This is a genomic window from Kitasatospora sp. MAA4 (assembly GCF_029893355.1).
Lineage (GTDB): Bacteria > Actinomycetota > Actinomycetes > Streptomycetales > Streptomycetaceae > Kitasatospora.
Map to the genome: position 1 here is coordinate 110,153 of NZ_JARZAI010000011.1, position 56,936 is coordinate 167,088.

49 protein-coding genes and 2 pseudogenes are annotated in these 56,936 nt (G+C 71.5%); 34 read left to right on the forward strand and 17 right to left on the reverse strand.

Going from position 1 to position 56,936, the window contains the following annotated elements; genetic code table 11:
* Window positions 1-72 precede the first annotated feature (72 nt).
* On the forward strand, window positions 73-1,470 hold the full coding sequence (locus P3T37_RS16620; protein ID WP_348533245.1) for an MFS transporter: 1,398 nt from the start codon (window positions 73-75) through the stop codon (window positions 1,468-1,470).
* A 62-nt stretch (window positions 1,471-1,532) separates the two neighbouring features.
* Here the strand turns inward: P3T37_RS16620 and P3T37_RS16625 are convergent, their stop codons facing one another.
* Window positions 1,533-3,167 (reverse strand): penicillin acylase family protein, encoded by a 1,635-nt coding sequence (locus tag P3T37_RS16625; RefSeq protein WP_348533246.1) that lies wholly within the window; start codon window positions 3,165-3,167, stop codon window positions 1,533-1,535.
* 44 nt (window positions 3,168-3,211) lie between these two features.
* Between P3T37_RS16625 and P3T37_RS16630 the strand changes: the two genes are divergently transcribed.
* From P3T37_RS16630 to P3T37_RS16640, 3 genes are all read left to right on the forward strand, one after another.
* Entirely contained in the window at window positions 3,212-4,855 is a 1,644-nt protein-coding gene (locus P3T37_RS16630) for a recombinase family protein (RefSeq protein ID WP_280724436.1), read from the forward strand.
* 1,193 nt (window positions 4,856-6,048) lie between these two features.
* Complete coding sequence (locus P3T37_RS16635; protein WP_280724438.1) at window positions 6,049-6,216, forward strand: hypothetical protein; 168 nt, start codon at window positions 6,049-6,051, stop codon at window positions 6,214-6,216.
* 97 nt (window positions 6,217-6,313) lie between these two features.
* Window positions 6,314-6,967 (forward strand): DUF402 domain-containing protein, encoded by a 654-nt coding sequence (locus tag P3T37_RS16640; RefSeq protein ID WP_280724439.1) that lies wholly within the window; start codon window positions 6,314-6,316, stop codon window positions 6,965-6,967.
* Window positions 6,968-7,233: 266 nt separating this feature from the next.
* Here the strand turns inward: P3T37_RS16640 and P3T37_RS16645 are convergent, their stop codons facing one another.
* On the reverse strand, window positions 7,234-8,139 hold the full coding sequence (locus tag P3T37_RS16645; RefSeq protein WP_280724440.1) for a penicillin acylase family protein: 906 nt from the start codon (window positions 8,137-8,139) through the stop codon (window positions 7,234-7,236).
* A gap of 105 nt (window positions 8,140-8,244) precedes the next feature.
* On the opposite strand from P3T37_RS16645, the gene thpR reads away from it, so the two are divergent.
* Window positions 8,245-8,838 carry an RNA 2',3'-cyclic phosphodiesterase gene (gene thpR, locus P3T37_RS16650; protein ID WP_280724441.1) on the forward strand — a complete coding sequence of 198 codons (594 nt, stop codon included), beginning with the start codon at window positions 8,245-8,247 and terminating at the stop codon, window positions 8,836-8,838.
* Window positions 8,839-9,028: 190 nt separating this feature from the next.
* On the opposite strand, the gene serC is transcribed toward thpR, so the two are convergent.
* Both serC and P3T37_RS16660 read right to left on the reverse strand, forming a co-directional pair.
* Window positions 9,029-10,147, reverse strand: a complete 1,119-nt coding sequence (gene serC, locus P3T37_RS16655) for a phosphoserine transaminase (RefSeq protein ID WP_280724442.1) — start codon at window positions 10,145-10,147, stop codon at window positions 9,029-9,031.
* 130 nt (window positions 10,148-10,277) lie between these two features.
* Window positions 10,278-11,378, reverse strand: a complete 1,101-nt coding sequence (locus P3T37_RS16660) for a citrate synthase 2 (protein ID WP_280724443.1) — start codon at window positions 11,376-11,378, stop codon at window positions 10,278-10,280.
* Between the two features lie 385 nt (window positions 11,379-11,763).
* Between P3T37_RS16660 and pdxH the strand changes: the two genes are divergently transcribed.
* From pdxH to fxsT (P3T37_RS16700), 8 genes are all read left to right on the forward strand, one after another.
* Entirely contained in the window at window positions 11,764-12,387 is a 624-nt protein-coding gene (gene pdxH, locus P3T37_RS16665; RefSeq protein ID WP_280724554.1) for a pyridoxamine 5'-phosphate oxidase, read from the forward strand.
* 72 nt (window positions 12,388-12,459) lie between these two features.
* Window positions 12,460-16,002: an FxSxx-COOH system tetratricopeptide repeat protein gene (gene fxsT, locus P3T37_RS16670; protein WP_280724444.1), complete on the forward strand. Its 3,543-nt coding sequence runs from the start codon at window positions 12,460-12,462 to the stop codon at window positions 16,000-16,002.
* A gap of 102 nt (window positions 16,003-16,104) precedes the next feature.
* On the forward strand, window positions 16,105-16,320 hold the full coding sequence (locus P3T37_RS16675; RefSeq protein WP_280724445.1) for a hypothetical protein: 216 nt from the start codon (window positions 16,105-16,107) through the stop codon (window positions 16,318-16,320).
* 13 nt (window positions 16,321-16,333) lie between these two features.
* Window positions 16,334-16,510, forward strand: coding sequence for an FxSxx-COOH cyclophane-containing RiPP peptide (gene fxsA, locus P3T37_RS16680; protein WP_280724446.1), 177 nt, complete (start codon window positions 16,334-16,336; stop codon window positions 16,508-16,510).
* 93 nt (window positions 16,511-16,603) lie between these two features.
* Window positions 16,604-19,054, forward strand: coding sequence for an FxsB family cyclophane-forming radical SAM/SPASM peptide maturase (locus tag P3T37_RS16685; RefSeq protein WP_280724447.1), 2,451 nt, complete (start codon window positions 16,604-16,606; stop codon window positions 19,052-19,054).
* 27 nt (window positions 19,055-19,081) lie between these two features.
* Window positions 19,082-19,885 carry an AAC(3) family N-acetyltransferase gene (locus P3T37_RS16690; RefSeq protein WP_280724448.1) on the forward strand — a complete coding sequence of 268 codons (804 nt, stop codon included), beginning with the start codon at window positions 19,082-19,084 and terminating at the stop codon, window positions 19,883-19,885.
* An 86-nt stretch (window positions 19,886-19,971) separates the two neighbouring features.
* Window positions 19,972-21,306 carry a TIR-like protein FxsC gene (locus P3T37_RS16695; protein ID WP_280724449.1) on the forward strand — a complete coding sequence of 445 codons (1,335 nt, stop codon included), beginning with the start codon at window positions 19,972-19,974 and terminating at the stop codon, window positions 21,304-21,306.
* Window positions 21,307-21,445: 139 nt separating this feature from the next.
* Window positions 21,446-25,360: an FxSxx-COOH system tetratricopeptide repeat protein gene (gene fxsT / locus P3T37_RS16700; protein WP_348533247.1), complete on the forward strand. Its 3,915-nt coding sequence runs from the start codon at window positions 21,446-21,448 to the stop codon at window positions 25,358-25,360.
* A gap of 4 nt (window positions 25,361-25,364) precedes the next feature.
* Here fxsT (P3T37_RS16700) and P3T37_RS16705 read toward each other — a convergent pair whose 3' ends face one another.
* From P3T37_RS16705 to P3T37_RS16715, 3 genes are all read right to left on the reverse strand, one after another.
* Window positions 25,365-26,231 (reverse strand): alpha/beta fold hydrolase, encoded by an 867-nt coding sequence (locus tag P3T37_RS16705; RefSeq protein ID WP_280724451.1) that lies wholly within the window; start codon window positions 26,229-26,231, stop codon window positions 25,365-25,367.
* A 37-nt stretch (window positions 26,232-26,268) separates the two neighbouring features.
* Window positions 26,269-27,195: a DUF4231 domain-containing protein gene (locus P3T37_RS16710; RefSeq protein ID WP_280724452.1), complete on the reverse strand. Its 927-nt coding sequence runs from the start codon at window positions 27,193-27,195 to the stop codon at window positions 26,269-26,271.
* Between the two features lie 144 nt (window positions 27,196-27,339).
* Window positions 27,340-28,104, reverse strand: coding sequence for an SIS domain-containing protein (locus P3T37_RS16715; RefSeq protein ID WP_280724453.1), 765 nt, complete (start codon window positions 28,102-28,104; stop codon window positions 27,340-27,342).
* A 171-nt stretch (window positions 28,105-28,275) separates the two neighbouring features.
* On the opposite strand from P3T37_RS16715, the gene P3T37_RS16720 reads away from it, so the two are divergent.
* Window positions 28,276-28,968, forward strand: a complete 693-nt coding sequence (locus P3T37_RS16720) for a metal-dependent transcriptional regulator (protein ID WP_280724454.1) — start codon at window positions 28,276-28,278, stop codon at window positions 28,966-28,968.
* Between the two features lie 432 nt (window positions 28,969-29,400).
* Here the strand turns inward: P3T37_RS16720 and P3T37_RS16725 are convergent, their stop codons facing one another.
* Entirely contained in the window at window positions 29,401-30,132 is a 732-nt protein-coding gene (locus tag P3T37_RS16725; RefSeq protein ID WP_280724455.1) for a bifunctional DNA primase/polymerase, read from the reverse strand.
* 463 nt (window positions 30,133-30,595) lie between these two features.
* Between P3T37_RS16725 and P3T37_RS16730 the strand changes: the two genes are divergently transcribed.
* The gene (locus P3T37_RS16730; protein WP_280724456.1) at window positions 30,596-31,972 is read left to right on the forward strand and encodes a transcriptional regulator; all 1,377 of its coding nucleotides are present in this window, start codon (window positions 30,596-30,598) and stop codon (window positions 31,970-31,972) included.
* Between the two features lie 313 nt (window positions 31,973-32,285).
* A complete protein-coding gene (locus tag P3T37_RS16735; protein WP_280724457.1) occupies window positions 32,286-33,527 on the forward strand; it encodes a hypothetical protein in 1,242 nt (413 codons plus the stop codon).
* A 94-nt stretch (window positions 33,528-33,621) separates the two neighbouring features.
* Here P3T37_RS16735 and P3T37_RS16740 read toward each other — a convergent pair whose 3' ends face one another.
* Entirely contained in the window at window positions 33,622-34,893 is a 1,272-nt protein-coding gene (locus P3T37_RS16740; RefSeq protein ID WP_280724458.1) for an ABC transporter substrate-binding protein, read from the reverse strand.
* 185 nt (window positions 34,894-35,078) lie between these two features.
* Between P3T37_RS16740 and P3T37_RS16745 the strand changes: the two genes are divergently transcribed.
* Together P3T37_RS16745 and purU are read left to right on the forward strand one after the other, a co-directional pair.
* Complete coding sequence (locus P3T37_RS16745) at window positions 35,079-35,597, forward strand: hypothetical protein (protein WP_280724459.1); 519 nt, start codon at window positions 35,079-35,081, stop codon at window positions 35,595-35,597.
* Window positions 35,598-35,669: 72 nt separating this feature from the next.
* Complete coding sequence (gene purU / locus P3T37_RS16750; RefSeq protein ID WP_280724555.1) at window positions 35,670-36,545, forward strand: formyltetrahydrofolate deformylase; 876 nt, start codon at window positions 35,670-35,672, stop codon at window positions 36,543-36,545.
* Window positions 36,546-36,549: 4 nt separating this feature from the next.
* Here the strand turns inward: purU and P3T37_RS16755 are convergent, their stop codons facing one another.
* Complete coding sequence (locus P3T37_RS16755; protein ID WP_280724460.1) at window positions 36,550-37,680, reverse strand: zf-HC2 domain-containing protein; 1,131 nt, start codon at window positions 37,678-37,680, stop codon at window positions 36,550-36,552.
* Entirely contained in the window at window positions 37,680-38,177 is a 498-nt protein-coding gene (locus P3T37_RS16760) for a sigma-70 family RNA polymerase sigma factor (RefSeq protein ID WP_280724461.1), read from the reverse strand. The genes P3T37_RS16755 and P3T37_RS16760 overlap by 1 nt, the downstream gene beginning before the upstream one ends.
* A 321-nt stretch (window positions 38,178-38,498) precedes the next feature.
* Between P3T37_RS16760 and P3T37_RS16765 the strand changes: the two genes are divergently transcribed.
* On the forward strand, window positions 38,499-38,933 hold the full coding sequence (locus tag P3T37_RS16765) for an ATP-binding protein (RefSeq protein WP_280724463.1): 435 nt from the start codon (window positions 38,499-38,501) through the stop codon (window positions 38,931-38,933).
* A 296-nt stretch (window positions 38,934-39,229) separates the two neighbouring features.
* Here P3T37_RS16765 and P3T37_RS16770 read toward each other — a convergent pair whose 3' ends face one another.
* On the reverse strand, window positions 39,230-40,210 hold the full coding sequence (locus P3T37_RS16770; protein WP_280724464.1) for a helix-turn-helix domain-containing protein: 981 nt from the start codon (window positions 40,208-40,210) through the stop codon (window positions 39,230-39,232).
* 104 nt (window positions 40,211-40,314) lie between these two features.
* On the opposite strand from P3T37_RS16770, the gene P3T37_RS16775 reads away from it, so the two are divergent.
* The 4 genes from P3T37_RS16775 to P3T37_RS16790 all read left to right on the forward strand — a co-directional run bounded on the left by P3T37_RS16775 (window position 40,315) and on the right by P3T37_RS16790 (window position 43,634).
* Window positions 40,315-41,619: an MFS transporter gene (locus P3T37_RS16775; RefSeq protein ID WP_280724466.1), complete on the forward strand. Its 1,305-nt coding sequence runs from the start codon at window positions 40,315-40,317 to the stop codon at window positions 41,617-41,619.
* A 23-nt stretch (window positions 41,620-41,642) separates the two neighbouring features.
* Window positions 41,643-42,182 (forward strand): GNAT family N-acetyltransferase, encoded by a 540-nt coding sequence (locus tag P3T37_RS16780; protein WP_280724467.1) that lies wholly within the window; start codon window positions 41,643-41,645, stop codon window positions 42,180-42,182.
* Between the two features lie 107 nt (window positions 42,183-42,289).
* Entirely contained in the window at window positions 42,290-42,607 is a 318-nt protein-coding gene (locus P3T37_RS16785) for a DUF4229 domain-containing protein (protein WP_280724468.1), read from the forward strand.
* 28 nt (window positions 42,608-42,635) lie between these two features.
* Entirely contained in the window at window positions 42,636-43,634 is a 999-nt protein-coding gene (locus tag P3T37_RS16790; protein ID WP_280724469.1) for a LacI family DNA-binding transcriptional regulator, read from the forward strand.
* Window positions 43,635-43,688: 54 nt separating this feature from the next.
* On the opposite strand, the gene P3T37_RS16795 is transcribed toward P3T37_RS16790, so the two are convergent.
* Window positions 43,689-44,897 (reverse strand): MFS transporter, encoded by a 1,209-nt coding sequence (locus P3T37_RS16795; protein WP_280724470.1) that lies wholly within the window; start codon window positions 44,895-44,897, stop codon window positions 43,689-43,691.
* A gap of 327 nt (window positions 44,898-45,224) precedes the next feature.
* Between P3T37_RS16795 and P3T37_RS16800 the strand changes: the two are divergent.
* Window positions 45,225-45,851 (forward strand): annotated as a pseudogene (locus P3T37_RS16800) (cation:dicarboxylase symporter family transporter); the annotation flags it as partial.
* A 260-nt stretch (window positions 45,852-46,111) separates the two neighbouring features.
* Here P3T37_RS16800 and P3T37_RS16805 read toward each other — a convergent pair.
* On the reverse strand, window positions 46,112-46,318 hold the full coding sequence (locus P3T37_RS16805; RefSeq protein WP_280724471.1) for a DUF397 domain-containing protein: 207 nt from the start codon (window positions 46,316-46,318) through the stop codon (window positions 46,112-46,114).
* On the reverse strand, window positions 46,308-47,144 hold the full coding sequence (locus tag P3T37_RS16810) for a helix-turn-helix transcriptional regulator (RefSeq protein ID WP_280724472.1): 837 nt from the start codon (window positions 47,142-47,144) through the stop codon (window positions 46,308-46,310). The genes P3T37_RS16805 and P3T37_RS16810 overlap by 11 nt, the downstream gene beginning before the upstream one ends.
* A 102-nt stretch (window positions 47,145-47,246) precedes the next feature.
* On the opposite strand from P3T37_RS16810, the gene P3T37_RS16815 reads away from it, so the two are divergent.
* Window positions 47,247-47,600 (forward strand): hypothetical protein, encoded by a 354-nt coding sequence (locus P3T37_RS16815; RefSeq protein WP_280724473.1) that lies wholly within the window; start codon window positions 47,247-47,249, stop codon window positions 47,598-47,600.
* A 1,062-nt stretch (window positions 47,601-48,662) separates the two neighbouring features.
* Window positions 48,663-49,103, forward strand: a pseudogene (locus P3T37_RS16820) (cation:dicarboxylase symporter family transporter); the annotation flags it as partial.
* A 39-nt stretch (window positions 49,104-49,142) separates the two neighbouring features.
* Here the strand turns inward: P3T37_RS16820 and P3T37_RS16825 are convergent.
* A complete protein-coding gene (locus P3T37_RS16825; RefSeq protein ID WP_280724474.1) occupies window positions 49,143-49,346 on the reverse strand; it encodes a hypothetical protein in 204 nt (67 codons plus the stop codon).
* Between the two features lie 50 nt (window positions 49,347-49,396).
* On the opposite strand from P3T37_RS16825, the gene P3T37_RS16830 reads away from it, so the two are divergent.
* The gene (locus P3T37_RS16830; protein ID WP_280724475.1) at window positions 49,397-49,750 is read left to right on the forward strand and encodes a hypothetical protein; all 354 of its coding nucleotides are present in this window, start codon (window positions 49,397-49,399) and stop codon (window positions 49,748-49,750) included.
* Window positions 49,751-49,836: 86 nt separating this feature from the next.
* Window positions 49,837-50,397, forward strand: coding sequence for a Uma2 family endonuclease (locus P3T37_RS16835; RefSeq protein WP_280724476.1), 561 nt, complete (start codon window positions 49,837-49,839; stop codon window positions 50,395-50,397).
* A gap of 147 nt (window positions 50,398-50,544) precedes the next feature.
* On the opposite strand, the gene P3T37_RS16840 is transcribed toward P3T37_RS16835, so the two are convergent.
* Entirely contained in the window at window positions 50,545-50,748 is a 204-nt protein-coding gene (locus P3T37_RS16840; RefSeq protein WP_035798641.1) for a cold-shock protein, read from the reverse strand.
* Window positions 50,749-51,113: 365 nt separating this feature from the next.
* On the opposite strand from P3T37_RS16840, the gene P3T37_RS16845 reads away from it, so the two are divergent.
* From P3T37_RS16845 to P3T37_RS16870, 6 genes are all read left to right on the forward strand, one after another.
* Window positions 51,114-52,010, forward strand: a complete 897-nt coding sequence (locus tag P3T37_RS16845) for a menaquinone biosynthesis protein (protein ID WP_280724556.1) — start codon at window positions 51,114-51,116, stop codon at window positions 52,008-52,010.
* Window positions 52,011-52,130: 120 nt separating this feature from the next.
* Window positions 52,131-53,351 (forward strand): cyclic dehypoxanthinyl futalosine synthase, encoded by a 1,221-nt coding sequence (gene mqnC, locus P3T37_RS16850; RefSeq protein ID WP_280724477.1) that lies wholly within the window; start codon window positions 52,131-52,133, stop codon window positions 53,349-53,351.
* Window positions 53,351-54,001, forward strand: coding sequence for a hypothetical protein (locus P3T37_RS16855; protein ID WP_280724478.1), 651 nt, complete (start codon window positions 53,351-53,353; stop codon window positions 53,999-54,001). Before mqnC ends, P3T37_RS16855 begins: the two co-directional genes overlap by 1 nt.
* A 177-nt stretch (window positions 54,002-54,178) precedes the next feature.
* Window positions 54,179-54,757 carry a hypothetical protein gene (locus P3T37_RS16860; protein ID WP_280724479.1) on the forward strand — a complete coding sequence of 193 codons (579 nt, stop codon included), beginning with the start codon at window positions 54,179-54,181 and terminating at the stop codon, window positions 54,755-54,757.
* 46 nt (window positions 54,758-54,803) lie between these two features.
* Window positions 54,804-55,493, forward strand: a complete 690-nt coding sequence (locus tag P3T37_RS16865) for a demethylmenaquinone methyltransferase (protein WP_280724480.1) — start codon at window positions 54,804-54,806, stop codon at window positions 55,491-55,493.
* A gap of 149 nt (window positions 55,494-55,642) precedes the next feature.
* The gene (locus P3T37_RS16870; RefSeq protein ID WP_280724557.1) at window positions 55,643-56,926 is read left to right on the forward strand and encodes a geranylgeranyl reductase family protein; all 1,284 of its coding nucleotides are present in this window, start codon (window positions 55,643-55,645) and stop codon (window positions 56,924-56,926) included.
* Window positions 56,927-56,936: the final 10 nt, after the last annotated feature.

Genomic DNA, 56,936 nt, shown 5'->3' on the forward strand with positions numbered 1-56,936 from the left:
AGCGCCGCAACCCGTCCCGACGACACCACCGCCCAGACTTCGAACACCCCGGTACCGACGGCGTCCGCCGCGGTGCCCGCGCCGGTGAATCTGCCCGGCGACGACGACCCCTGCGAACGGGCCGCGACGGCGCCCACCGTCGCATCCGGCCCCACGGGGGCTTCGTTCACCCGACCGGGGGGAATGTTCTCCTCCCTGAAGGTGCGTAACTACCGCTACTTCTTTGCTGGTCAGATCGTCAGCAACACCGGCAGCTGGATGCAGCGCATCGCCCAGGACTGGCTGGTGCTGAGCCTCACCGGCAGCCCGCTCGCGGTCGGCATCACCACCGCGATGCAGTTCCTGCCCACGCTGCTGCTCGGCCTCTTCGGTGGCGTGCTCGCCGACCGGATGCCCAAGCGCCGCCTGCTGGTCGTGACCCAGGGCCTGATGGGCCTGCTCGCCGCCGGCCTCGCGGTGCTCACCGTGACGGGTGCGGTGACCGAGTACTACGTCTACGTGTTCGCCCTGCTGCTCGGCCTGGTGACGGTGGTGGACACCCCGACCCGGCAGGCCTTCGTCTCCGAGATGGTGGGTCCCAAGGACCTCAGCAACGCGGTCAGCCTGAACGCGGCCAACTTCCAGACCGCGCGGCTGGTCGGCCCGGCGGTGGCCGGTCTGCTGATCGCCGCGGTCGGCAGCGGCTGGGCGTTCGCGCTCAACGCGCTCTCGTTCGCCGCCGTGATCGGCGGGCTGCTGGCGATGCGGACCAGCGAGCTGCGTCCGATAGACCGGATCCCGCGCGAGAAGGGTCAACTCCGCGAGGGCCTGCGGTATGTGAAGGAGCGTCCGGACCTGATGTGGCCGCTGGTGCTGGCCGGGTTCATCGGCACCTTCGGCTTCAACTTCCCGACGCTGCTCTCCGGTTTCGCCCACGACACCTTCCACGTGGGTCCGGGCCAGTACGGCCTGCTGAACACCGCGATGGCGCTCGGCTCGCTGGCCGGCGCGCTCTACGCGGCCCGTCGCGGCGCCCCGCGGCTGCGCTGGCTGACCGGTGCGGCGCTCGGCTTCGGTGTGCTGGAGGTGCTGGCCTCGGCCGCGCCCGGCTACTGGAGCTTCGCGGTGCTACTCATGCTGATCGGGATCTGCGGGCTGACCTTCAACACCGCGGTCAACTCCTATGTGCAGCTGGCCACCGACCCCGAGATGCGCGGGCGGGTGATGGGCCTGCTGGTACTGGTCTTCACCGGCGGTACGCCGATCGGCGCGCCGGTGGTGGGCTGGGTGACCGACGTCTACGGCCCGCGGATCGGCCTGCTGGCCTGCGGCGTGGTCTCCGCGCTGGCGGCAACGGTGATCGGCCTGGTCCTGGCGCGCTGCGCCGACCTGCGGCTGCGGGTGGACCTGCACCGCGAGCGGACCGGCCGGGTGGTGGCCTTCGTGCCGCGCGGTGAGAGCCGCGTGCGGGAGCTCGCGACCGCCTGCTGACGCGTGTGTGTTGACGGGGGAGGCCGGGCAGTCGCCTGGCCTCCCCCGTCGCGTACCTGCCGTCAGCCGCGCAGGGTGGTGGTCTGCAGGGTCGGGTCGGCCTTGATCTCGGCCTCGGTGAACCGCTCGGTGACCCACTGCTTCTTCGAGAACAGCGCCGTCTGGTCGCTGTAGTGCGGTGAGCTCTGGTTCACCGACTCGCCGTAGGTGAGCAGGGTCCGGGTGCGCGGGCCCTGCGGCGTCAGCTCGGTCGCGGCTATGAAGCTGGAGCCGTCCGCGCCGTCGTCGGCCGAGGTCGGGTAGACGGCGCCGCTCGCGCCCGAGCCGGCGTCGGCCTGGACGATGTCGAAGCAACCTTCGAGGTTGGTGCAGCCCGGCAGCGGAACGCCCGCCCACTTCTGCATCGCGCCGACGGTGGTGTCGAGCGGGAGCTTCTTGGCCGTGAACGACTCCACGGCGTCGGCCAGCGCCTTCTGGACGCTCGCACTGGAGCCGTTGACGCCGCGCGGCGTGGTGAGCGGCTGGGCCGGGTCGTACGGGACCGTCGCCCAGGACTCGTACCGGCCGGCGGTGCGGGCCAGGTCCTGGTAGAACGCCGTCCAGAGCGGGGCGCCCTCGCTGTCGGCGTCGTCACGGGCGTTCCAGGCGGCGAGGGTCTCGCAGGCCGCCCGGACGTCGACCGAGGTGCCGTCGGTGGCGGTCAGCGCGGGGTGCGCCTGGCACATCGCGACCACGTCGGTGCGGCCGAGCTCGGCCGAGTAGTTGCGGTTGCCGAGCATCGCCGCTTGCAGGGTCGGCAGGGTGAAGCCGGGAGCACCGAGCCCGTCCGTGCCGCCGATGCGCTGCGCGATCATGGTGAGCCCGAGCTGCGGCCGCTGGGCGAGCTGGGTGTCGGTGTTGTACACGCCCGGTAGGCCGGTGATCGGGGCGGCGGGGTTGGTGAGGTACGGGCCGTTGTTGGAGTTGGCCACGTAGTCCGTGCGGCTCAGCGTGGGCCAGTGGCTCGGTCCGTAGAGGCCGGGCTCGATCGAGTCCGGGTCGCTGCCCCAGGCGCAGGCGGTGGTCGAGCCGTCCAGCACGGTGGGCAGGTCGTGCGGGCTGGGCATCGTGCACTGCTTGAGCTGGTCGTCGGTCAGGTGCGGCACAACGGAGGAGTCGGCGAAGTACGTCTTCCCGTCCGTCTCGGTGGCGATCGTGTGGGTCCAGGGCATGCCCTGGTAGGTGGTCTGGGCGGCGCGCAGCTGGTCGAGGTTCTGCGACTGGTCCATCGCCAGCCACTCGTTCATCGAGCGCAGGTTGTCGGCGTTGGCGTCGAGCGCGGCGTAGGCGGTGGTTCCCGTCCAGCCGTAGGAGATGATCGGGCCATAGCGCGAGGTGTAGAGCGTCTGGGTGATCGTGGACGGCTTGCCGTCGGCGCCGAGGACGGTGACCGGCACGGTCTGGCGGTTCATCTGCTCGGTCTTGCCGTCGACCGTGTAGGCGGTCGGATCGCCGGGCACCAGCTTCAGCTGGTAGAGCGAGGCGTGCTGGTCGTAGGCGGTGGTGTGCGTCCAGGCGAGGCCCTGGGTATGACCGATCTCCACCAGGGGCGTGCCGTAGAGGCCGGCGCCGGAGACGTCCATGGTGCCGGGGATCGTCAACTGCACCTCGTAGAACCGGTGGCTGCCGGTCCAGGGGAGGTGCGGGTTGGCCAGCAGGTACCCCCCTTATTCGCACGACCGTGCGAGGCAGGTGGGTCATCATGGAGCGCATGCTCACGACGGAGTACGACGGCTGCGGCAAGTGCCTGGTGGGGGTGCGCCGACTGTCGCGGGAATCGGACGCCAGCTCATCACGCGAGACTCAGATGAACGACGTGCTCAGCGCCATCGCGTCGGTCGGCGGTCACGTGATCGGATGGGCTGATGACTGGGAGGTATCCGGAGCGACCGACCCGCTCACGCGCCCCCAACTCGGGCCCTGGCTGCGCGACGAGATGGGCCCGTACTCCGGGATCGCTGGCTCCGCAGTCGACCGGATCGGCCGCAACCAGCGGGACGTTCTGAACACCGGATACATGATCAAGGACTCCGGTCGACTGCTGGTCACCTACGGGCACGATGGGCCCTGGGACTTGGACGACCCCACCGACGAGATGCGCTTCTCCATGGAAGCGTTCGGCGCTCAGGTCGAGCTTCGCTCGATCCAGCGGCGCAACCGCAAGGAGACCGTTCGCGCGAGGTCCGCAGGCGAGCCCAAGCAGAAGAACTCGTACGGGTACCGGTTCGTCCGGTTGGTACCCACCGCCAAGGTTGATCACGTCGAGATCGACCCTGTCGCCGCCGAGATCATCCGCAACGTGGCGGAGCGCATCCTTGCCGACGAGACCGGCATGATCACAGTGTCCACCGAGGCGGTTCGGCTGACGCGTGAAGGTGTTCTCAGTCCTGCTGATCACCGAGCGGTGATGTACGGGCGCAGCCCCAAGGGCGGCCGCTGGGGAAACAGGGCCCTGCGAGACCTCCTTCTCAGTGAGGCGGCCCTTGGGTACCTCATGCACCAGGGCCGTCCGGTGCTGGGCGCCGACGGCCACCCGGTACGACTTGCTGATCCGCTGTGGGACAGGGCGACGCGCGACGCCTTGCTGATCAAGCTGGCGCCCAAGGTTCCGGGTTTCCGAGCCCCCAAGGGGACACACCTGCTTTCCGGTCTGGCGTTTTGTGGCACCTGTGGACGACGTCTGTACGCCTCCGTCGCCAGCAGCGGGCCTGCCTTCATCTGCAACGGCCGGGTACTCGGCATCCCGTCGTCCGCCCACTGCAAGCCCGCGCCGTCCATGACCGCCGAGTCTCTTGACGCGGTCGTCCGTGATCACTTCCTCTCGGAGTACGGGGCAGTCCCGCTCTTCCGGCGTGAGTACGACCCCGGCTCGGGACACGAGGCGCGCATCACCGAGTTGGAGGCGGACCGCAAGCGTCTGCGGGACGACCGTTCGGCTGGACTGTACGACTCTGCCGACGACTCACAGTGGTTCCGGCGTGAGTACGCCCGCATGACCAAGGAGCTGGCCGAGTTCAAGCAGACGCCGGTTCGGCCGGCTGGGATGCGCTGGGTCCTCACCGGCGAGACCGTTGGCGATCAATGGGAGAAGGCAGCCAGCGACGTTGCCCGCCGAGAGCTGCTCGCGTCCTACAACATCCGGGTGGTGCTCTTCCCTCGCACCGCTACTCCGCGCGTCTGGGTTCACGGCTTGCCGCCCGAGGCCGAAGCCGCAGCGCGGATGGCAGCATGGGAGGCCGACCAGGCAGAAGCAGTCGTTAGGGCGTTCGCTGAGGAAGCGAGGGACGACTCCTGGGGCGACGACGCTGACGACGAACCGTGGCCCGCTGACGAGATCGACGCCTAGTCAGCGGCAGGCCGCTCCCGATCGCGAGAGCCCTCCGGGCAACGTGTCGAAAACTATCTTCACTTACTCAAGAGCGGCGCTGCGCGCCGCCGGGGCGGCCCCTGCCGCCCCGGCCGGGCATGCGGCCTGACGGCCGTTCCGGGCCGGGCGGCCGGGCCGCGCCCGCGCAACCCAACCTTCTGCCCACTCATCGGACCTTCTCTCGTGCTCAAACCTCGGGTAGCCCAAACGGCTGAATCCGTAGACGAAGGCGAAGAGTCAGCATTACGATGGGTGACCCCATCAACGCTACGAGTGATCTTGATCCCTCGTCAGTTTGAAGGACTCAACTCAACATGACCCAAGCGGACCGCCCTTCGGGGCGGGGAAGGTCGCTTGACACCCGAGGCATGACGACGGGTGGTCAGGCGCGTTCCCCAGAGACCACGACCAGACCGCCCGCTTCCGCGCGTTCGCGCTCGGAACGGGACAGGACCCGCACCACCGAGGCGCAGCAGGAACGGGACCGCGCCGCCTACCAGCAGGGCCAGGCCGAGATGGTGGCCAAGGGGCAGCGCTTCGTCTGCCCGGCCTGTGGCCACTCCAGGAAGTCGGACGAGGTGACCGGCGCTCTCGTCCCATGCGCTGCCCCCGGGCCGAAGCCGACGGGGGAGGGCCTCAGTGCTGCTTGAGACCGTCCCCGAGACCGAAGTCCCCGAAGCCTCGAAGGTCTGGGACTGCCCCGTGTGCCGCTGCCTCGACATCAAGGCGGATCAGGCGTGGGTGACCGACGAGACCGGGACGTACCGCAACGAGTCCGCCGCGACGGACATTCGGGTGAGGCGGCGTCAGCACCAGGCCACGGGTACGTGCACGCGGCCCCGGGACTCCTGGTGAACGCCCAACCCGACTCTGAGGGGCCGGAGTTCCTGGCCCCAAGCTGGACGTATGCGCTCGGGGGTCCGGCTCCCGAGCCACTGTCCGAAGGCCAGGACGACTCGGAGCCCGAGCCGCCACCGCTGGAGCCCGTCCACGAGTCCGAGACGCTGCGTCGGGTCCGGGCCCGGATGCACGTGCTCGACCAGTACCGGCACAGGGGTCTGTGATGTCCCGTGTGCTCTGGCCCCCGTACCGTCGCCGCCCGCGCCGGTACTACACCGACCGACCGCCCACGTGGGGCCGTCGGCCGTCCACACAACACTGAGGAGAAGCGCATGCCCAACGCCCGCTACGACCGTCCGCAGTCCGGCTACTTCGACCACATCGACGGGCACCCGCCCCGGGACTTCTTCACCGCGACGGCGAACGCCCCGGCCGTCGCCGAGGAGCCCTCGGAGGACCCGACCGAGGAGACCCCGGCTGAGCCCGTGCCGACCTGCTGATCCCTTTCGAGCTGCCCCGTCCGTGCGTCGTGTCCCTGTGGCGCATGGGCGGGGCATTCGCGTCTGTGGGCTGGGCCGTTCGGCCTACCATCGGGGAATGACCGACACCAGCGTTGAGCCCAGTAAGACGGACGAACTGACTCCCGGCCAGGTGGTCCGGTGGCACTTCACCTTCGGCGGCCAGACCAGCGTTATCGTCCCGCTGCGGGTTGTAGAGGAGACGCCGGAGGGTCTGTTCCTCTGGGTGTTCGGCAACTCGCCAGCGTGGCGCGCAGTGCTCCCTGAGGGGGCGCACCTTCGGGACATCGACCCCGCCGACCGTCCGGTCGGGGGCTTCCAGCTGGAGGCCGGTACGTGGTTCCCAGACAGTGCGCTGATCTATCAGCCGCACGGGGCCGGGCACGCCGTCTGGTGGCGATTCTCCGTGGCCGGGGAGTTCACCGGCTGGTACGTGAACCTTGAACACCGGGTACGCAATGGGCTGGACATCGTGGTGACCGACCTTGAGCTAGACCTGGTGGTCCGGCCGGACGGGTCCTGGGAGTGGAAAGACGCCGAGTCGTTCAGCGCGAAGACGGGCCATCCGGCGTACTGGACCGCTGAGCAGGCCAAGGCGATCCGATCGGAGGGTGAGCGGCTGATCGGGCTCGCGACTGAGAAAGCGTTCCCGTTCGACGGCTCCCGCATCGACTTCCGGCCCCCAGCTGACTGGGCCGTCCCGAAGCTTCCGGCGGCTCGGAGCCTTGCCTAGGCAGTGGGCACCCCGCACCGCGCCGTACGCTGCCGCGCGGTGGCAAAGGGGCGCAGGCGGGAAGCTTTACGCACCCACCACTGGCGGGACCCGCGTCGGGCAAGCCCGGGGGGCCACTCGGCCAAATTGCGGTCAGGCCCAAAAGCCCTGACCGACTCGCGGGCAGCTTACGGCCCCCCGGCCATGCCCGACCCCACCACAGGCAGGACCCCGCCCAAAGCTTCCCGCCGGCGCCGTGCACCAGGTGGCGCGCTCCCCAACTCGGGTTAGGGGAAGCCTCGTTGTTGGGTAGGCTGTGTATAGCCGGGGTACCTGAGCAGCGTGCCGTCGTGGTTCTGCGTGGCGTCCCGGCCCAGGGCCCAGGCGTTGCTGCCGAGTTCGGGCCCGGCGCTGCTGGCGGCGGCCGGAGCGACCAGGGCCTTCAGGGCGGCACGTGCGGCAGGTGCGGCAGGTGCGGAAGGGGTGGCAGGGGTGGCAGGGGTGGTCGGAGCGGCGGGCGTCGGAGGTGTGGCGGTGGCGATGAGGTCGGCGATGCCGGCGTCCCCGGCGTTCGTGTTCACGTCGTAGACCAGGTTCCAGATGTCCTGCGAGGTGATCGGACCGACCCAGGGCTTGCCCTTGCAGTTCGCGTCCGGCAGGTTCGCCACGCCGGTGTCGTGCAGGTAGCGGTTGTAGCCGGCGGCGTAGCCGTCGACCACCTTGCGCAGCTGATCCGTCGGGCCGAGCGGCGCGGGACGGTCGAGCAACCGCTGCACCGTCCCGCCCTGGCGCAGGCTCTGGTAGTACGTGTCGCTCACGAGATTGCTGGTGCCGGGCGAGTCGGCGGAGGGCGCCCCGGTGGGGCCGAAGTACCGGGAGCGGTCGCCTCGCAGCGTCACCACCTGGTCGGCCAGTTGGCACAGGTTGTCCTGCGCGAAGGCGTACCCGTAGCCGTAACCGAGGCCGCCGAAGTCGTGCGCCTGGATGTGCGGGACGCCGTACTCGGTCCGCCGGATCTGCGCTGTGTACCCGTGGCCGCTCACCGCCTGGCCGCCGGGGCCCGCCGCCGTTGCCGACGACGCGGGAAGCACCGCGGCCAGGGCCGTGGCCGTGCACAGGACGGCCAGCCCGGAGGCCAAACGCCTTGCCCAGGAGGTGTCGTGACGGACAGTCGGCTGCTCGGTTTCTCTCATGAGGCAACCGTGCCGTGAAAGCCGTCGCACGGAATCACCCTGGCGAGGTATCTCCTGGATCACCGTAGGCCCTGGGATGTACACCCACAGGGGGAGAATGGGCCCATGAGACTCTTCGTGGCGGTGCTTCCGCCGGCCGGGGTGCTACGGGAACTCGCTGCCGTGCTCGCCCCGTTGCACGCGCTGCCGGGAGCCGACCGCTGGCGATGGACGTCGCACGACAGCTGGCACCTCACGCTCGCGTTCCTCGGCGAGGTGGCGCCGGAACAGCTGCCGGAGCTGGAGGCCGGGCTCGCCCGCGCGGCCGCCCGGCACCCGGCGCACCGGCTGCGGCTGGCCGACGGCGGGCGGTTCGGGGACCGCGCGCTCTGGGTGGGCGTGGCGGGCGGGACGAGGGTGCTGCGCGCGCTGGCCGAGGACGTCCAGCAGGCCGCCGAGGAGGCCGGCTGCGGGGCGCCGGACGACGATCGCCCGTTCCGTCCGCACCTCACGCTGGCCCGCGCCTCGCACGGCCGGCTGGGCGAGGCGGCGGCCCTGCTGGCCGACTTCCGGGGCAGCGAGTGGACCGCCGCAGAGCTTCACCTGGTGCGCAGCGAGTCGGCCGGCGGCAGGTCGCACTACACGACGGCGGCCAGCTGGCCGCTGGGCGCCGCCGGCGGGGTGCCCGAGGTCACCCGGTCCCTGGCCCCGGACGCCTGAGCAGGGCAGGTACGCTCGTGCGTTGTGGACCCCAAGACTCGTATGCGGATCGTGTCCGGCGCGCTGGCGCTCCTGCTGGTGGCCGTGGTGATCGGCGCACTGATCGGTAAGTAGTAAGAAGAACAGGAACGACGACGAAGGGCCGCCGCCTCGGCAGACGAGGCGGCGGCCCTTCCGTGGTTGCCGAGCGTCACAGCTGGTCGACCACGTAGTCGATGCAGGCGGTGAGCGCCTGGACGTCGGCCGGCTCGATGGCCGGGAACATCGCGACGCGCAGCTGGTTGCGGCCGAGCTTGCGGTACGGCTCGGTGTCCACGATGCCGTTGGCACGCAGTGCCTTGGCGATCGCGGCGGCGTCGATCGCGTCGTCGAAGTCGATCGTGCCGACCACTTGCGAGCGCTCGGCGGGCTCCGCGACGAACGGGTTGGCGAAGGAGGACTTCTCGGCCCAGCCGTAGAGGTGCGCCGAGGATTCAGCCGTACGGGCGACGGCCCAGTCGAGCCCGCCGTTGCCGTTCAGCCATTCCAGCTGGTCGGCCAGCAGGAAGAGGGTGGCGATCGACGGGGTGTTGTACGTCTGGTCCTTCGACGAGTTGTCGATGGCCGTCGGCAGGTCGAAGAACGGCGGGATGTACCGGCCGGAGGCGGCGATCTCGGCGGCGCGCTCCAGGGCGGCCGGGGAGAAGGACGCCAGCCAGAGGCCGCCCTCGGAGGCGAAGGACTTCTGCGGGGCGAAGTAGTAGACGTCCGTCTCGGTGATGTCCACCGGCAGGCCGCCGGCGCCCGAGGTGGCGTCCACCAGGACCAGCGAGCCGGCGTCCGCGCCCACCGGGCGGCGGATCGGCATCGCGACACCGGTCGACGTCTCGTTGTGGGTCAGCGCGTAGACGTCCACGCCGGCCTCGGCGACCGGCAGCGGGTGGGTGCCCGGCTCGGTCTTGATGACGGTCGGCTCGGCCAGCCACGGGGCCGCCTTGACGGAGGAGGCGAACTTGGACGAGAACTCGCCGAAGTTCAGGTGCTGCGACTTCTCGCGCACCAGCCCGAAGGCGGCGATGTCCCAGAAGGCGGTGGACCCGCCGTTGCCGAGCACCACCTCGTATCCCTCGGGGAGCGAGAAGAGGCTGCTCACGCCCTCGCGCACGCGCTTCACCAGGTTCTTGACCGGAGCCTGGCGGTGCGAGGTGCCGAGAAGTGAGGTACCGGTGGCGGCGAGGGCACTCAGGGCCTCGGGGCGCACCTTGGACGGTCCGCAGCCGAAACGGCCGTCTGCGGGCTTGATGTCAGCGGGGATCTGGATCTGGGCCACGACGCGCAGCCTACTGGCTCGCCCGGCGACTGTCCGCCGTTTGTCCGCTCGTTGAGATGTGACCTGCGCCCGGTCCCGGCTCCCGCGGGTTTCGCGTGGGCCGGGACCGGGCGCAGGGTATCGCCGCAGGTCAGTGCGCGATGGACTCGAAACCCTCGACGTCGCGCGGGCTGCGCGGGCCGGGGCCGATGTAGCGCGCGGCCGGGCGGACCAGGCGGCCGGTGCGCTTCTGCTCCAGGATGTGCGCCGACCAGCCGGCGGTGCGGGCGCAGGTGAACATCGAGGTGAACATGTGCGCCGGAACCTCGGCGAAGTCCAGCATGATGGCGGCCCAGAACTCCACGTTGGTCGCCAGGACGCGGTCCGGGCGGCGGTTGTGCAGCTCCTCCAGCGCGGCCTTCTCCAGCGCCTCGGCGATCTCGAAGCGCGGGGCGCCGAGCTCCTTGGCGGTACGGCGCAGCACGCGGGCGCGCGGGTCCTCGGCGCGGTAGACGCGGTGGCCGAAGCCCATCAGGCGCTCGCCCTTGTCCAGCGCCTGCTTGACCCACTTCGTGGCGTCGCCGGTGCGCTCGATCTCCTCGATCATGCCCAGCACGCGGGACGGCGCGCCGCCGTGCAGCGGGCCGGACATCGCGCCGACCGCGCCGGAGAGCGCGGCCGCCACGTCGGCGCCGGTGGAGGCGATGACGCGGGCGGTGAAGGTGGAGGCGTTCATGCCGTGCTCGGCGGCGGACGTCCAGTAGGCGTCGATCGCCTTGACGTGCTTGGGGTCGGGCTCGCCGCGCCAGCGGATCATGAAGCGCTCGACGACCGTCTCGGCCTTGTCGATCTCGCTCTGCGGGACCATCGGCAGGCCCTGGCCGCGGGCGGACTGCGCGACGAACGAGAGCGCCATGACGGCGGCCCGGGCGAGCTCGTCACGAGCCTGCTCGGCGGAGGTGTCGAGCAGCGGCTTCAGGCCCCAGACCGGGGCGAGCATGGCGAGCGCGGACTGCACGTCGACGCGGATGTCGCCCGAGTGGACCGGGATCGGGAACGGCTCGGCGGCCGGCAGTCCCGGGTTGAACTTGCCGTCCACCAGCAGGCCCCAGACGTGCCCGAAGGAGACGTGGCCGACGAGCTCGTCGATGTCGACGCCGCGGTAGCGCAGTGCGCCGCCCTCGCGGTCCGGCTCGGCGATCTCGCTCTCGAAAGCGACGATTCCCTCAAGCCCGGGTACGAAATCGGACATCAGGCGGCTCCTCAGTGACGCGACAGGCCACCCGCCGTGGTGGGGGCGGGCATGGCCAGTGACCGTTGGTGGATGGCACTCGGTGCCAGAGTGACAGGCACTGGGTGCATTGCGCCATACACCACCACGGTGATGTTTCCCAAAGGGCCGCTCGGCCCGCCGCCGGACCCGCTCGCAACCGGGGATCTTCCGGTGCGAATCGGGCTGTTCCGGACGATTCCCCAAAGGTTGGGCGGTCGAGCGGTGGCGAGACACCATATCTCTCGATGTCGAGATTCCATAGGCGGAGCGCCGCCCGCTGCTTGTCGTACGGGATGATGTTGGCGTGCAGACCCCGGAACGCGCCCAGCCCGCGACCCTGAGTACCGTGCCCGACCTCGACACGATGCGCCGTCAGTACGCCTTGGCCGGCCTGGCCGAGGAGGATCTGGCCGCCGATCCGATCACCCAGTTCGCCCGCTGGTTCGCCGAGGCGGAGCAGGCCGGGATCCTCGAACCCAACGCCATGGTCCTCTCCACCGCGGACGCCGAGGGCCGGCCCAGCTCCCGGACCGTGCTGCTCAAGGGGATGGACGCGCGCGGGTTCGTCTTCTACACCAACTACGGCAGTCGCAAGGGCGTCGAGCTCACCGCCAACCCCAACGCCGCGCTGCTCTTCCCCTGGCACTGGCTCGACCGCCAGGTGACGCTCACCGGCTCGGTCGAGCGGACCGGACGGGACGAGACGGCGGCGTACTTCCGGACCCGGCCGCACGGCTCGCAGCTCGGCGCCTGGGCCAGCGAGCAGTCCAGCCCGGTGGCCTCGCGGGAGGTGCTGGAGCAGCGCTACGCCGAGCTGGAGAGCCGCTACCCGGAGGGCGAGGGGGTGCCGGTGCCGCCGTTCTGGGGCGGCTACCGGGTGATCCCGCGTACCGTCGAGTTCTGGCAGGGGCGGCTGAACCGCCTGCACGACCGGCTGCGGTACACCGCGACGCCCGAGGGGTGGCGGGTCGAGCGGCTCTGTCCCTAGGGCGCACCCCTACGCAAACTCCGCAACCCGGTCCACACTGGGGTCGGTGGTGCGTGTGAGCGGGGGGCAGTTGTGGAGCCTTACTTCTTTCTGAGCTACGCGCGGGTCGACGATGTCGGTCCGGAGATCGGGCTCTTCTACCAGGATCTGGGGGCGGAGCTGGCCCGGCGGGATCCGCAGGCGGCAACGCTGCCGAGCTTCCGCGATGTGGAGCGGATCCGCCTCGGCGCGGACTGGGAGCGCGTGCTGGCCGGCGCGATCGCGAGCTGCCGGGCCATGGTGGCGCTCTACTCGCCGTCCTACTTCGCCAGCGTCTTCTGCGGCAGGGAGTGGACAGCATTCCGTTCGCGGGTCACCGAGTTCCAGGAGGACACCGGCTGGGACGCCCAGGCGCTGGTCCCGGTGCTCTGGGAGCCGGTGCCGGCCGGTCTTCCGGCAGTGGTGGCCGAGCTCCAGTACAGCGAGTCGGCGATGGGCGAGCGCTACGCGGCGCTCGGTCTGCGCGCCCTGATCCGCGCGGATCCGAACGGCGAGGACTACCGCCGGGTGATCGACGTGGTGGCCGGGCGGGTGCGGCTGGCGGCGAGCCGGGCCAGGTTACCGGGTCTCCCGGGTCTGGACCTGAGGGAGTTTCAGGGCGTCTTTCCGGTGGGCGCCCCGGACGTGCCCCGGCAGGTCTTCGTCAGCTACGCCCCCGCCGACCGGCTCTGGGCGGACTGGGCGGTGGCCGAACTGGCCGCTCTCGGCTACCGGGCCTCGCTGAACAGCGTCGCGGCTCCGGTCGCCGACGGGCTGCCCGAGCTGGGTCAGGTGCTCGACTGCCGGGCCCGGGTGCTGGCCCTGCTCTCCCCGGACTACCTCCGATACCCCCGATCGGGTGAAATCTGGCGGGTGCTGGCCGACCATCACCAGGCCCCGGGCCTGCCCTCGTTGATCCCGTTGCTGGTCCGGCAGACCAGGGGGCCACTGCCCGAGCCGTTCGCCCGTCGAGCGATCCCGGACCTGTTCCCGCCCTCGTCCGCGCAGGCGCCCGAGCGACTCGCCGAGGCGGTCGGACGGCTGTCGGCCGGGCCCGCGGCGGCCGAACCGGTCCCCACCCGGGCGGGCCTGCCCGGGGACCTTCCGGCGGCCTTCGACGGCCCGGTGCGCAACCCCGTCTTCACCGGTCGCGACGAGGTGCTGGAGTCGCTGCGGGACGGGTTCCTCGCGGAGGGCGCGCCGGCGGTCCAGGTGCTGCTCGGCATGGGCGGCGTGGGCAAGACGCAGACCGCGACCGAGTACGCGCACCGTTTCGCGGCCGCGTACGACGTGGTCTGGTGGATCGCTGCCGAACAGCCCGAGTTCATCGCCCCCCGGCTGGCCGAACTGGCCTCCAGGCTCGGTCTGGGGACCCCGAACGACAGCACCGACGCCGCGAGCCGGGTGCTGGACGCCCTGCGGGCCGGCCGCCCGTACGGTCGGTGGCTGTTGATCTTCGACAACGCCGGCCCCCCGGAGGAGCTGAAGCAGTGGCGTCCGGCCGGTCCGGCCGGCGGGCACATCCTGGTCACCTCACGGGACCGGGCCTGGGCGCGGAAGGACGGATCGCTCGAACTCGGCGTCCTCAGGCGACAGGAGAGCCTGCGGTTGCTGGAACGGCTGCATCCGGGGCTGGCTCCCGACGCCGCCGAGGCGCTGGCCGCGGGCCTGGGCGACCTGCCACTGGCGATCGTCCCGGCGGCGGCCTGGCTGCAGGAGAGCGGCATGCCGGTGGCCGGCTACCTGGAACTCCTGGAGGCCACCGCGACGGAGATACTGGAGCGCACCTGGCTGCCGGACGGCGACTATCCGCGTTCGGCGGCCGCGACCTGGCTGCTCTCCCTCGCAGAGCTCCGGCGTGTCAACGCCCCGGCCGCCGAACTGCTCGAGCTCTGCGCCCACTTCGGGCCCGAGCCGATCCCCACCAGGCTGCTCTTCGGCTCGCCGCTGGCCCGCAGGCTGAGGCAGGGGAGCGACGAGGCGGGCGCCCGGATGCACATCGGCGAGCTGGTCAAGGCGATCCACCGCAGCGGCCTGGCCCGGGCCGCGCCGGGCAGCGAGACGCTCACCGTGCACCGGCTGGTACAGGGGGTGATCCGGGGTCAGGTCGGCGGCGAGCGGCGGGCGGAGCTGCGCAGCACGGTGCAGTCGGCCCTGGCCGAGGCGTGTCCGTCGGAGCCGGACCTGTTCGACAACTGGCAGGCGTACGCGGAGCTTCTGCCGCACCTGTGGCCCTCCGGCGCGGCGGACAGCGCCGACCCGCAGGTGCGCCAGTGGGTGGTCGACTCGGTCCGCTACCAGTTCAGGCGCAGTCTCAACGCGCAGGCGCGCGAGCTGGCCGAGCGGACCCTGGCGCAGTGGGAGCACGCGGACCACGGGCCGCAGTCCGCCGACGATCTGCACGTCCTCCAGCTTCGGGTGCAACTCGCCAATGCACTACGCTCGTTGGGGAAGTACCAGGAGTGCTACGCGGTGGACCGGGACGTCGTCGAGCGGTTGCGCGGCACGCTGGGGCCGCAGCACCCGCAGACCCTGTTCGCGCAGGGCGGTCTCGGTGCGGACCTTCGCGCGCTCGGCAGGTTCCAGGAGGCGAGGGAACTCGACCGGGCCACCCTGCCGGCCATGCGGGAGGCACTGGGTGCCGAGCACCCACGGGTCTGGATGATGGTCAACAACCTTGCCGTGTCGGAGGATCTGATCGGTGAGCGGAAGACCGCACTGGAACTCTTCCAACGTTCCTACCGCCACCAGACCCGGTTGTTCGGCGCTGTGAACCTCAACTCGCTCAGCGCGACCTGCAACTACGCGCGGGCGCTGCGCGAGAGTGGGCGACTGCGGGAGTCGCTGAGTCTGCTGGAGGAGACCGAGCGGATCTATCGGCGGACCGTCGGAGATCGACACGTCGCAGCGCTGCGCGTCGGTGGCCACCTCGCGGCGACCCTCTACCGGCTCGGGCGGTTGGCGGAGGCCAACGAGTTGGGGAGCGAGGTGTACCGCAGCAGCACCGAGTCCCTCGGGTCGGGCAGTCCCGAGACGCTGGCGGCCGCGGGGATCTTCGCCGCGGTCCTGCGCGCGCAGGGCGAGGGCGGCCGGGCCGCGGTGATCGCGGACCTGTCCTACCGGCAGTGCCGGTCCCAGTTCGGCGAGTCGCACCTGATGACCTCGGTCATCGCGGTGAACCTCTCGGTGCACCTGCGGGCCGTCGGGCGGCCCGCGGAGGCCAGGGAACTCTCCCGGCAGGCCATGGAGCGGATCCGGGCGGAGGTCGGCCCGGAGCATCCCTACCTCGGTGCGGTGATGGTGAACCACGCCACCGACCTGGCCCTTGTGGGCGACCGGGTCGCGGCGGCCCAGCTCGGCGGCCGGGCAGCCGACCTGCTGACCAGCGCGCTCGGCCCGGACCACTACGACGCTCTGACGGCAACCGCGAACCTGGCGCTCGACCTGGCCGCGACGGGGCAGCCGGACCGGGCCGACGGTCTGCGGGAGGACTGCCTGCGGCGGGCCCGCGCGGCGCTGGGCGAGTACCACCCGATCGCCCTGGCGGTGGCCGCGCGGACCCGCCTCGACATCGAGATCGAGCCCTTCGTGATCTGAGCGGACGACGGCACGACAGCGGACGGGCGACGCGCGGACAGCGGCGCGTCGCAAGCTGATCATGTCTACGCCGGATGGCGGAGGGTAGCGTCACTCCGCTGGGTGATTTCCACCGTGACCCCGCGCGGGTACGGTGTGCTCGCCCGGCTCGACGGCGCAGCTCGACGCGACGAGGTCGTCCGGAGTGTCAGGAATTGTCAGGATACGGTGAGTGGCTATCTCGTGGCAGGCGGCTACTTTGATGTTCAGGTGCCGCGGATCATCCTGGCACCCTTGGCTCTACCCGCGCCCGATGCCTTCGAAGCGCACCAGTTCTGAGAGGAACTCAGATATGCCAACCATCCTGGACGTCAAGCCCGTGGACCAGTCCCAGCAGCCGGTCGCTCGGATGCCACTGGCCGAGCTGTCGGCGCTGGGCGCCGACCGGATCACCGCCGCACTCCATCGCGCCCTGCCGATCGCCGAGGAGGGCCGGGTCGCCGTGGCGGCCTTCAACTCCTCGATCTGACCGGGTCGAAGAACGCGGCGGCCCGACCGGGGTCTCTGCGGTGATGTCCGCACCATCCAGACGAAACGTCATTTCTTCCTAGTGGACGCTCCTATGACGCTCTATCCGGTGCCTTTCTCACAGTTCGTACTGAAGGTCCACAGCCGATGCGATCTGGCCTGTGACCACTGCTACGTCTACGAGCACGCCGACACCAGCTGGCGCGGCAGACCGAGGGCAGTCGCTGCGGAAGTGCTCGATCGAACGGCTGAGCGGATCGCGGAGCACGCGGCCAGGCACCGACTGCGAACCGTCCACATCGTCCTGCACGGTGGGGAGCCCCTGCTCGCCGGCCCGGTGCTGTTGCGCCGGGCCGCCGAGAGTCTGCGCGCCGCCCTGCCGGCCTCATGCGCGCTCGATCTGCGGATCCACACCAACGGGGTCCGGCTGGACCAGGCGTTCTGCGAACTCTTCGACGAGCTGGACATCCGCGTCGGAGTCTCCCTGGACGGTGGGGCCGCCGCGAACGATCGCCATCGCCGCTACGCCGACGGCCGCAGCAGCTACGCTCATGTGATAGCAGCAGTAAGCCTGTTGAGGAAGCCCGAGTTTCGCCATCTGTACGCGGGCCTGTTGTGCACCATCGACGTCGAGAACGATCCCCTCGAAGTCTATGACGCACTGGTTGAGTTGGAACCTCCTCGGATCGACTTCCTTCTCCCGCACGCGACATGGGACGCTCCGCCCAAGCGACCGGCAGGCGCCGGACAACACCCCTACGCGGACTGGCTGTTGGCCGTCTACGACCGCTGGGAGGCGCAGGGCCGCCCGGTCCCGGTGCGGACCTTCGACTCCGTCCACCGCACGCTGCGCGGGCAGTCCAGCCTCACCGAGTCGCTCGGGCTCGACCCCTCCGACCTGGTCGTCATCGAGACCGACGGCACCTTCGAGCAGGCGGACAGTCTCAAGACGGCCTACGACGGCGCGGCGGGCACGGGGTTCGACGTCTTCGCCCACAGTCTGGACCAGGTCGCCGGACACCCCGGCATGATGAAGCGCCAGTCGGGTCTCGCCGGTCTGAGCGAGGCCTGCCGGGCGTGCCCGGTGGTGCGCAGCTGCGGGGGTGGCCTCTACGCCCACCGCTGGCGCACCGAAACGGAGTTCGACAACCCGTCGGTGTTCTGCCCGGATCTCCTGACACTGGTCACCACGATCCGCGACCGGACCGGGCGCACGCCGGTGCTGCCCGCCCAGGCCGGAGCCCCCGAGGCTCTGCGGCCGCCGCTGCTCACCGACCAGCAGCTCGACCAGCTGGCCCGCGGCCACGGCGACGCGGCCACCGTACGGGCCCTGGCCTCGGCCCAACTGGATCTCAGCCGCGGGCTGCTGGCAGCCGTCGCGGACCGTGCCGGGGCCGCCGCGCCGCCCGGCGCCTGGGAGCTGCTCACCGACCTGGACGCCCAGGCGCCACAGGCGGTGGACACCGTCCTCGCCCACCCGTACGTGCGGGCCTGGGCGAGCCGCTGGCTGCTCGACGAAGCCGGTGCGGACCTGGGGGGACTGGCGGAGATCGCCGCTGCCGTCGCGCTGCGGGCGGGCCACCGCGGCGCCCTGCGCGTGCCGATCCGGGACGGTGCGGTGCATCTGCCCACGCTGGGCCGGGTGCTCACCGGCGGCAGCGGACGGGCTCTGCTGGAGTTCGGCCAGGCGGACGGGCAGGCGGACGGGCAGGCGGACGAGCAGGCGGACGGGCGGGTGCGGTTCCGCGTCCGGACGCCGGACGGCGCGGCCGTCCACGTCGCCCCCGACCGGCAGGTCGACGAGCGCTGGCAGCCGCTGCGGCGCGTGCGGGTGCTCGATGACTGGACCGTCGCCCTGGAGGACGTCGACCCGCAGCGGGACAGCCACCAGCGACCGGTGGAGCAGCGGATCTCCGCCGACGCGCTGGCCGACTGGACGGGCGCCCTGCGCGAGGCCTGGGAGCTGCTGGGACGCGATCTGCCCCAGTACGCCGTCGGCATCGCGGCGGGCCTGGGAACGATCACCCCGCTCGCGCCCGGGCCCGCAGGCCGGGAGGTCAGCGCGGCCGCTCGACAGGCGTTCGGCACGGTCGGCATCGCCCGGCCCGCCACCGCGCCGATTCTGGCCATGTTGCTCGCGCACGAGTTCCAGCACGTCAAGCTGGGAGCAGTGCTGGACTTCCACGACCTGTACGATCCGGCCGACACGGGCCGGTACCACGCCCCCTGGCGTCCCGATCCGCGCCCGCTGGAGGCGCTGCTGCAGGGCACCTACGCGCACCTGGCGGTCACCGAGTTCTGGGGGACCAGGGTCGCCGCCTACGACGGTGTCCGCGGCGAGGCGGCCGAGCGCGCCCGAGGCCGGCTGGCCGTCCGGCGCGCCCACACGGACCGGGCGATCGACAGCCTGCTCGACTGCGGAGCGCTCACCGACCTGGGGCTGCGGTTCGCTGCCGGTATGCGCGCAACCGTGGCACCCTGGTTGGACGTTCCGGTCGGGCGCGCGGCCGAGACGCGGGCCCGTAGGGCACTGGCCGGGAGCTGAGGGACAGGTTCCGAGTAGGGGGTGGCGATGTACTCCGTCGAACAACTGGCCGGACAGCTGCGTGCGTTGGGTCTGTCCGAGGACACCGGGATCGTCCAGGTGCATGCCTCGCTGCGTGCGGTCGGCCCGGTGGCGGGCGGCTCCGCCGGCGTGCTGGCCGCACTGCGGGCCGCGCTGGGACCGCAGGGAACCGTCACGGCCTTCGCCGCGACACCGGAGAACTCGGAGACCTCCCGGCTGGACGCGGACGTGACCCGGGGCCTCGACGAGGCCGAACTGGACGCCTACCGCAGGGCGATGCCGGTCTTCGACCCGCTGACCACCCCCTGTTCGCCGACCATGGGCCGACTCTCGGAGGAGATCCGCACGACGCCGGGGGCACAGCGCAGCAGCCACCCGCAGACCTCGTTCGCGGCGGTCGGGCCGATGAGTGCCGCACTCCTGGCCGACCATCCGCTCGACTGCCACCTAGGGGAGTGCTCGCCGGTCGGGCGGCTCTACAAGGAGGGGGCCTGGGTGCTGATGCTCGGTGCACCGCTGACCCGCTGCACCGTCTTCCAGCTCGCCGACTACCGCACGCCGGGGGCGCGTACGAAGAGTTACGGCTGCAAACTGCGTGGTGCGGACGGCGCGCCCGCCTGGGTGCGCTTCGAGGCACTGCACCTGGACGACCGGCACTTCCCGCAGATGCTGGAGACCACCCGTGCGAAGCTCACCGAGGCCCGGGAGGGCCGGGTCGGGGACGCCGACTGCGTGTTGCTGCCGGTCGTCCAGGCGGTGGACACGGCGGCGCAGTGGCTGGATCGCCACCCGGAGGTCTTCGAGGCTTGACCTGATGGCGCCAAAGGGCTGACACCCGACCGGTGGGTGACGCATGATCAGGGGGTGGGACTGGTCCGGGTCAGGGGGAGGCGTGTGTGAACAACGCTGCGGGCGGACAGAAGGCCTCGGCGAAGCCGCACTTCTTTCTGAGTTACGCGCACATGCCGGCGGTCGGTTCGCGCAATCCCAACCTGCGGGTGGCCCGGTTCTACCAGGACCTCTGCGAGGCGGTCCTCCAGCTGACACCACTGCCCACCGCCGATCCGGTGGGGTTCATGGACGAGACCATGCACCAGGGCGACAACTGGGCGGCGATGATCTCCGACGCGCTCGCCACCTGCCGGGTGTTCGTACCGCTCTACCACCCGCGGCTGTTCCGCAGCGTCCCGTGCGGCCAGGAGTGGTACACCTTCGCGCAGCGCTCGACCGGTGCGCCCGGCGGGCCGGCGCTCAACTCGGCGATCGTCCCGGTGCTCTGGGTCGGGATGCGGGAGGAGACGCTGCCGGCGGTGGCGGGCGCTGTGCAGTTCAAGCACTCCAGCTTCCCGCAGGAGTACGTCGAGGACGGGCTGTACGCCCTGATGGCGCAGCGCCATCATCGGGAGAAGTACGAACAGGTGGTCTACAAGCTGGCCCGCCGGATCGTCGAGGTGGCCCTGGAGACCGTCGTTCCGGTGGTGGAGCCGGTCGACTTCACCACCAACCCGTCGGCCTTCCCCGGTCAGTCGGCGGCCGACCAGCTCACCATCGCGGTGCTCTCCTTCAAGGACACCGAACTTCCCGCCAACCGTGACCCGGCGTACTACGGCGCGGGCCGCACCGACTGGCAGCCCTACCAGCGCGGGGCCGCCACGGCGCTTGCCGAGCAGGCCGCGCAGCTCGCCCGGCAGTGCGATCTCAACCCGACCATCCACGAGTTCGACGCGGCGGCCGGGCGGTTGATGGATCTGGACCGGCCCGGCGGTCCGGGCGTGGTGCTGGTGGACCGCTGGGTGCTGCACGACCCGGTCCGTCGCGAGCTGGTACGGGAGTTCGCGCGCCGCAACCCGTCCTGGGTGACGGTCGTGGAGCCGTGGAACCGGGACGATCCGCAGTGCGTGGCGGAGCACGCGGTGCTGGCCGCTCTCAGTGACGAGGTGCTGCGCCAGCGCGGCCGGGTCGCCAAGCCCTCCTTCCGGGCGCCGGTGGCGGACGACGGCGAGTGGGAGGGGATCCCCAGCGCGCGGGAGTTCGGCATGGCCTTCCAGCACGCCGCCGTCCGGGCGCAGAAGGCTTTCAAGGAACGCGGGCTGCCGCGGCCCTCCAGCAGTACCGGCAGGCCCCGCCCCACACTGCGGGATGCCTTCGGGCCGGTCATCCGACCGTCCCTGGGCAGGCCGTCGGAGACCGAGACCGACGAGGACGACAACGGAGGAAACCATGACGTCTGAACAGACACGCAACCTCCGGGTGAGCGGGCGGAGTTCGACATCGCCGCAGCGCGCACCGGGCGCCCCCGTCCCGGCCGAGGAGGACCGCCAGGGGCGGATCATCACCTTCTACTCCTACAAGGGCGGCACCGGGCGCACCATGGCCCTGGCCAACACCGCGTGGATCCTGGCCGCCAACGGGTTCCGGGTGCTCACCGTGGACTGGGACCTGGAGGCCCCCGGGCTCGCCAAGTTCTTCCACCCCTTCCTGGACGCAGCGGAGTTGGACGAGGCTCCCGGGGTGATGACCCTGATCAACGACTACCGCGAGGAGGCGCTGCGGGAGACCGAACTGCACGCCGACCCGCTCTCCGAGCCCGAGCGCTACCAGCAGGAGCTCCACGACATCGGCCACCACCCCGGCTGGCACCTGGACTTCGCCAAGGTCGCCGGGCACGCGCTGCCGCTCTCCTGGGGCGGCTTCCCGGCGGGTGGCAGCATCGACTTCCTGGCGGCCGGTCGACAGGACCGCGACTACTCCGGCACGCTCGGCAGCCTGGACTGGGACCTCTTCTACGAGCGCTTCGACGGCGGCCAGTTCTTCGACGCGCTGCGCGCCGACATGCGCAAGCGCTACGACTACGTGCTGATCGACAGCCGCACCGGTCTCTCGGACACCGCCGAGATCTGCACCGTGCAGATGCCGGACGACCTGGTGGTCTGCTTCACCCTGAGCGACCAGAGCATCGACGGCGCATCGAGGATCGCCCAGCACATCGCGGACCGCTACCGGGACCGCGGCATCCGGATCCTGCCGGTCCCGATGCGGATCGACGACTTCGAGAAGGACAAGGCGGACGCCGGGCGCTCGCTCGCCCGGGTGCGCTTCGACGGGCTGCCCTCCGGCCTCACGGACGAGGAACTGGTCCACTACTGGGGCTCGGTGGAGATCCCGTACCGGCCGTTCTACGCCTACGAGGAGATCCTGGCCACCTTCGGGGACAAGCCGGGCACGCCGACCACGATGCTCTCCGCCTGCGAGCGGCTCACCGACATGGTCACCCAAGGACGGGTCTCCTCGCTGCCGCTGATGGACGAGGAGGTGCGGCTGCGCTACATCGAGGCGTTCACCCGGCGTCGGCCCGCGGTGCTCGCCGACATCTACCTCAGCTACGTGCCCGAGGACCGGATGTGGGCGGACTGGATCGAGCACGTGCTGACCGCCGCCGGCTTCCGGGTGCTGCCCCGCGACGTCGGGGCCGGTTCCGACACCCGCGCCGAGACCGAGCGATCGGTGGACGCGGCGTTCCGCACCGTGGCGGTGCTCTCGCCCGCCTACCTGCGCTCGCCGCAGGCCCGGGCGCTCTGGGAGTCGGTGGTCGGCTCGGACCCCTCCGGCACCCGGCGGCAGTTGATCCCGGTCCGGGTCGGCTCCACCTCGCTGAGCGCGCCGTTCAGCAGCCGCAACCCGGTGGACATGGTCAATCTCAAGGAGCCGCAGGCCCGTTCGGCGCTGGTGAAGGCGCTCGGGCGGGAGGAGGTGCCGATTCTCGACCCGACCAGCGGGCCGAGATTCCCCGGCACCCAGCCGGCGATCTGGAACGTCCCGCCGCGCAACAGCTTCTTCACCGGCCGGGCCGAAGTGCTGGAGCGACTGCGCAACCAGCTCGACGGCCGGACCACCGCCGTGCTGCCGGTGCCGCAGACGCTCTACGGGCTCGGTGGCGTCGGCAAGACCCAGGTGGCCCAGGAGTACGCGCACCGGTTCATGGCCGACTACGACCTGGTCTGGTGGATCTCGGCCGAGCAGGAGGAGGAGATCCAGGGTCAACTCGCCGAACTGGCCCGCAAGATGGGCAAGGCCACCAACGAGCCGGTGCAGCTGGCCGCGGACATCGCGCTGGAGGCGCTGCGCCGCGGGGACCGGGCCGAGCGCTGGCTGCTGATCTTCGACAACGCCGACGAGCCCTCGGAGATCCGGCGGTACTTCCCCGGCGGTTCCGGCCACATCCTGGTCACCTCGCGCAACCAGGCCTGGTCGACCCACGCCGACGCGCTCACCATGGACGTCTTCACCCGCGGCGAGAGCATCGACCACCTGACCCGGCGCACCGACGGCGCGCTCAACCGCATCGACGCCGAGGCGGTCGCCGAGGCGGTCGGTGACCTGCCGCTGGCCGTCGAGGTGGCCGGCGCCTGGCTGAAGGCCACCGGTACGCCGGTCGCCGAGTACATCTCCGCCCTGCAGACCGAGGCCGCCCGGGTGCTGGAGCTCGATCGCCCGGTCGGCTACCCGATGACGGTCGGCGCCACCTGGCGGGTCTCGATCGCCCGGCTGCGCGCGCAGTCCCCGGCCGCCGCCCGGATGCTGCAACTCTGCGCGTACTTCGCGCCGGAGCCGATCTCGATGAACCTCTTCTACAGCGACCAGATGATCCGGGCGCTGGTGCCCTACGACCCGGGCCTGAGCGACAAGTTCCTGCTCGGACGGGTGATCCAGGCGATCGGCCGGTACGCGCTGGCCAAGGTGGACGCCGGGGCCAACAGCATCCAGGTGCACCGGTTGGTCCAGGAGGTGATCCGCTCCGAGATGACCCCCGAGGAGCAGACCGACACCGTCCACGAGGTGCACCGGATCCTGATCGGTGCCCGGCCGGTGGTCGGGGACACCGACGACCCGGCCAACTGGCCGACCTTCGAGGAGATCTGGCCGCACCTCTCGCCCTCGCGCGCGCACGACTGCGACGAGTCCGACACCCGTCAGCTGATGATCGACCGGGTCCGCTACCTGTGGAAGCGCGGCGAGTTCGCGCAGGCCCGGCGGACCGGCCACCTGCTGGACGAGGCCTGGACGGCCAAGCTCGGCGAGGACGACCGGCAGACCCTGCTGCTGCGCTTCCAACTCGCCAACGTGATGCGCTCGCAGGGCCAGTACGCCGCCGCTCTGGAGCTGGACGAGAACACGCTGGAGCGGCAGAAGCGGGTGCTCGGCGACCAGCACCCGTACACGCTGATGACGGCGGGGTCACTCGCCGCCGACCTGCGGGCGCTCGGCGACTTCGACCGGGCGAGGTCGCTCGACCAGGAGACCCTGGAGCGGTTCCGCGAGCAGTTCGGTGAGGACAACCCGCGCACCCTGTCCTGCGCCAACAACCTGGCCATCGACTACCGGTTGGTCGGCGACAGCCGGGCCGCCCAGGAGCTGGACCAGGACACCCTGGACCGTCGCTCCCAGGTGCTCGGGCCCCGGCACCCGTACACCCTCTCCAGCAAGTCCAACCTGGCCCGGGACCTGCGCGAGTCGGGCGACTACGAAGGCTCGGTGACGATCCATCGGGAGGTCGCCGAAACCTTCGCCGAGGTGCTGGACATCGACGTGCCGGAGATCCTGCGCAACGCCAAGTCGCTGGCCGTCTCGCTGCGCAAGGCGGGCCGCCAGGCGGAGGCCCGTCGGCTCACCAAGGAGACCTACGAGCGCTACCTGGAGCGCTACGGGGAGAACGCCCCCGACACGCTCGCCTGCGCGCTCAACCTGGCCGCCGACTACAGCGCGGGCGGCGACAAGGACGCGGCCCGCGACCTGGCCCGCCAGGTCTACGTGGGACACCAGCAACTCTTCGGTGAGCAGCACCCGTTCACCCTGGCCTGCGCGAACAACCTGGCGATCTACCTGCGCGGCAGCGGCAGTGTGCAGGAGGCGGTCGAGCTGGGTCTGGAGACGGTCGGCACACTGCGCCGGGTGCTGGGCCCCGACCACCCGTTCACCCTGAACAGCATGATCAACCTGGCCAACGCGCACGGCGACCTCGGCCACTTCGCGGAGGCGGAGGAGCTGGAGCAGGCCGCCTACCGCGGGCTCTGCGACCGCTACAGCCCCCGTCACCCCGACGCGGTCGCCTGTCAGGCCAACCTCGCCATCACCCTGCGCGGGGCCGGTCGCGCCAACCAGGCCGCCGAACTGCGCTCCCGCGCGGTGGCCGAGTTGATCCGCCAGCTGGGGGAGGAGCACCCCAACACGATCTCCGCCCGCGGGTGGAAGCGGATCAACCGGGACCTGGAACCGCAGCCGGTGTAACGGTCTATCCCGCCGCCCACTTGAGGGCGGCGGTCAGCACCCGCAGGGAGCCGAAGTGGGCGGCGCCGGGCTCCAGGAAGAGCGTGGCGTCGGGGATGTGGGCGGCGAGCCAGCGGGAGTGGCCGACCGGGGACCACATGTCGTCGGCGCCGTGCCAGAGCCAGGTGGGCGCGGCGACGTCCTGCACCTTGAAGCCCCAGTCGGTGGTGAAGGCGAGGATGTCGTCGATCCAGCCGTCGGCGTTCTGCCGGAACGCCTCGCGGTAGTTGCTCTGCAGCATCCGGCGGATCCCCGCGTCGGAGACCACCAGCCGGTCGGTGCTGGAGAGTTCGCTGCGCAGGCCGGCCAGCAGGGCGGCCGGGTCGTCCATGATCCGGCGGGCCCGCAGCTGGATGGTGGCGGCGATCCGCTGGTGGTCGCGTTCGGCGGCCCGGTAGTCGCGGATGTTGGACGGCGTCATCCCGGCGTACCAGTCGAGGTCCTCGGCGTCCCAGGGGGCGAGGCTGACCAGGGCGGCCACCCGGTGCACCCGCTCGGGGAGCAGCGCGCCGCAGGCCAGCGCGTGCGGGCCGCCGCCGGAGCGGGCCACCACGGCGAACCGGCCGAGCCCCAGCTCGTCGGCGATGGTCTGTACGTCGATGGCGGCCGCGGCGACCTGGCGGCCCCGCAACCGGTCCGAACTCCCGTAGCCGGGGCGGTCGAAGGCGATCAGCCGGACCCCGAGGTTGTAGAGCACCGTGCTGCGCGGGGTCGGGCCGAGCCGACTGCCGGGCATGCCGTGCAGCAGGAACACCGGTCTGCCGGCTGGATTGCCGAAGGTCTGTACCGCGAGAGTGCGGCCGTCGGCGGTCTTGACCAGTTGCGGCTGCACGCCGGGGACCTCCAGAGCTCGGGGTTGCGGGGACGGTTCAGTGGTCGTGGCCGCGGACCTCGCGGCGGGCCTGCCAGGTGGTGTGCTCGCGGGAGACCGCGTCCTCGGCGTCCCGGGCCAGCCGGGCCCAGAGCTCCTCGGCGTCCTCGCCGGCCACGTCGAGCTGGGTCAACTGGGCACGCACCAGTTCGAGTTCGTCGGCCGCGAGCCGGTAGGCGACGGCCAGCGGCCGGTACTGGCGCAGCTGCGACCAGGCGCTGATCGAGGCGGCGACGGCCGAGACGGTGCCGAGCGCGTCGTAACTGAACCAGCCGAGCGCGCGCAGCACCGCGAGCACCAGGCCGAGCAGCGGCAGCACGATGCCGAGCAGACCGGTCAGCCGGCCGGCGTGCTCGCAGTACCGGGCCTTGGACTGGTACCAGTCGTGCTGGACCTGGACGCGCTCGCGCAGGTAGACGTCGCGCCGCACGGCGAGCGGCTGGTCGCGCAGGCTGCGCATCCCCGGGGTGACCTCGGTCTGCGTCGCCTCCTCCTCCGGCACCGCCCGGCTGTGCTGGAACCCGCGCAGGATGCCGCGCAGTTGGAGCCCGTAGAGGCCCTCGGCGTCCGGCAGGGTGGTCGGCGGTGGCTGATAGGCGTCGGCCCGGACGGCGAACTTCCACGCCAGCGTCTTCACCGACTCGGCGGCGGCCCGCCCCTCGTACCAGAGGCCCTGCGGGTTCTGCCGGCTGACCACGACGGCCAGGGCGACGGTGGCCAGGTAGGCCGCCGCGGCCGCCCAGGCGTAGGGCATGCCGTCCGCCGAGCCGGCCGCCGCGGCCGCGGTGAGCAGCAGCAGCTCCCAGCGGGCCAGCGCGACCGAGCGCTGCTGGCCCTGTAGGGAGGCCGCGTCGGCGGCCCGGAAGACCGCGGGCATCAGCTCGGCCTCGCGGACGAAGCCCGTGGATCGTGCGCCCGCTGCCATCCGGTCCCCCCGTTGCGCGTCGGATGTCTCGACGCAGACGTACTGCCCTCGGCGGAGGACGGGTACGCCTGGCGCCCGGCCAGTATGGGTGCTCACCGGCCGCGCGCACAGACCTGTACGCGCCGTTTCGCGCGGTCCGCAGGCTCAGAACGTGTAGAAGATCCGGTTCGCGTTGTCGGCCATCAGCTTGGCGTTCCAGTCCGTGCCGCCGTCGACGTTGCCGGAGCGGAACAGGGGTGGAGCGCCGCCCTCACCGGCCAGGGCCCGCTCGGCCAGCGTGCCGACCGCCGAGGCGACCACGGCCTGCATCAGGGCGCTGGTGACGATGGTGGAGACCGGGCCGAAGGACGTCTCGGCGCCGGGGTGGCTCAGCTCCCCGTCCCCGACCGCGACCTTGCTGTCGAGCACCACGTCGCAGTGGTCCTTGAGGAAGGTCCCGGACGGGTGCTGGGAGGTGACCTGGCCGGGGTAGGCGAGCGAGGTCACGCCGACGACGTGCAGGCCGCGGGAGCGGGCGTGCGCGGCCAGCTCGACCGGCATGGTCTGGCGACCGGACAGCGAGATCAGGAAGAGCAGGTCGCCGGAGCGGGCCGGGGTGAGGTCCAGGGTGGCGGTGGCCAGGCCGGAGACCCGTTCCAGCGCACTGCCCAGCGGCGCGGGCATCACGTTGACGCCGGTCATCCCGGGGACGTTCAGCAGGTTGATCGGGACCAGGCCGCCCGCCCGGTACACCACGTCCTGGGCGGCGAGTGAGGAGTGCCCGGCACCGAAGGCGAAGATCCGGCGCCCTTCGGCGACCGCGTCGGCCAGCAGGCGGGCGGCCCGCTCGATGTTCCCGGCCTCCTCGGTGCGGACCCTCTGGAGGTGGGACACCGCGGCGTCGAAGTACTGTTCGACGAGGTCACTCATGAGGAACTTCCCTACCGCCAGTGGAGAAAGCTACGGCGAGCACCGTGGAGCCTGGAGCGTCCCGCTGTCAACAGGGACGAAACAGACCGGGAACAAGCTCGCAGGGCTTCTGTTGTCAGTGCGGTACGTCAGAATTGGCGGTGAGGACACCGAGGAACGGAGCCAGCGGCGATGTCTGGGCTGATCGACACGACTGAGATGTACCTTCGCACCATTCTGGAGCTGGAGGAAGAGGGCATCAACCCGATGCGCGCCCGGATCGCCGAGCGCCTGGAGCAGAGCGGCCCGACGGTCAGCCAGACCGTCGGCCGGATGGAGCGCGACGGCCTGCTCCAGGTCGCGGGGGACCGGCACCTGGAGCTCACCGAGGAGGGTCGGCGGCTGGCCGTGCGGGTGATGCGCAAGCACCGCATCGCCGAATGCCTGCTGGTGGACGTGATCGGCCTGGAGTGGGAGCAGGTGCACGAGGAGGCCTGCCGCTGGGAGCACGTGATGAGCGAGACGGTGGAGAAGAAGGTGCTGGCGATGCTCGGGCACCCCACCCAGTCGCCCTACGGCAACCCGATCCCCGGTCTCGACGAGCTCGGCGACACCAAGGCCGAGGGCGAGGGCTTCGACTCCGCGCTGGTGACCCTGGACGCGCTGCAGCCCGGCGGCGAGGGTGCCGACGTGGTGGTGCGCCGGATCGGCGAGCCGATCCAGACGGACGAGGCGCTGATGCTGCGGCTGCGGCAGGCCGGGATCCGTCCGGGAGCCACCGTCCGGGTCTCGCCGGCGATCGGCGGTGTGCTGGTGGGCAGCGGCGAGAGCGCGGCGGAGCTGGGCAAGGACATCGCGGTGCACGTCTTCGTCGCGCAGTGCTGATCAGCTGATACGGGTACAGGCATGGCAGCGGGGCCCGGCACGTCCCCACGTGCCGGGCCCCGCGTTCCTCACCCCGCCCCCGTTCCCTCCCGTCCCCCCGCATCCCCTCCGTGCCACGCCCGGCTTCCCCGTCCTGGCGTCCCCTCCGGCTCCCCCGGCCCTGATCCCCCGGTCCCCGAGTCGCTTCCGGCTGCCCCTTTCGTCTGCTTTTGCGCCGTCCCCTCTCGGAGGAATTCATCCCCTCGGCCGATCATGGCAATCCTTGAGCCCTGTCACTCGTACGAGGGGCTTTCCCGGCCGTTCGCCGGGTAGACCGGTGTCTTATCCGGAAGTGTTCCCTCCGGGTGGACCGAAGCCGGACGTGCCGAAGGTGGACCTGGCTGGTGACCAGGTCCACCTTCGGGGAGCGGGGGCGCGGGAGATGACGCCGGGTCAGCGCACCACGGCCGGCTGGGACGGTCGGGCGACCCGGGAGGCGGGCGCCTCCCGCCCGCAGGCGTAGGCCAGCGGGTGGATCAGCTCGGCGGTGTCCGGCAGCCAGCGGTTGAGCTCGGACGGCGCCAGCGCCCACTGCGCGAAGCTGTACGGGCCGACCCGGGAGGGCGGCGCGACGATCCAGTCGCCCTCGCCACGGGCCACCAGGTCCAGCCGGCCCGGACCCCAGCCGAGCCCGCGCAGCATGTCCGGCAGCTTGGCGAGCACGCCCGGCAGCACCAGGAACAGCAGCCGCCGCCCGGTCTGGCCGTGCGGGCCCGCCTGCCCGGGCGGCGTCGGGGCCGCGACCACCGGGCCGAGCTGCAGGCCCATCCGCTCCATCCGGGCCAGGGCGAGGCAGCCGGCCACCTCGGGCACGTCCAGGACGTCGAACGAGCGTCCGGTCGGCAGCAGGATCGAGGCCTGCGGGTTCTCGGTCCACCAGCGGCGGACCACGCCCGGGCCCGCGCTGGCCCGTCGCCGCCAGTCCTCGGTGGTGGGGTGCGCGCCGGGCAGGGGGCAGCTCGGGTCGCCGCACGAGCAGCGCAGCGGGCCGTCGTCGTCGATCAGCCAGCTGCCGGGCACGACCTCCCAGTGCCGCTCCTCCGCGTATCTGACCGCCTCGGTCAGGAGCTGGGGGATCGGTTTGCCGTCACTGCCCTGTGCCGGGGCTCCGGGGGTCTCTTCCACGTGCTGCTCAACTACCGGCCGTGGGACGGGTTACGGGCGGGCCTGCGGCGGTCTGTCCCGAGCGCGGAATGTCACCCGAACCGGTGAGCGGCGCCCGGGTCGGGAACTCCGCGGGGGGATGGCGCAGCATGGCGCGGCGGCTGGCGTGGGAATGGCGCGCAACCTGGCGTACGCCCGGTGTTCCGGCGGTGTCGGGGTGGCGTTCGGCAGCTCGCGGACGGCGGGCGCAACGGGGGCGCACGGAAGCATTTTTGAGGGCGCGCATGGGGAACGGGTCGTCCGCATGGGTATCCCGATGGTGTTGTTGATCGCTAACCTGGCCTCAAGTTCCTGCACTGGCCGGGTAGTCGGCGCGCCGCGAGTCTGCCGGACAACGGACTTCGGACGACAGGCGGTCGGCACCAGAGCAGCAGAATCGACGCCCGACGGCCGGCAGCCGGCGGGCGCTGGGGAGGCGAAGCCCATGGCCGCGAGACCACTCGTCGCACGACAGCCCAACGAGCGTCTGCAGTCGCTGATCCAGGAGGCGAGCTGCTCCAACGCGGGACTCGCCCGCCGGGTCAACCTCTGCGGAGCCGAACACGGGCTCGACCTGCGCTATGACAAGACCTCGGTCGCGCGCTGGCTGCGCGGCCAGCAACCGCGCGGCCAGGCGCCGTCGGTGATCGCCGAGGCGCTCGGCCGCAAGCTCGGCCGGGGCGTGACGGTCGACGAGATCGGCATGGCCGACGGCAAGAACCTCACCTCGGGCGTCGGACTCCAGTTCGCCGCCACGCTGAGCGGAGCGCTCGAACAGGTCTGCGAGCTCTGGCGCAGCGACGTCAGCCGCCGCGACTTCCTGAACGGCGCCACGGTGGCGGCCTCCGCGCTGGTGGAGCCCAGCCGGGACTGGCTGATCACCCCGCCCGACCCGGTGGTGGCCCGCACCGGCGGCCCGCGGGTGGGCCTGTCGGACGTCGCGGCGATCCGGGCGACCACCGAGATGCTGGTCGACCTCGACCACCGGTTCGGCAGCGGGCACGTCCGCCCGGTGGTGGTGCACTACCTGAACAGCGTGGTCTCTGGGCTGCTCAGCGGCGGCTACCGGGAGGAGACCGGGCGTCAGCTGTTCGCGGCGGTGGCCCGGTTGACCGAGCTGGCCGGCTACATGGCGGTGGACACCGGGCAGCCCGGCCTCGCCCAGCGCTACTACATCCAGGCGCTGCGCCTCGCCCAGGCGGCCGACGACCGCGGCTACGGCGGGTACGTGCTGGCGGCCTCGATGAGCCACCTGGCGGCCACCCTCGGCAACCCGCGCGAGATCGCCCAACTCGCCCGCGCCGCCCAGGAGGGCGCCCGCTCGGTGGCCACCCCGACGGCGATGGCGATGTTCTACGCCGCCGAGGCGCGCGGTCACGCGCTGCTCGGCGACGCGCGCTCCTGCGAGCTGGTCGCGGCGCGGGCCATGGAGGCGATGGAGCAGCGCAAGCCCGAGGACGACCCGGACTGGATCGTGCACTTCGACGAGGCCTATCTGGCCGACGAGTTGGCGCACTGCTACCGCGACCTCGAACAGGGCAGGCAGGCCGAGCGGCAGGCCCGGATCGCCCTGGACCTGCACCCGGTGACCCGGGTCCGGCGCCGGGCGGTGGACCTGGTGCTGCTCGCCACCGCGCAGTTGCAGCAGCGCGAGATCGAGCGGGCCTGCGAGACGGGGGCGCAGGCGGTCCGGCTGCTGAACGGGCTGCGCTCGAACCGCGGGGTGGAGTACCTGGACGAGTTCCGGCGCCGGCTGGAGCCCTACCGGGACCACCGGGTGGTCCGCGAGTTCCAGCAGCGGGCGGACGCGGAGGCGGCGTAAGCGGCCAACTACTGCACGAGCGGCTACTGAGCGTGGGCTGGTGGTCCCACGGGTCGCGGAGGTTGACTGCTTGTCGACCACTGCGACCAGGGGAACACCCGCCCGCGTAGTCACCCGTATCGGTGAACCGGTAGCGTGGGCCGGACGTTCCGAAGAAACCAGCAGCAGTGGTCCGCCGTCACAGCGAGCGCGCGGAAGAACCGAGGAAGGCCCGGGTGCGGATACCGGAGAGACAGGGCAGGCGGCGCAATGCCGCTCAGTCGTCCCTGGCTGTCCTGGTGTGCCCGCGGCCGTGCACAGGTGAGGAATCGCGTTGAGCCAGCGCCGCTCGTATCCCAATTCCGGTGACTTCAACCTGGACGATCTGTTCCGGCCGGAACCGGCGTCGGGAGAGCCCCAGACCCCGACCCCGCCGCCGTTCGCCCCGCCGGGCGCTGCGGGGGCGCCCGAGTACTACAGCCAGGGGGCGGGCGTCCCAGGCGCCCAGCCCGGGGCCGGCGCGCCGTGGGGCGAGCAGCCCGCGGCGTACGGCGGCGGCGCGGGGGCCGTCCCCGAGCCTGCGCCGGAGACCCAGTACCTGCCGCCGTACCCGACCAGCGATCCCGGCACCCATGGTGGCGGGCAGCCCTTCGGTGAGCCGCAGCAGTCCCAGCAGCCGTCGTACGGCGGGCAGCAGTCCTTCGGCGGCCAGTCCTTCGGGGGCCAGCAGTCCTACGACTCGCAGCCGTCCTACGGCGGCCAGCAGGGCTTCGGCGAGCAGCCGCCGCCGGCACCCCCGCAGCAGCCCCAGCAGCCCACGTACGGGGGCCAGCAGTCCCCGTACGGGCAGCAGCCGTCCTACGGCGGCCAGCAGCCCTTCGTCGACCAGACCGCGCAGCTGGGCCGGTTCCCGCGCCAGGGCGCCGAGGCCGAGCGCGGACGTCCCTCCCGCAAGGTGGTCATCGGCGCGGTGGTGGCGGCCTGCGCGCTCGGCGGCATCCTGGTCGGCGTGCTGGCCAGCGGCGGCGGCAGCAGCAGTGCCGCGACCGGCCCGGCCGCCGGCAGCAGCCCGAAGACGAGCGCGAGCAAGGCGTCCGGCTCGGGCAGCCCCTCCGCGCTGACCCCGGCGGCAACCGCCCAGGCGCAGGCGCTCTCCACGCTGCTCGGCACGGCCAACGCCAGCCGGCAGGCGGTGATCGGGGCGGTCGCGTCGATCAAGACCTGCGACAAGCTGCCGGACGATCAGACGGCGCTCACTCAGGCCGCCGCCCAGCGCCGCCAGTTGCTGGCGAGCCTGGCCACCCTCAAGGTGGACAAGCTGCCGACCGGTCAGCAGCTGGTCGACCAGTTGAACCAGGCCTGGCAGGCCTCGGCGAGCGCGGACGACGCGTACGCCGCCTGGGCCGGCGACCTGGTGGCGGCCTGCGACCCGACCAAGCCGCAGGACGACCCCCACCGCACGGCGGGTGACCAGGCGAGCGGCACGGCGAGCACCGCGAAGAAGCAGGCCTCCACGCTCTGGAACGCGATCGCGAGCCAGGCCGGCCTGCAGTCGCTGGGCGACACCCAGCTGTAGCAACACCCAGCTGTAGCGACACCCAGCTGTAGAGCCTCGAACACGACAGCGCGCCGCCTCCCGAAGAGGCGGCGCGCTGTCGTTGTGAGGGCTGCTACGAGCCGGCCGGGGGCTTGCCGCCGGTCAGCACCCAGCGGACGTCCACGAAGCCCGGCTGCTGCGCGACCAGCCGGCCGCCCTGCACCTGCTGGAAGGTGACCGAGGTGTTCACCATCCGCGGCGCACTGGGGCTCGCCAGCATGTTGGTGAGTCCCCAGGCCAGCGGCGGGGTGGCGCCGCCGGTGGTGAACTGGTCGCCGCTGTCCAGCTCGCCGCGCAGCGCCTTCGCCGTCACCGGCTTGCCGGCCAGCTTGTCGACCGCCTGCTGGAAGACCTGGTAGGCGACCCAGGTGGTCTGCACGCCCGGGTCCGCGTCGTCGATCTGGGCCTCCCCGATCGCGTACTTCTGCAGCGTGGTCCGCAGCGTGTCCCAGGTGTGGGCCGCCTCCGGCGGGTACCAGCCGGTCACGTAGGCGCCGCCGAGCGGGCCGCCGTCGCCGCCGGTGGTGTCCACCACCGACTGCTGGACGCTGCCGATCACCGAGGCCAGCCGGGTGTCGGTGTGCGGCATCCGGCGCAGCGAGTCCAGCAGCGTCTGGGTGGGCACCGGGCTGAGCGCGGCGGTGACGCAGTTGCCGGCCTGGTCGCCGCCGATCGCCTTGCCGGCCGTCCCGGTGTAGTCGGTGGACTTCTCCTGGGCCGGGACGTCCAGCAGCTTGACGCCGGCCGGCTTGAGCGCGCCGGCGAGCTCGCCGACCAGGCCGTCCCCGGCGGGGGTGTCGGGGCGGATCAGCGAGACGGTACGGCAGCCCGCCGCGACCAGCTGAAGCCCGCTGCCCGCGACCAGGGCGGGCAGGCCGCCGTCCACGGGGTAGGAGACCGGGCTGGTGAACTCGGGGGCGGAGAGGCCGTAGCCGCCGAGGTAGGGGATGCCGGCGCTCTCCAGCGCGGGCATGAAGTTGTCGCCGTACTGGCTGTAGGAGCCGATCACCGCGACCACGTTGGCGTCCACTGCCTCCTTGGCGCACTCCGTGGCGCCGTCGGCGGTGTTGTGCTCGTTGCAGGTCAGGACCCGGATCCTGTGGCCGTCCAGGCCGCCCTGGTCGTCGATGCCGCGGCCGATCGCCTGGGCCAGCGCGGTCATGCCGGGGCGGTCGGCCGCACCGGTGTCGGACGGGGACCAGGTCATCACCGTGAGCTCCCCCTGCCCGCTGGCGGCGTCCGCCGGGCCGCCGCAGGCGGAGGTCGCCAGTAACGCCGGAAGCAGCACGGCTGCGGCGCCGAGCGCCGTGGCTGTGCGGTGATGGTGGCGCGGTTTGAGCGTCATCTCGGCCTTCCCTCCCCGGCTGCGCTCCCCGGTGGCGCCAGCCAAGACTCCAGCCTTGACGCGGTGCGGCAAGGCTGGAGGGCCGTCAGGCGAACGGCGGACCAACGGGTCGGGAACTCCAGGTGTGGACGCGTGTAGAGCCGTGTGTAGAACGCACACGCGACGGGAACGTACGATCCTTTGCCATGGCGTTCAGCACAGAATCCTCGGACAGGTCTGCTCGAAACCCTTCTCGTACGGGGCGCCGCTCCAGCACGATGGGCGGCATGCCGCTCAACGATCTGCCCTGGTGGCGCTGGCGCGCCCGGTTGCGCTCAGCCCTGCACATGCTCGCCGACCCGGTCTTCCAGCACGACTACTGGGTGGCCGGCCGGGACGGCTACGGTGACGTCACCGACGCGGTCTACCGGCTCGTCGAGGACAGCTGGCTGGACCGCTGGTCGGCCGAGAAGTACATCGGCACGGTCGTCCGGGACGCGGCCGAGGCCGCGCTGGTCGACGCGGCGGTGCTGCGGGTGCTGCGGATCCTGCACGAGGTGGGGGCGGACGCACCGGCGGCCACCTATCTCGCGCACCCCGACTGGCCCGATGCGGTCCGCGCCGCCGCCGACGCGCACCACCTGCTGGCGGTCAACGACGGCGAGGACCCGCAGGCCCCGCCGCGCTCGCTGGAGGTGCTGCGGATCCTCACCCAGATCGTCTGAGCGGCGGGGTGTCCGGGGGTTGACATCGCGGTGAAGGCGGGGTCCGCCTTGTGGCAGGCTTGGCCAATGTCAATGCAGCAGACCCCGGTGGAGCCCACCCAGTACGTGCTGACCCTGTCCTGCCCGGACAAGCAGGGGATCGTCCACGCGGTCTCCAGCTATCTCTTCATGACCGGCTGCAACATCATCGACAGCCAGCAGTTCGGCGACCGCGACAGTGACAGCGGCCTGTTCTTCATGCGGGTGCACTTCTCGGCCGAGCAGCCGGTCAGCATCGACAAGCTGCGGGCCAGCTTCGCCGCCATCGGGGCCTCGTTCCGGATGGAGTGGGCGATCCACCCCAGCGCGGAGCGGATGCGGGTGGTGCTGATGGTCAGCAAGTTCGGGCACTGCCTGAACGACCTGCTGTTCCGCACCCGGATCGGCGCGCTGCCGGTGGAGATCGCGGCGGTGGTCTCCAACCACGACGACTTCGCCGAACTCACCGAGTCCTACGGCGTCCCGTTCGTGCACCTGCCGGTCACCCGGGAGACCAAGGCGCAGGCCGAGCAGCAGCTGCTCGACCTGGTCGAGGCGGAGCGGGTGGAGCTGGTGGTGCTGGCGCGCTACATGCAGGTGCTCTCGGACACCCTGTGCAAGGCGCTGTCCGGCCGGGTGATCAACATCCACCACTCGTTCCTGCCGAGCTTCAAGGGCGCCAAGCCGTACCACCAGGCGCACGCCCGGGGCGTGAAGCTGATCGGCGCGACCGCGCACTACGTCACGGCGGACCTGGACGAGGGGCCGATCATCGAGCAGGAGGTCGCCCGGGTGACGCACGACGTGTCGCCGGACCAGCTGGTCGCGCTGGGCCGGGACGTCGAGTGCCAGGCGCTCGCCCGTGCGGTGAAGTGGCACAGCGAGCACCGGGTGCTGCTGAACGGGACGCGCACCGTCGTCTTCACGTAGAGCTCTACGGCCGCGACAGCAGCGGCACCGCCGTGAGCACCTCGCGGATGGCGGCCCGGTCGCCGTACTCGCCGACCGGGAGCCGGTCCGGATCGCGGTGGGCGGCCGCGAGCTGGCAGAACTCGATGCCGTCCATCACCAGTTCGGCGACGGGCTCGGCGTCCGGTTCGGGCTCCGGGTGGCGTTCGGCGTCCAGCGGGATCAGCCACTCGCCGGCCGCCGGACCCTCGATCACCAGCTTCAGCAGCCGGGCCGCCGGTCGCGGTCGGCCCGCGGTGCCGGCGTACGCGGCCGTCCGCAGCCCGGCCAGGACGGTCGGCAGCATCCGGGCGGCCAGGTCCACCATCTGCCTCAGGTGCTGCGGGGCGGGACCGGCGTACGGGTAGTCGACGGCCCGCGCGACGTCCTCGCCGTGGATCCAGCACTCGAAGGCGCGGTCGACGAAGGCGTCCCGGACCGGCAGCTCGGCGCCGGGGCCGTAGCGCACCAGGCCCGCGCTGTCCGGCTGCACGGTGCGGATGACCGCCAGGCTCTGCTGGCGCCAGAGCGTGCGGACGGTGTCGGGGCTCAGGCCGGCGCGGGAGTCGGCCAGCCGGTCGCTGCGCTCCACCAGGTGGCCCCAGGGCTCGTACGAGGACCGGGCCTGCGCGGGCACCCGGGCGAGTATCTCCGTCGCACTCGGCTCGACCGGGTCGGGCAGGCCGAGCGTGGCGGCCAGCAGGCCGTCCACTGCCGCCAGATGGCAGACCACCTCGGCCGGGTTGCGCCGCAGCACCCCGCCGTGCCACGGCAGTTCGACCGTCTCCTGCCACTCGGACCGGCCCAGGTCGCGCAGCAGGGCGTCCAGCTTGGCCGTCTCGGCGGCGTACGGTCCGACCCATGGCGCCAGCGGAAGTTCGGGTGCCCGGCGGGACAGGCAGAAGTCCAGGACCTGCTGGCGCAGTCCGTCCGGGCGGTCCAGCGGATCGTCGGGGGCGAGCCGCCCGGCGGCGTGCCGCAGCCGGGCGCCCTCCTCGGCGCAGTCGGGGCACGCGTCGAAGTGGCGTTCCAGCTCGGCCGCTTCGTCGGTGGGGCAGGCCCGCAGGGCCCAGGCGCCGAGCAGGCCGCGCAGTGCCTCGTGTTCCAGCTCCGTCATCACGAGCCGAACTCCAGTTCCGATGCCAGCAGTTGCAGGCCGAGCCGGAGCCGCTGCTTGGCGACCTGCTCGCTGATGCCCAACTGACGGGCGGTCTCCTGATACGTCCGACCGTCGGACCAGGCGGTTTCGATGGTCTGCCGCAGGGTGGGCGGCAGTGCGGCGACCACGTACTGCACCTGGGCGGCGGCCACCCGGTCGCTGATCTCCTCGGCGTCCAGGGCAGTGCGGCGCAGCCGTTGGACGGCACGCTGGTGGGTGAGTTCGCCGATCCAGGAGCGCAGCGAGCGCTCGGCCGGGTCGAACTCCTCCGGATGCGCCCAGAGATGGCCGAAGACCTCCCGGGTGAGCTGGGCCGCCGCCGTCTCGTCCGCCAGGATGCGGCCGGCCAGGCCGTGCACCAGCGGGGACAGTTGGTCGTACAGCTCGCCGAGGGCGGACTCCTCACCCCGGGCCAGCCGGGAGCGCATCTGCTGGTCCCAGTCGGGGGCGGTCATGGCTCCACGGTATAGCGGGGCGCCGCGGCTCGGAGGCGATTCATACGAAGAGCGGTCAAGGCCGTTCGAGCGCAGTGGACATATGTCGTACGGGTGGTTCGTCGCGTGGCCGCCCGCGTGTGGCAGGCCGGGAGCGGTACTTTCGTCACGCCCGTGCGAAGCTCGCCGAGGTGAGCAGGACAGTATGCACCGGCTTGTCCTCCGATCGCTGGAATATGCCCGAAGCACGTGCCGCACTGGTCCCCCCGGATCATCCTGGGCCGTATTGGTGCCGAAGCCATGACAGTCCGACCGGTAGATCGTCTCGCGGGTGGTGGAGCGGTGCAGGTGCTTCAGGTACAGCTGGCAGTGTCGGCCGATCCCGCCGAGGTCGGCCGGGCCCGACGATGGGTGAGAACGAGGCTGCTCGCCTGCGGACTCGACGCGAACGCGCCGTTCGCCGAGACGCTGGTGCTGGTGGTCTCCGAGCTGGTGACCAACGCGGTGGTGCACACAGGCTGCCCCGCCGTGCTGCGGCTGGTCTGGCCGGAGGGCCCCGGGCCGCTGCGGGTCGAGGTGGCGGACGCGAGCTGCGCCGCCCCGGCGCCGCGCCGCGCGAGCGGTGAGGCCGTCAACGGCCGCGGCCTGGAGCTGGTCGAGCTGCTCTGCGAGCGCTGGGGCTGGTATCCGGACGGCTCGGGCAAGCGGGTCTGGTGCGAGCTGGACTGCGGCGAGCCCGGCGCGCCGGCCTGCGACCGCGGGGTGCTGACGGCCTGAGCCTCGACCGGGCGTGGTGGCCGGTCCGAGCCGGTACCCGGCCGAAACCGAGTGCAACCATTCCGAATTTCGGACAAACCATTGACGTGTCGTAGGCAGCTGATCACTCTTGGGTGCAGCTCTCCGACGCGAGGGGACGCCAAGGAACTGACGGCCAGGGGGACCGGAGCCCGCTCCGGTCGCGCCGCAGCGGCCTTGGCGAGTGCGGAGCGCCGCAGGACGGGTCAGGGCCCGTACCTGGCGGCCACGCCGGTCCGTGCCCGGCGTGGCCGCTGTCCACACCGGGCGACGCACCGTCAGCTCGCGACCGTGCGGAAGGTGCGGCGGTAGGTGCTCGGCGGCACGTCCAGTCGGCCGCGCAGCTGGGCGCGCAGCGAGGCCGCCGTCCCGAAGCCCGACTGCCGGGCCACCTGGTCGATGCTCAGGTCGGTCAGCTCCAGCAGCTCCCGGGCCCGCGCGGTCCGCTGCACCGTCAGCCACTGGCCCGGGCTGCTGCCGGTCTCCTCGCGGAACCGCCGGGTGAAGGTCCGCACGCTCATCCCCGCGCGGTCCGCCAACTCGCGCAGCACCAGCGGTTCGGCCAGGTGCTCCAGCGCCCAGGACCGGGTGGGCGCGGTACTGCCGGTCCCCGCGCCCGCCGCGGGGACGTGCAGGTCCACGTACTGGCGCTGGCCGCCCTCGCGCCACGGCGGCACGATGCAGGTCCGGGCCACCTGGTTGGCCACCGCGCCGCCGTGGTCGCGGCGGACCAGATGCAGGCAGAGGTCGACCCCGGCGGCCACCCCGCCCGAGGTCAGCAGGTCGCCGTCGTCGGTGTAGAGGACGTCGGGGGCGAGCTGCACCTGCGGGAAGAGCGCGGCGAACCGGTCGGTGTACCGCCAGTGGGTGGTGGCCGGACGGCCGTCCAACAGGCCGGCCGCGGCCAGGACGAAGGCGCCGGTGCAGATCGAGACCACCCGGGCGCCGGGCCGGATCCGGGCCAGGGCCGCCGCCATCTCCGGCGTCAACCGGCCCTCCAGGTACGGCAGTCCGAGATCGCGGGCGGCGGGCACCACCACGGTGTCGGCCCGTTCGAGGAGTTCGGGGCCGTGGTCGACGGCGATCCGGAAGTCGCTGCTGCTGGCCACCGGCCGGCCGTCCACGGTGCAGGTTTCGACCCGGTAGAGCGGGTTGCCGTCCGGCCCGATGGCCGACTCGAAGATCCGCGAGGGGATACCCAGTTCGAACGCGATCACCCGGTCGAGCGCGAGTACCGCGACGCGATGCACTGCCGTCATGGCCACAGTGTGACCCAGAACCCGAGGACCCGTGGCCGGATCCTTGCGGAAAGTGGCAGTCAGGCCACTCGTCCGGTCAGCGGCGGCCCGCGAGACTCGCTCAGGTGACCGAACTGAGCACCGCCCCCGGCCCACCTGACCAGCTCCCGAGCAGACCGCCGCGCCTGCACTACGCCTGGGTGGTGGCGGGCGTCGCGCTGATCGTCCTGGTCGGTTCGGCCGGCTTCCGGTCCGCCCCGAGCCTGATGATGGACGCCTGGAACAGCCAGTTCGGCTGGTCCCGCGCCACCATCTCCAGCGCCGTCTCGGTCAACCTCGTGCTGTACGGGCTGACCGCACCGTTCGCCGCCGCGCTGATGGACCGCTTCGGCGTCCGGTTGGTCACCGTCTGCGCGCTGCTGACCATCTCGATCGGCTCCGGGCTGACCATCCTGATGACCCAGAGCTGGCAACTGGTGCTCTGCTGGGGCGTCCTGGTGGGCCTGGGCAGCGGCTCGATGGCCGGGGCCTTCGCCAGCACCATCAGCGGCCGCTGGTTCCAGGCCCGCCAGGGGCTGGTGGTCGGCGTGCTGACGGCGGCCGGCGCGGCTGGCAACCTGGTCTTCATGCCGGTGCTCGCCTGGCTGGTGCAGGCGCAGGGCTGGAAGACCGCGGTGGTGGTGGTCTCGCTTTCGGCGACCGTGGTGTCCGTCCCGGTCCTGCTGCTGATGCGCGAGCGGCCGGCCGATCTGGGCCTGCTGCCGTACGGCGCCGGCCCGGACGACGTGGTGCCCGTCCGGCCGACCGGCGGCGCGCTGGCCCGCACCCTGCGGGTGCTGCGCACGGCCGCCCGGCACCGGGCGTTCTGGCTGCTCGCCGGGTCGTTCGCGATCTGCGGGGCGACCACCAACGGACTGGTCGGCACGCACTTCATCCCCGCCGCGCACGACCACGGCCTGCCGGAGACCACGGCGGCGAGCCTGCTCGCGCTGATCGGCCTCTTCGACGTGGTCGGCACGGTGGCCAGCGGCTGGTTCACCGACCGGTTGGACTCGCGCCGGCTGCTGATCATCTACTACACGCTGCGCGGGATCTCGCTGGTCTTCCTGCCGCACCTGTTCGCGGGCACGCTCAAGCCGCCGATCCTGGCCTTCGTGATCTTCTACGGTCTGGACTGGGTCGCCACCGTCCCGCCCACGGTCGCGCTCTGCCGCCGGCACTTCGGCGAGGACGCGCCGATCGTCTTCGGCTGGGTGCTGGCCTTCCACCAGATCGGTGCCGCGGTGGTCGCCACACTGGCGGGCCTGGTACGCGACAAGCTCGGCGACTACACCCTCGCCTGGTACGGCGCGGGCGGGCTGTGCGCGGTCGCGGTGCTGCTCTGCCTGGCGCTGCGCGGCGGGCGTCCCACCGCGGTCGCGGCCGCCTGACGGTGATGACCGAGAATGGCCCGATGAGCCTGCACTTCGCGCTGGACCCCGAGCTGACCGACGAACTGGGCGCGGAGATCCTGACGCTCTGGACCGACGCCAGCAACGCCGGCGGCAGCGTCGGGTTCGTCCCCCCGGTCACCGAGGACGACGTCCGCGCCACCGCCGACAAGCAGTTCGCGGGCGTCGGCACGGCCGCGGACCCCTGGGCCGACCGGCTGCTGGTCGCCCGGGAGGCGGCGACCGGACGACTGGCCGGGGTGCTGTTCTTCGAGTCCATGCGCTTCGGGCTGATGGATCACTGGCGGCTGCTCAAGCGGGTCATGGTGCACCCCGAGTTCCAGGGCCGCGGCTACGGCCTGCGGCTGATGGCGCAGGCCGAGCTGGTCGCCCGTGACTGGGGGCTGGCCGGGCTGCGGCTGACCGTCCGCGGCGGACAGGGCCTGGAGCGGTTCTACCAGCGCTGCGGCTACCGGGAGGTGGGCCGGGCGCCCGGCGCGATCCGGGTGGCGGCCGGGGACGACCGGGACGAGGTCACCTTCTGGCTGGAGCTGCGCCCGTAGGGCCTGTCCGGGCGCGTCGGCAGGCATGCTTCACTGGGAGGCCGGTCCGACCCCGTCCGGTCGGGCCGCCCGCTCCGCCGCCGTACCCGTGAAGAAGGAAGCCTTCCGTGAGCACGAAGTCGCACGCCACGCTCCGTTACACCTCCCTGCGGGCCAGCATCTTCCTCGCCTGCCTGCTGGTCGCCGCCCTGCTGGGGCACTTCGGGATCATCCCGGTGGCGGGTCCGGCCGGGATGGTCTTCCTGGTCCTGCTCGCGGGCCTGGTCTCGGCTCCGATCAGCTACGTGGTGCTGAGCAAGCAGCGCGACGAGATGTCGGAGCAGATCGTGGGCAAGGTGGCCGGCCTGCGCACCCGCACCAGCCAGCGGATCGCGGCGCAGAACGCCGAGGAGGACGCGGCCGACGACGCCGCGCGGGCGCAGTAGGCACGGGTCCGGCACCGAGGTGAACCAGGTGACCGCCGGCAAGCCGCGCCGGCCGACCGGGCGCGACGTGGCGCAGCTGGCCGGCGTCTCGCAGGCCACCGTCTCGCTGGTCTTCTCCGGCTCCGAGGCGGGCCACCGGGTGTCCGAGACGACCCGCCAGCGGGTGCTGGACGCCGCCCGCGGCCTCGGCTACCGGCCGCAGGCGGCCGGTCGGCAGCTGCGACTGGGCCGCAGCGGCATGGCGCTGCTGGCCGTGCCGAACCTGCAGGGCCCGTTCTTCGGACGGGTGCTGGCGGGCGTGCACGAGGAGGCGGCCCGACACGGGCTGGCCGTGGTGGTCAGCTCCGGCTGGAACGCCGCCACGCTGGCCGAGGCCGCCACCACCAGCCGCTTCGACGGACTGCTGATCTGCTCCCCGGACGACAGCCAGCTCGGCGAGCTGCCGCCCGGCACCCCGGCGGTGTTCCTGGACGCCGACCCGGCCACGGCCGGCGGCGCCCCCACCGTCGAACTCGACCTCGCGGGGGGCATGCGGGCGGTTGTCGCGCACCTGGTGGCGCTCGGCCACCGGCGGCTCGGCCGGCTGCGCTCGTCCCACGCCGCGTACACCTTCCGGGTCCGGCAGGCCGCCTTCGAGCAGGCCGCGCAGGGTCTGGAGGTGCTGGAACTCGGGGTCCAGCTGAACCAGGGGGCGGCGGCCGCCCGGCTCGCGGGGCTCGAGCTGCTGGACCGGCCCGACCGGCCGCGGGCGGTGGTCTGCGACGACGACGTGGTGGCCTCCGGCCTCTACCAGGCGGCGGCCGAGCTGCGGCTGCGGATCCCCGCGGACGTCTCGGTGGTCGGCATCGACAACGTCGCGGTGGCCGGGTTGCTCGCCCCGCCGCTGACGACGCTGGACCTGCCGGGCGAGCAGCTGGGCCGGGCCGGGATCGCGGCCCTGGCGGGGGTGCTGCGCGGCGAGCCGGTGAGTCCGGTCGAGCCGCTGGCCACCTCACTGATCGTCAGATCATCCACGACGGCCGCCTGATCGGCTGAGCTGCTCGTGTGAATTGTCGTTCGATCGGACCGCGCCGCCGTTCGTTCAGGCCGTTGCCAGTGCGGCGCTCTCGCCGCCGACCGGGGCCGCGCCGAACCAGCGGCGGGCGCCGAACAGCAGCAGGGCGCCCAGCGAGATCCCGCCGACCGAGCACCAGGCCACCGCCGTCAGCGAGTTCGCCACCAGCGAGCCGGAGACCGCGTAGCCCAGTGCGTTCCCGGTGGCGAAGAGGGTGACCAGCCAGGCGAACGCCTCGGTGACCGTCCCGGTCGGCGCCAGCTCGGCGACCAGCACGAACGCGGCCGCCAGCAGCGGCGCCAGGCCGATGCCCGAGAGCAGCGCCAGTGCGGTCATCGGCCCGGCGGCCGGGAGCAGCAGCAGCGGCAGGTAGGAGACGGCCATCGCGGCCGCCAGCACCCAGGTGCGGGTGGCGGTGCTGCTGCGCCACTGGACGGCACCGTAGGCGAGCGCTCCGAGCAGCCCGCCGAGGGCGGCCAGTGCGAGCAGGGTGCCTGCGCCGCCGAGGAGTTGGCCGTGGTGGCGCTCGGCGTAGGCGATGAAGAGGACGTTCTGCGCGCCGACCGTCCAGCCCGCGCCGGCCAGGCCGATCAGCAGCAGCACCAGGCCGGGGGAGCGCAGCGGCCCGAGCAGGCCGGCGCCGTGCTCGCGCGGCGGCGCCTGCCAGGCGCGGGCCGGTGCGGCGGTCGCCACCACCAGTGCGCCCAGCAGGCCGAGGCCGGCCGCCGTCCAGAGTGCGGCGATCGGGCTGAGCCAGCCGGCGATGCCGGCCACCGCGAGCGGTCCGGCGACGTAGAGGATCTGCTGGGAGGCCGAGTCGAAGGCGTAGGCGGTGTCGAGCTGCTCCTCCTCGACGACCACCGGCCAGAGCGCGCGCAGGCACGGCTCCAGCGGGGGCATCGCGAGACCGGCGATCGCGGCGCCGATCGGCGCGCCGACCGCGCTGCCGGGGTTCAGGGCGAGCAGCGCGTAGCCGAGGCCGGCCACCACCGCGGCGCAGAGCAGCACCCGAGGCTGGCCGGTGCGGTCCACGATCCGTCCGAGCGCCGGTCCGCCGATCGCGGCGGCGATCGCGTAGGCGGCGGTGGCCAGGCCGATCCTGCTGTACGGCGCGCCGGCCTCGCGCAGCGCGAGGGCGATGACCAGCGCGGTCATGCCGGCCGGGAGGCGGCCGAGCAGGGTCCCGAAGAGCAGCCGGGTGACGTGGGGGGCGCGGAGCAGGGCGAGGTAGCCCACGGGGTGTCTCCCGGGCGGCAGGGGTGGTGGACACCTATGAAGTTATACGTATAACCGATCGTCGGTCAATCTGGGATCGGCGGTAGCGGGGGGTCGTTCGTGGGCGCAACTCAAACAAGTACTTTGAACATCTCAAATCTTTACTGCTAACGTGACGCCCATGACCACCTCCAGCCGCCGCGCGTGTCGCCCCCCGCGTCGCAGCTGTAGTTAGGCGGTACGAGCTCCGCTTCACCGAACGCCCGGGCACCTCATCGTCCGGGTAGGTTCCCGCGCCGTGCCGCCGCCCTTCCCCCGGACACCCCTTTTCCCATCCCCGCCCATCCCCTCACCGGTCTCGTCGCCGTCTCCATCGGCCCGACGATCGGTCTGGTGACCAACCCCGGCCGCGGCACCCACCTCTCCACCAGCGGCCTCAAGGCCCCTGCGGACTCCGGCTCCTGGGTCGACTTCCTGACCGGAATCATCCCGACCAACATCGCGGACGCCTTCCTCAAGGTGAACGTCCTGCAGATCGTCTTCCTCGCCGTGGTGGCCGGAGCCGCGATCCTCAAGGTCGGCGAGAAGGCCGCGCCGATCCTCAAGCTCAACGAGTCGCTGCTCGAACTCGTGCAGACCGCCCTGTGGTGGGTGATCCGGCTCGCCCCGCTCGGCACCCTCGGCCTGATCGGCAAGTCGGTGGCCGTGTACGGCTGGGACCTGCTGCAGCCGCTGGCCACCTTCACCGCCGACATCTACCTCGGCTGCGCGCTGGTGCTGTTCGGCGTCTACCCGCTGCTGCTGCGCTTCGTCGGCGGACTCAACCCGCTCAACTTCTTCAAGGGCGCCTGGCCCGCCATCCAGCTGGCCTTCGTCTCGCGCTCCTCGGTCGGCACCCTGCCGGTCACCCGCCGGGTCACCGAACGCCTCGGCGTCCCCGGCGAGTACGCGAGTTTCGCCGTCCCGTTGGGTAGTCGTAGTTAGGGGAGATGAGGGCGGGGGTATGAGCAAGGATGTCACTCCCCGTGATTTTCTGTGGTCCAGCCGGCGTCGGGGACCCGGACGGAAACGGACATGCCGGGCGCAGTGGTGGGAGTGGAGAGTAGTGATGCGCAGCTCGTTCCCGTGGCGTCGCTGGCGTCCATCTGACGGCTTGTGCGGCGGGCAACTGCACGACATGCACGAAGCCCCTACAGGGCCCAGGCGAGCCTTGCAGGGGCTGGGTGGAGGGTCGGTCAGACGGTGCCGAAGTCGCCCGCCTTGACCCTGGCGACGAACGCAGCGAACGCGTCGGTAGGGAAGATCAGGGCGCCACCCTGGGGGTTCTTCGAGTCACGGACGGGGACGGCACCCGGGAAGCCGTCGGCAACCTCGATGCAGTCGCCGCCGTTGCCGCTGTACGTGCTCTTGCGCCAGCTGGCGGCGGTCAGGTCAGGAAGCATGTTCAAAGTCCTCTCGTAGCCTGCGGAACATGGTCAGCGATGCAGCCGGGGACTGCGCTTCGGCTTGAAGTTGATCGTAGTCCTCAGCCCAGCTGGCCACGGTCTCACTATCCCGCTCCAGGTAGCCGCGCTGAAGCCCTTCCGTGTACCCAAGCATCACGCGGCCTGGCATCGTGAGCAGCGTCACGGGGTGGCTTAGCGGGTGTGCCTCGGCGATGGAGTGAAGTGCAATCTGAATCGTCGTCTTCGGCTGCTGGGCAACGTCCTCGAGGTGTCGAAGCTGGCGGATCATCACGTCCGGCCCGCCGATGGGTCGGTCAAGGCATGTCTCGTCCATGATGGTGCGAAGGGTCGGACGTGGTGTCTTGGCGAAGATCCGTTGGCGGTCGAGCAGGAACCTTACGCGCGCGTCGGCCTGGCTCTGGCTGATCTTGCCCCGCCGAACGTTGGCTGTCTCCATAGCGGTCGCGTACTCCGCCGTCTGCAACAGGCCGGGGATGATCCGAGGCTGAAAGATCCGGAGCGCTGTCGCGTTGGCTTCGTGAGCCACATACTCCGGGAAACCCGGAATCAAGGAACCGTTCTTCCAACTCCACCACAGGAGCTCAAGAGACCCCCCAGTGTTCAGGTGGTGGTCGGCTCGCTGTACGAAGGTCAAGCTCGGTGGCTCTTTTGCCGTCTCCGTGTTCGAGATGTAGGTGTTGGAGTAGCCAACCAAGAGCCCCAGTCCAACCTGTGTCAGCCCTGCTGCCTCGCGTGACCTGCGAAGTTGAACGGCCAATGCTGCCAATGGTGATGATGTTGGATCAAGTGTTCGCCGGTTCATGGTCGCCCCCAACTTGAGGTGAGTTCGGTTCCAGAGTTGAAGTGCTTCCGATCGTAGGGCTTGCTGCCGATTCTTGTAGTGGGATCACTACAGGGAGCAGCCGTGACAGAGCTGGAACGCATGAACGAGATGCTGAGACGTCACCAGCAGGAAGCGGAGGACGCTGCGGCAGCGCTGGCGACAGCATTTCAAGTAGCCGAACTGGCCGAACTGCCCGGCCTGCGACCGGCGTTCCACGCAACAGGGATCAAACAGGGCCCGCATGTATACCTGGGCGGGTGCTCGGCCCGACTGGCGCTAGAAATCGCCAACGCGCTGACGGTGTATGCCCGTTGCACGGGGAAGCTGGTCGACGGAGAGTCGTCGCCCATGCTGCGCGCGGTGCTGGCCGATGCAGGTGTGACCCCGGCTCTGCCCAGTAACGGAGTGGTGATTATCCGAGGGGAACTGACATGAGCGCCAAGCCAGTTGTTCCCGCCGTCGGCACGTACGTCGTTGACCTCCGATCGGACCGTGTCGCCGAGGTCATGGACTACCGCGCGGGGGTCCTGTACCTCCGCAAGCCCGCCGGCGGACCGGAATGGACGAGACTCGTCTCGCAGGTCCGGGAGGCAGCTCCTGGAGAGTCCCTGAGTGCCCGTGTGGCCCGTGCAAATGCTGAGAGCAGGCGGTGCGCCGGATGAGCCGCAATCCACCCGCAGAGTTCCGGCTCAGGTTCATGTGGTCGCCCGGCGAGTGCTTCAAGTGCGAAGTGCTTGCCGAGGTAGCCGAGTTGGGGACACTGACCGTCGGGGGAGTGGCTGTTCCTGTCGCTGCCTGTCACGTCTGCGCATGGCGCCTGGAGAGGCACCACCACAACGTCAGGAAGACCCGTCTGCGGGTGCAGATGGCCAGGGCCTGGCAACGAGCCGGACGGACGCTCAGAGAGCCCGTAGCGGCCCCATGGACACCCGCCCTGGGCGGGCCCTGCAAGTGCACGACGACATGGGGAGAGTCCCCGTGTCGGCACAACGTCAGGAGGAATCGATCATGAACTGCCCCGTGTGTGGCGCGCAGATGTACAGCAACGGCAAGGGCCAATTCGCGTGCGGGTCCTGCGGTGCGGTGCGGGCGGTACCGTTGATCGTGCTCCCGTTCCCCGCGTTCCCGCCACCCGCCGAGAGGTAGCCAATGCCCGCCACCGTCGCCCACTCGCGCTACTGCCCCATGTGCGGAACTCCTGTGAAGGACGGCCCCGCTGGCGGGTTCGTCTGCCCGCAGTGCAACCACGTGCAGGAACCGCCCGGAGCACACAAAGCCCGTAAAGAGGCTGCCAGGGCGCGAGCGGAACGGGTGGCGGCAGCTGCGCAGCAGCGCGAGGAAGAGCGTCAGCGGGTGCTGGAAGAGGCCCGCAAGGTCAGCTGACCCGCGAACAGGCCCCGTTCGCTCAGTCCCCAAGGCTGGCCGGGCGGGGCTTCGCTGTCCCCTGGTGGGCCGTTTCCGCAGGTCGGGGTACATCTTCCTTAAGTGCTACTGTCGTTCGGCGCGACGACCAAGATGGACGGCTGCGCCGCGATCTACCCGTCGATCGCCGCGATCTTCGTGGCCCAGGTCTACGGCATCCACCTCGGCATCGGCGACTACCTGCTGATCGCCTTCGTCTCGGTGATCGGCTCCGCCGCCACCGCCGGCCTCACCGGCGCCATCGTGCTGCTGACCCTGACCCTGACCCTGACCCTGACCCTCTCCACCCTCGGCCTCCCGCTGGAGGGCGTCGGCCTGCTGCTCGCCATCGACCCGATCCTGGACATGATGCGCACGGCGACCAACGTCGCCGGTCAAGCGGTCATCCCGATCCTGGTCGCGGCCCGCGAGAAGACCCTCGACCTGGCCGCGTACAACAACCCCACCGACGAGCTCCAGCCGGCGTCCGTTCCGGCCCAGGCCGAGAGCGCTGCGAAGGTCCCCGTGGCCGCCTGACACACAGACACTGGCGGGCCTCAATCCTCGCCTCCTGCCTCAGATCTGGTGGAACAGGTAGCTCTCGACATCGGGTGGAGGCTGTCGGCTCACCATGACGTAGACCGGTCCGTAGGGAGCGGACTGAGCCACCTCCCAGTTCTGCCACTGATCCAGGTCATATCTGCAGAAGCGTTGGAGAAGGTGGATGAACTGCTGGGCCTCGTCGCGGGATAGTGGGCCGTCCTGCTTGCTGTCGTCCATGGACGGCACAGTACTGCGCTGTTGGCCAACGGCCGTCGGGAGGGGAACCTGTGCTGCTGCGTGAGCGGATTCCAGTTGGTGGTTCGGCCAGGGACATGTGGGGGGAACTCCCGAAGAAGGAGCGGCTTCGGGTCATCAGTGAGGCCAGGCACAGTCGCGCGTACGACGATCAGCGAGTAGCTGCCATTGCGGTGGGCTGGGCATGGCAGGTTCTGGGACCGCCCGAGACACGACGGAAGCCCAGCACCTGGGAGCGGCTGCTCTTCATCCTCGACGTCCTCACGACCACTGCCGGTAGCAGCACGGGCGTGGACATCTTCGACGGATCCGCCACCCGGGACAGCAACCCGTACGTCCGCAGCAGGGCCAAGCTGATCGAGGCGGCGAACCCTGTCGCCGCCTGACCCGGGCGTCACTCGTTGGTGTGGAGGCGCCGTTGCGGCGGGCGGTGACGAGTAGCGTGGTCGGCAATCAGGAGGAAGGGGAAGCTGTGGGAGCACTGCCTCGCACGTACACCTCCGACGCGGTCGACCCGGAGCTGGCGCTGAAGTACGCGATCCAGCACATCAGGGGCGACCGCGCGCAGATCGTGGAGGGTGCGATCGAGTGCAGGGCGCCGAGTTGGGACCACGAGGCGGCAGCCGCCAGTGTCCGACGTCAGATCGACTCCAGGCTTGTGGAGCTGGGCTGTGTCGCGGGGTCCGGAAATCTGGACCTTCCGGGGTCCAGCAACTGGTACATCCCGGACGTCGCCGTCGTTCCGCAGAGGCTGGTCAAGGGAGCCGAGGCGCTACTGCCGGATCAGACCCTGCTGGTCGTCGAGGTGACCTCGGACTCCAACGCCGACATCGACCGGCTGGTGAAGCGTCGCCGGTACGCGGAGTACGGCGCGCCGCTCTACCTGCTGGTGGACCGCCAGGAGCGGACCTGCACGCTCTTCTCCGAGCCCGGGCCGCTGGGCTACACCAAGGCGGAGGGGCCGTACCCGTTCGGGACGGCGGTGCGGCTGCCGGAGCCGTTCGGGCTGGCGATCGAGACCGGGGACTTCTAGAGGGCGCGGAAACGGCAGGGGGCCCGCCGGTCTTGTGACGTGGCGGGCCCCCTTGGTACTGCAAGTCATGCTCTGCGGCCCTGGGGAGGGCCGGCGTGGGACCCGGCCGGGGCGAGGTCCTGAGCGATCAGGTCATCCGGAGGATGATCAAACGACGCTGACGTTCTCCGCCTGCGGGCCCTTCGGACCCTGGGTGACGTCGAACGAGACCGCCTGGTTCTCCTCCAGCGAGCGGAAACCGTTCGCGTTGATGGCGGAGTAGTGGACGAAGACGTCGGGGCCGCCGCCGTCCTGGGCGATGAAGCCGAAGCCCTTCTCAGCGTTGAACCACTTGACGGTTCCCTGAGCCATGCCGTTCTCCTTGCGAGGGACGTGGTGGATGCCACACCGTGTGGCATCCGGTCCGCTGCGCTGATCGCCCCGCCTCCGGGTGGGCCCGGAGTTTTTCGCAACAATGCTGAAAAACTACAAAAAGCCCGCGGGTTACATGCTCCGCAGGCTTCAAGTACTGCAAGGGGAATCAAACTGCAACTGGGTGGAACGGTAGCACGCAGGCGCGGGCGCGACCAGAGGCTCCTTGACCCGCCCGGGTGGTGTCTCGGGTGGTGTCGGGGAGGGGCCTGGAGGGCTCGCGACCAGGGGCAGGCATACCCTGCGAAGACAGGACGAACGGGCAGAGGGAGCATGCGGTGGCTGGTCTGGTGGAAGGCTCTGGGATCTCGAGCGGTGCGAGCGCTACGGACGTCGCGGCGGGACAGCGGCAGGTGCGGCCCCGGGTCGGCCACATTCAGTTCCTGAACTGTCTGCCCCTCTACTGGGGGCTGGCCCGCACCGGCAGCCTGCTCGACCTCGACCTCGCCAAGGACACCCCCGAGAAGCTCAGCGACCGCCTGGTGAACGGCTCGCTCGACATCGGTCCGATCACCTGCGTGGAGTACCTGCGGCACGCCGACGAGCTGGTGGTGCTGCCGGACATCGCGGTCGGCAGCGACGGTCCGGTGATGTCCTGCGTGATCGTCAGCAAGGTGCCGCTCGCCGAGCTGGACGGCCGTCCGGTCGCGCTCGGCTCGACCAGCCGGACGTCGGTGCGGCTGGCCCAGCTGCTGCTGGAGGAGCGCGAGGGGGTCCAGCCCGCCTACTTCAGCAGCCCGCCCGACCTGGAGGCGATGCTCGCGCAGGCGGACGCCGCCGTGCTGATCGGCGACCCCGCCCTGCGGGCCACCCTGGAGGCCACCCCGGAGAGCGGGCTGACCGTCCATGACCTCGGGCTGATGTGGAAGGAGTGGACCGGGCTGCCGTTCGTCTTCGCGGTCTGGGCGGCCCGGCGGGACTTCGCCGACAGCCGGCCCGAGACGGTGGCGGAGGTGCACCGGGCGTTCCTGGAGTCCCGGGACCTCTCGCTCGCCGAGGCCGGCCAGGTGGCCGCGCAGGCGGCGCGCTGGGAGAACTTCGACGCGCCGGTGCTGGAGCGCTACTTCAGCCAGGCGCTGGACTTCTCGCTGGGCGAGCGGCAGCTGGCCGGCATCGCCGAGTTCGCCCGCCGGGTCGGCCACGACAGCGGGTTCGCCCCCGACGTGGTGGTCCGGCTGCTCCAGCCGGCGGTCCCGAACTAGAGCACGAACCAGAGCCCGTACGGAGGGTCCAGGGCGCTGCGGGCGAACTGCACAAAAGGGGCCCGGGGCCCTGGCGTAGGCTGGTCCGGTCATCTCTCCGGACAGAAAGTAGGCCCCCAGGTGTCCGAGCCCGCAGCGACTTCCGACGCGCCCAGCACCGATCTGCAGGCCGTCCTCGACCGGGCCGCGGCCGGGGGCCGGATCTCCGCGGAGGAGGCCCTGGAGCTCTACCGCTCCGCGCCGCTGCACGCGCTCGGCGCGGCCGCCGACGCGGTGCGCCGCCGCCGCTACGCCGGTACCGAGCACATCGCGACGTACATCATCGAACGCAACATCAACTACACCAACGTCTGTGTGACGGCCTGCAAGTTCTGCGCCTTCTACGTGGCGCCCAAGAGCGACAAGGGCTGGTCCCGCGACCTCGACGAGATCCTGCGCCGCTGCGCGGAGACCGTCGAGCTGGGCGGCACCCAGATCATGTTCCAGGGCGGTCACCACCCGGACTACGGCGTCGAGTACTACGAGCGCGCCTTCTCCGCCATCAAGGCCGACTTCCCGCAGCTGGTGATCCACTCGCTGGGCGCCTCCGAGGTCGAGCACATGGCGCGGCTGTCCAAGGTGTCCGTCGGGGAGGCGATCACCCGGATCCACGCGGCCGGCCTGGACTCGTTCGCCGGCGCCGGCGCCGAGCTGCTGCCCGAGCGGCCGCGCAAGGCGATCGCGCCGCTCAAGGAGTCCGGCGAGCGCTGGCTGGAGATCATGGAGATCTCGCACGGCCTGGGCGTCGAGTCCACCTCGACCATGCTGATGGGCACCGGCGAGACCAACGCCGAGCGGATCGAGCACCTGCGGATGATCCGCGAGGTGCAGGACCGGACGGGCGGCTTCCGCGCGTTCATCCCGTACACGTACCAGCCGCAGAACAACCACCTCAAGGGCTCCACCCAGGCGACCGTCTTCGAGTACCTGCGGATGATCGCGATCGCCCGGCTCTTCCTCGACAACGTGGCCCACATCCAGGGCTCCTGGCTGACCACCGGCAAGGAGGCCGGCCAGCTCTCGCTGCACTACGGCGCGGACGACCTGGGCTCGGTCATGCTGGAGGAGAACGTGGTCTCGGCGGCCGGCGCCAAGCACCGCTCCAACCTCACCGAGCTGATCCACCTGATCCGCACCGCCGGGCGCACCCCCGCGCAGCGCTCCACCACGTACGAGCACCTGCGGGTGCTGGACGACCCGGCGAACGACCCGGTCGACCCGCGGGTGGCCTCGCACATCGCCTCCACCGCGATCGAGGGCGGCACCGCGCACCCGGAGCTGAAGATCCTCAGCACCACCTGATGCTGACCCTGCACCGGGCCACCGTCCTGCTGGCCTCCCCCACCGCCCCGCCGGTCTCCGACGGGGCGGTGCTGGTGCGCGGGGACCGGGTGGCGGCGCTCGGCCGCTACGAGGAGCTGGCGGCCGCGCACCCCGAGGCGCGGGTGCGGGCCTGGGAGGGGACGCTGACGCCGGGCCGGGCGCATCCGTACGGCGGGCTGCTGCTGGAGCGGTGCTACCACCCCGACCCGCGCGAGGAGCTCGGCGAGGACCCGCTCGCGCCGCCCCGCGAGCTGACCGACGCCGACTGGGGTGCCAGCGCCCGGCGCGGCCTGCAGCGGCTGCTGGCGCACGGGACGACGGCGCTGGCCGGTCCGTTCGAGCGGGCGGCGGTGCGGACGGCGGTGAGCCGGTCCGGACTGCTGGTGGTGCCGCCGATCACCGGGGTGACCGGAATTGGTGCTGCGTCGACCGGATCGGACCGCTTTGTGGCCGAACTCATGATCGGGCCGGCGGCCTTCGCGATGTCCGTTCCCCACGGTGCGCTGACCCCCGGGGGACGGGCGGACTTCGCGGTGTTCGAGGGCGCCCCCGAACCCGCCGAGGACCCCTCCCACCAGGCCTGCGCGGCCACCGTGCTGGCCGGGCGGCTGCTCCACCGCAGGCGCTGAGCCGCCGCCCGGGAGATCGTCGGCATCCGAACTTCGGCTGCGCGCGGACGTCCTGATCCCCCCTCGCCGTGACCTGAGGGTGTGCCAGCAGTTACGATCCCGGTCAGTCCTGCGTGCCCGTCCCGGTGGAGCAGGACAACCTCACCACGCCGTTCGGAAGTCAGGTCAGCGCCCAGCATGCGATCCCCGTCCGCCGCCCCAAGGATCGGCCGAGGTTGGTACCTCGGGGCCGTACTCAGCGCCGTGCTGGCGCTCGGTATGTGCCTGCTCGGCTGGCGGCAGGCCGACCTCGCGGACCGGATCGGCGCGCATCCCGTCCGGGTCCAGGGCACCGTCACCCGGCTGCCCGGCGGCAGCGCCACGTACAGCGCCGTCAGCTACCAGGCCGACGGCGGGCAGCGCCGCGCCACCGACCTCACCCTGCCGACCACCGCCAAGGTCGGAGACCCGATCTGCCTGGAGCACGCCGCCGACGACGCGGGCGCCGTCCGGGTCTGCGACCAGCACTACCCGCAGGCCGCCGGGGTCCGGCTGGCGCAGATCAGCGTGCCGGTCGCCCTGCTGCTCTGCGCGCTCTGCCTGGGGCGGATCCTGCGCTTCCGGCGGGCCGAGGGGATCCGGGTGCGCGGGGAGCGCACCAGGATCAGCGCGACGGTGGCCTTCGCGACCGAGGCGCTGGCCGACGGGATGCCGGCGATCACCCACGGCAAGCGCTCCCGGCGGCGCCGCAAGGGCGGCCGCCGCGCGCTGCGCTGAGCCCGCGCGCAGCACTGTCGTCGCCAGGGTGAACAATGGGGGCGTGATGACCCGAGCCTCTCTGGACAAGCAGCCGCACGAAGTCGCCGCCATGTTCGACGACGTCGCCGCCAAGTACGACCGGACCAACGACGTGCTCTCGCTCGGCCAGGCCCGCGCCTGGCGCCGCGCGGTGGCCGAGGCGGTCGCCGCCCAGCCCGGTGAGCTGGTGCTGGACCTCGGCGCGGGCACCGGCACCTCCTCGCTCCCGTTCGTGGAGGCCGGCGCCAAGGTCGTCCCCTGCGACTTCTCGATCGGCATGCTCGCCGAGGGCAAGCGCCGCAACCCCGACCTCCCGCTGACGGCCGGCGACGCGACCCGGCTGCCCTTCGCCGACGCCTCGTTCGACGCCGTCACGATCTCCTTCGCGCTGCGCAACGTCCAGGACACCGACGCCGCCCTGCGCGAGATGTACCGGGTCACCAAGCCCGGCGGCAAGGTCGTGATCTGCGAGTTCTCCACCCCGACCTGGACGCCGCTGCGGACCGTCTACACCGAGTACCTGATGCGCGCCCTGCCGCCCGTCGCCACCCGCGTCAGCAGCAACCCCGACGCGTACGTCTACCTCGCCGAGTCCATCCGCGCCTGGCCCGACCAGCCCGAACTGGCCGTCAAGCTCCAGCAGGCCGGCTGGACCAAGGTCGCCTGGCGCAACCTCACCGGCGGCATCGTCGCCCTGCACCGCGGCACCCGCTGAGCGGGCGGCACCCGCTGACCGATCGACCGAGCGGCCACCGCCCGGGCCCGTAGTGGCCGGGCCATGGCGTGGGGTGGGTGCGCCGTAGACTGCTCGGGACCGTCAGCCCTTGCCTTGCCGCTGTGCTCAGGAGTGTGCCCATCGTGACCGTGACCGAGACCGCCGTCGAGAGCACCGCTGACGTCATCGTGGTGGGGGCGGGCCCGGCGGGCGCGACCACGGCGTACTACCTCGCGCAGGCCGGGCTTGATGTGCTGCTGCTGGAGAAGACCGAGTTCCCGCGGGAGAAGGTGTGCGGGGACGGTCTGACGCCGCGTGCCACCAAGCAGCTGGTGGACATGGGGATCGACGTGTCCACCTCGAACGGCTGGCTGCACAACAAGGGGCTGCGGATCATCGGTGGCGGGGTCCGGCTGGAGCTGGACTGGCCCGAGCTGTCGGCGTTCCCGGACTACGGACTGGTGCGCAAGCGGGCCGACTTCGACGAACTGCTGGCCCGGCAGGCCGAGAAGGCCGGGGCGCGGCTGTACGAGCGCTGCAACGTCTCCGGGCCGGTGCTCGACGAGCGGACCGGGCGGATCGTCGGGGTGAGCGCGAAGCTGGGTGAGGACAAGCGCGAGGTGGTCTTCCGCGCGCCGCTGGTGGTCGCCGCCGACGGCAACTCCACCCGGCTCTCGCTGGCGATGGGTCTGCACCGCCGCGAGGACCGTCCGATGGGCGTCGCGTACCGGACGTACTTCACCTCGCCGCGGCACGACGACGACTACCTGGAGTCCTGGCTGGAGCTCTGGGACACCCGCGGTGGCGACAAGAAGCTGCTGCCCGGCTACGGCTGGATCTTCGGGATGGGCGACGGCACCTCGAACGTCGGCCTCGGCATCCTCAACTCCTCGCCGGCGTTCGGCGAGTTGGACTGGCGCGAGGTCCTCAAGGCGTGGTGCGCGAGCATGCCGGAGGAGTGGGGCTACACGCCCGACAACATGACCGACCCGATCCGCGGTGCGGCGCTGCCGATGGCGTTCAACCGTCAACCGCACTACACCCGCGGGCTGCTGCTGGTCGGCGACGCGGCGGGCATGGTCAACCCGTTCAACGGCGAGGGCATCGCCTACGCGATGGAGTCCGGCCAGATCGCGGCCCGCACGATCGTCCAGGCCCACGCCCGGGTCACCCCGGCCGGCCGCGAGCGTGCGCTGCACGCCTACCCGGCCACCCTGAAGGACGTCTACGGCGGCTACTACACGCTGGGCCGCGGCTTCGTGAAGCTGATCGGCAACCCGAAGATCATGCAGCTGGCCACCCAGCGCGGTCTGACGCACCCGATGCTGATGAAGTTCGTGCTGAAGATGCTGGCGAACCTGACCGACCCGCAGGGCGGCGACGCGATGGACCGCATCATCAACGGCCTGGCGAAGGTCGCCCCGAACGCCTGAGTCCGGGGGC

What these genes read in the sequence shown, in the direction of transcription:
- P3T37_RS16825 (WP_280724474.1), bottom strand. Translation starts at nt 49,346, where the DNA reads ATGGACGACAGCAAGCAGGACGGCCCACTATCCCGCGACGAGGCCCAG.
- P3T37_RS16810 (WP_280724472.1), bottom strand. Translation starts at nt 47,144, where the DNA reads ATGAACCGGCGAACACTTGATCCAACATCATCACCATTGGCAGCATTG.
- P3T37_RS16780 (WP_280724467.1), top strand. Translation starts at nt 41,643, where the DNA reads ATGAGCCTGCACTTCGCGCTGGACCCCGAGCTGACCGACGAACTGGGC.
- P3T37_RS16660 (WP_280724443.1), bottom strand. Translation starts at nt 11,378, where the DNA reads ATGTCCGATTTCGTACCCGGGCTTGAGGGAATCGTCGCTTTCGAGAGC.
- P3T37_RS16720 (WP_280724454.1), top strand. Translation starts at nt 28,276, where the DNA reads ATGTCTGGGCTGATCGACACGACTGAGATGTACCTTCGCACCATTCTG.
- P3T37_RS16745 (WP_280724459.1), top strand. Translation starts at nt 35,079, where the DNA reads ATGGCGTTCAGCACAGAATCCTCGGACAGGTCTGCTCGAAACCCTTCT.
- purU (WP_280724555.1), top strand. Translation starts at nt 35,670, where the DNA reads ATGCAGCAGACCCCGGTGGAGCCCACCCAGTACGTGCTGACCCTGTCC.
- P3T37_RS16645 (WP_280724440.1), bottom strand. Translation starts at nt 8,139, where the DNA reads ATGAGAGAAACCGAGCAGCCGACTGTCCGTCACGACACCTCCTGGGCA.
- P3T37_RS16685 (WP_280724447.1), top strand. Translation starts at nt 16,604, where the DNA reads ATGACGCTCTATCCGGTGCCTTTCTCACAGTTCGTACTGAAGGTCCAC.
- pdxH (WP_280724554.1), top strand. Translation starts at nt 11,764, where the DNA reads ATGCGCCGTCAGTACGCCTTGGCCGGCCTGGCCGAGGAGGATCTGGCC.
- P3T37_RS16640 (WP_280724439.1), top strand. Translation starts at nt 6,314, where the DNA reads ATGACCGACACCAGCGTTGAGCCCAGTAAGACGGACGAACTGACTCCC.
- fxsT (WP_348533247.1), top strand. Translation starts at nt 21,446, where the DNA reads ATGGCCCTGGCCAACACCGCGTGGATCCTGGCCGCCAACGGGTTCCGG.
- fxsA (WP_280724446.1), top strand. Translation starts at nt 16,334, where the DNA reads ATGCCAACCATCCTGGACGTCAAGCCCGTGGACCAGTCCCAGCAGCCG.
- P3T37_RS16760 (WP_280724461.1), bottom strand. Translation starts at nt 38,177, where the DNA reads ATGACCGCCCCCGACTGGGACCAGCAGATGCGCTCCCGGCTGGCCCGG.
- P3T37_RS16630 (WP_280724436.1), top strand. Translation starts at nt 3,212, where the DNA reads ATGGAGCGCATGCTCACGACGGAGTACGACGGCTGCGGCAAGTGCCTG.
- P3T37_RS16755 (WP_280724460.1), bottom strand. Translation starts at nt 37,680, where the DNA reads ATGACGGAGCTGGAACACGAGGCACTGCGCGGCCTGCTCGGCGCCTGG.
- P3T37_RS16635 (WP_280724438.1), top strand. Translation starts at nt 6,049, where the DNA reads ATGCCCAACGCCCGCTACGACCGTCCGCAGTCCGGCTACTTCGACCAC.
- P3T37_RS16855 (WP_280724478.1), top strand. Translation starts at nt 53,351, where the DNA reads ATGCTGACCCTGCACCGGGCCACCGTCCTGCTGGCCTCCCCCACCGCC.
- P3T37_RS16840 (WP_035798641.1), bottom strand. Translation starts at nt 50,748, where the DNA reads ATGGCTCAGGGAACCGTCAAGTGGTTCAACGCTGAGAAGGGCTTCGGC.
- P3T37_RS16865 (WP_280724480.1), top strand. Translation starts at nt 54,804, where the DNA reads ATGACCCGAGCCTCTCTGGACAAGCAGCCGCACGAAGTCGCCGCCATG.
- P3T37_RS16740 (WP_280724458.1), bottom strand. Translation starts at nt 34,893, where the DNA reads ATGACGCTCAAACCGCGCCACCATCACCGCACAGCCACGGCGCTCGGC.
- P3T37_RS16730 (WP_280724456.1), top strand. Translation starts at nt 30,596, where the DNA reads ATGGCCGCGAGACCACTCGTCGCACGACAGCCCAACGAGCGTCTGCAG.
- thpR (WP_280724441.1), top strand. Translation starts at nt 8,245, where the DNA reads ATGAGACTCTTCGTGGCGGTGCTTCCGCCGGCCGGGGTGCTACGGGAA.
- P3T37_RS16860 (WP_280724479.1), top strand. Translation starts at nt 54,179, where the DNA reads ATGCGATCCCCGTCCGCCGCCCCAAGGATCGGCCGAGGTTGGTACCTC.
- P3T37_RS16770 (WP_280724464.1), bottom strand. Translation starts at nt 40,210, where the DNA reads ATGACGGCAGTGCATCGCGTCGCGGTACTCGCGCTCGACCGGGTGATC.
- P3T37_RS16710 (WP_280724452.1), bottom strand. Translation starts at nt 27,195, where the DNA reads ATGGCAGCGGGCGCACGATCCACGGGCTTCGTCCGCGAGGCCGAGCTG.
- P3T37_RS16805 (WP_280724471.1), bottom strand. Translation starts at nt 46,318, where the DNA reads ATGCTTCCTGACCTGACCGCCGCCAGCTGGCGCAAGAGCACGTACAGC.
- P3T37_RS16715 (WP_280724453.1), bottom strand. Translation starts at nt 28,104, where the DNA reads ATGAGTGACCTCGTCGAACAGTACTTCGACGCCGCGGTGTCCCACCTC.
- P3T37_RS16690 (WP_280724448.1), top strand. Translation starts at nt 19,082, where the DNA reads ATGTACTCCGTCGAACAACTGGCCGGACAGCTGCGTGCGTTGGGTCTG.